We start from the raw sequence: 57,257 nt of genomic DNA on the forward strand, positions 1-57,257 counted from the left end.
CGGCTTACGCTCACCCATGCCATCAGTGCAGCTCAGCCACACCCATGGTCACAATCCACCGCCATATGATTGTCACTCACAGTGACTAGTCATACTGGAACGCTCGGCCACAAAACTCCCTCTGAGGGTTGATCACGTTCGCTGTTGTTTCGCTGGTGTTGCTGTCACGGTTGCTGTCGCTGCTGTCTTCGCTCCTTGTCTCACTTGCCTAACGCAGACCGCAACGGACGGACAGACCTGTCCGGAGGGTGCTCCCGCGCGAACGGCGCGCCACCCGTGACAGACAGATTCGCGCGGGAGTGCCCTCCGGGTCGCGGGGGTCAAGGGGGCTGCGAAGCCCCCTTGTTCGAACTCGCGCAACCGAAGGCGCCTCAACCTAGTCCTGATCTCGGCTGGTCACAGGTGATGTGGCTGCGTCTTGAACCGGCGACCACCGGCGGGCGGGGGCCGCCGTGTGGCAGCGTGGTGCTATGACCTTGCTTCTGGGCTTTTGTGCTGTGTTTCTTGGGGCCCTGCCGGCGCTCACCTTCCGTCTCTGGGCCCGGGTCGCCAGCGTATTTCTGTTCGCCACAGTCACGATCGCGTCCGTCGCGGGAACTGGCGACGACTTCCCCGGTTCGGAGCTCCGGTGGCGTGTATTCTTCGTTGCTGGCATAGCCACCTTGGTGGCGCTGGTCGTCACGGTCATCGCGCCTCGGAGGGTGAGGCAGGTGGTCGCTGGCCGAGACTGGCGAAAACTCCCCTGAACTACAGGTGATGCGGGCATCTGATCGCTGCTAGGCGGCGGCGCGACCCCGAGCGGACGGGTGGTCAGCGGCCAAGCTCAGCGGGCACCGATGCGCGGCCGGGCGCGCGGCGCCGGAGACCGGCGCCCACGCCGCACGCTCCGGCGGCGCGGCGCTGGGCCGCGCAAGCGGCGCGAGCGCCGCCGCCCCTTGATCTCAAACAGTCCAATTCGGCAATGATCGCTGGCTGTGCGGTAGGACTGGCAACGACGTCTGAGGCGCTCGGTAGGCTCCGATGTGCGGCTAGAGACACTAGGGAGCGGTATGGAGAAGTGGCGGCTGACGTACGTGGTTAACGATGGAAGCGGCATGTTCGGTCTGGAGCCTGCCCGCGGGCACACGTACGAAGTCGAGTTGGATACCGCGAACCTGCTGCGTGAAGGTCCGGACGAGCAGACGATCCTAGAGATGATGCGTTCTGCTGTCCGTGATCATGCCGGTGAAGGCGCGGTGCTCACGGACGCCGAAGAGGTCTCTAGTTAGAGCTGGTGCGGCTGCGCGCGTCCTGGTAGCGGGCGGCGTAGTACGCGTGATCGCGGGGATAGTCGCGTAGCTGGTCGAGGCTCTGGGCGTACCCTGCGGCTGCGTCGCTGTAGTCGCGGACTGCGTATGCCATGTCGGCACGCTGGATCTGAGCTCGCACTGGGTCAAGCCAGTACAGCCACCCCGGCCGGTCCTCGGCGTCCGGGACTTGCAATGCCAGCTCGTAAGCCTCGTCGGCGAGTCGTCGGGCCCGATCCCGTTCGCCCAGTGCTGCCGCCGCTAGTCCTTCTTGTTGCGCTGCTGCGGCGACTGCTGCGGGCGAGAGTGCAGCCACGTTCAGGCGCGCTTGACCAGCGATGCGCAGAGCCCTGACGGGGTCGCCTCGGTCTAGCGCGTAGTAGGACCGGACACGGTTAACCCAGGAACTCAGGTTGTCGGCTCCGGCGTCGATCGCCCATCCCTGTGCGAGGTCGAGCCAAGCCAACGCCGGGCCGGTCTGGTTCTCCTGGGCGGCCACCCAAGACAGCCAATGCGCGTGTTCAGCGGCCAAGCTGAGCAACCCGTCTGCGGTCTCTCCGGAGGAGTCAGGGAGTAGCCGAGTGACGGCGTCGAGCTGGCTGCGGACTACCGGCCAGAGGTCCCGACCGCTGGCGGTGTCCTCGGCGCGTCGATACGTCGCGAGGACGTCAGAGATCCAGGTTGCAAGGCTGAGGTCAGCGCGGCCTGTGGTGTGAGCGTGAGCGATGCGTTCCCGTAGTTCTACCGGTGGCTGCCAGATGGATGGGTTGTCTTCATGGCCTGATACACCGCTCAACTCTTCTGGCACTCCTAGACCGAGAGTGATCCGCTCGACGACTTCGGCGGACGTCACCGTGACCTTCTTGCGCTCAATGTCAGAGATATATGGCTGAGCCATCCCGACCAGCGGTTCTAGTTGTCGCTGGGTGAGTCCGGCTACATGCCTGTACCGACGGAAGATCTCGGACCAATCGCCCTTCGCCCATGCTGCGCGTAGGTGCGGGTCGGTCCAGGGTCGCGGATCACTCACGTCCCGAAGATACGACGGTCGTATATGCCCTGCATATCGGTTCCGGTCAGTTGGTCGCCCACGATGGTCCACACCAAAACGCCGTATCGGTTCGGAGGTACCGGGTGAAGGCGAGCGACCGGAACGAGTGCGTTGCGTGCATGGGGCGTGGTTGGTCCTGGGTGTCGTCCCGGGTTGACCTGCTCGTCACGCGGTGTGGCTCCGGACGTGGACCGGAACGGAAGCGGGAGCGCTGCACTGAGTGCGGCGGGGAAAGCCGCGCCGAGGTGGCGTGAAAGCGGCGAGTCCGGCGGCATGGTGCGGGCGGCCGTCAGTCGACTCGGTTCGGGTGCGGGCCGTGAATCAGGCTGACGGCAGAGACCCCGTGTCGCCGGACTCGCGTCCACAGATGCCAGGGCGCGGGTGCGCGAACGCGCTGGTTCGTCCTGCGGTATCCGAACACAGAGAGGGGAGACGTTGTGATGGCGGGTGACACGGGAGAGGCCAGTGTGGTCACTGAGCCGATGGAGTTGGGCCCTGGCAAGGCCGGTCGGCCCGATGCTCGGCTCAACCACGCGGTAGGTGCGCGTCGGTTGCACCTGGCGGCGTTGGACGCGGTGATCGTGCGGAACGGTGAGCCGTTGTCATGTGGATTGGCGAGCCGGTCGGGCATGCCTCCGACGTTGTTCGTGGTGAGCGGGGCCGACCGGGCGCGGTCGGTGCACGTGGGGTGTGAGCGGGTCGGCGGGGCGTGGTGGTTTGTTCGGGCCGACTCCGGTGAGAACGTCGTGCCGGTCGATGAAGTCGAGTCGGCTCCGGCGGTGCTGACTCGCATGCTGTCGGGCCCAGTCGCCGGCAAGGAGGGCGACCTCCGATGACCGCAGCGTCCTTGATGGACACGGCGACGAACCAGCGTATGCAGACGCTGACGAAAGCGTGCCCCGACGGCGTGTATCTGACCCGCGCTCTCGTGCGTGAGGCCCTGGACGGATGGGGCCTGGCGGCCTACGCCATCGACGCCTGTCAGATCATGAGTGAGCTGGCAGGGAACGCCGCAACGCTCTGCAAGGGTGACCTGATCCGCGCTTGGGTGAGCCGGATCGACGCTGGCATAGAGCTGTGCGTGTGGGACGGGCACCCCGGACACCCTGAGCCGCAAAGGCCGGTCGACGGCGCCGAGTGCGGGCGCGGTCTGATCATCGTTCAGGCGTTCGCCTCCGGCGGTTGGGGATGGTGCACCCTGGGCGAGGGCAAGATCGTCTGGGCGCGCATCGCCGTCGATTACGCGTTCATGCTTTCCGCCGCGCGGGCGGTGGGCCGTCCGGTCGTGGGAGGTCTGCCGCACGTGTGCAGGCCCACCGGCCCGGCCGCTATCCGATAGGCAGCCCCCGCCCTGCTGGGCGTGTCCCACCGCTCCCCCCGGTCCGGTGGGGTTTCCCCAACGCCCGCAGGGCGGGCGGCCCAACTCGTTCCCGGCATAAAAGCCACTTCTCCGCGAAGAACTGCCAGCTCGGAACCAGTGATGTCGTGACAGTGCCGGTGTCGTCTGGTTTCCTTGATGTACTCGTGTTGTCGAGCTGTTGGCAGGACCTCGTGTCAGATCACGCTTCGTACGCTCCGAAGTACGTCCAGATCATGGAGACGCTTCGCGCTCGGATCAAGGACGGGACCTATCCCGTCAACGCGCCGATTCCCTCTGAGTCGGCGCTTGGGCGGGAGTTCGGGGCGTCACGTCCCACGGTGGTTCGCGCCTTGAACGAGATGCAGCTCTTGGGCGAGCTGCATCGCGAACACGGGCGGGGCACCTTCGTCAAGGCCGCGTCCTCGCCTGGGGCGCGCAGCAGTCGGCCCGGTCTGGCCGTCCTGGATCGCCAGGAAACCGCCTCGTCGGTCAGAGTGGCGGAGGTCGGTCGCGCCGCTGCTCCGAATGCGGTGGCGATGCTGCTTGGCCTGGCCGAGTCGGCGCCTGTCCACCTGCGGCGATATGTGGGGCTGTACGACTCCATCGCCAGTGAGCTTGTCTCGCTGTGGACTCCGCTCGATGTCGCACGGGCCTCGGGTTTGGACCAAGAGGGGCCGTTGACGGTCCCCGTCCGCCAGCTCTTGACCGCGCGAACCAAGGACCGATTGGCCCGCGTTGATGAGCGCCTTCGCGCTCGGCGACCCACCGACCAAGAGCGGGAATCCCTCGACCTGGCAGAGGGAGAGCCCGTGCTGTCGGTGCTGGGTTCGGTGGTCGACTCCACGGGGCGGACGGTCCTGGTCGTGGAGGTCGCGCTCCCGGGATCGCTGCACGTGCTCGAAGAGTCCTACGGACTGTGATCCAGATCACTCGATAAGTCGTCTTGCAGCCCTTGTAGATCCCTTCCCGTCGCATAGTCTGTCGGTATGGCAACTCGACAGACCGAGTTGTCGTCAGGAAGATCGATCGACAGGAGCAATCAGGATGGCGGTGCAGGGTCCGTTCAAGGTCGCGTTCGGGGATGTGTTTCCGTTCGGGGCGTTCGTCAAGGGCGGGGTGGAGCCGGTGCGGGACTTCGACCGGTCGACCCGTGAGAACTTCGTGCAGGCGCGGGACAAGGAGACCGGCGAACTGGTCTGGGCCGTGGAGGTTCTCGACGCTGACCCGGAGTCCAAGGGCACGTTCAAGGTCAAGCTGATGGCCCCGGTCCAGCCGATCGTCCCGGAGGCCCCCGCGGGGTTCCCGTTCGTGCCGGTCGAGTTCGACGGCCTGAGCGTGACGCCGTACGTCAACAGCGGCACGGGCCGTCTGGCCTACAGCCTCAAGGCGGCGACGGTGCGTCCGGCCAACTTCAAGGGCAACGGCTCGGGCCGGACGGCGAGCAAGGACAACGCGGCCAAGGATGCGGCGTGATGGCGGGCGGGCGCATGTCGGCGCTGTCGCTGCCGATCGACGCATCGGCCTCGGTGGAGTTCAAGCCCTTCCGGGCTCGGACGCCCCTGTTCACGGTCAAGGCGGGGCGGGTGCTGGTCACCCTCACCCTTCCCGAGCGGGTGAGCGCCGGGGATGTGGAGTTCGCGCGGGGGCTGGCCGAGCAGGCTGCGGCGTACGCGGTGGAGGTCGAGCGGCTGTACCGCTCCGGCCGTCGTCCCTCGTCGGGCCGGTCGTCGGGGAAGGCGGTGGCGTGATGGGGTCCCGTAGCTACAGCTACACCACGGTGTCTGTCGACCCGGACGGGAAGACGGCGGTGAGCGTGAGTCTGCTGCCCGACCCGACTGTGCGGGTGTGGTGCGCGCCGGGCCGTGACCGTGTGCAGATGGTCATCTCGCACGCCGGTGCTGACGTGTTCATCACCCCGACGAACCCGGAGGCGCCGACCGCCGAAGACGTCACGGTCGCGCGCAAGCTGGCCGAGTCGTTCGCCGTCTACGCGGCCGAGGTGGAGCGCCTCCACGCTGCGAACGGTGCGGTGACCGAGTCCGCCGAGAGCCCGGCGGCCTGATGTAGGTGGGGCGGCTGGAGCTAGTACCTCCGGCCGCCCCGCTTCTCTCCCTGAACAGCACAAAGAAGAGGTGTACCCATCATGGCATGGGAGTTCCGCAAGCTCGGCCCCGGTGAAAACGTCGCTGTCGAAGCGCAGCGTGACCCGTTCGCCGCCCCCAAGTGGGCGCCCCCCGTTTGGCACATGCCTGAAGGGCTCGTGCTGCTCGTCAATGCCGTCCGTGCGCTGGTCCGGACGGTGGTGTTCCTGGTCCGCAACATCGTCCCCGTCTCCGTCCTGTCCGTCCTGGGCTGGCTCGGCGTCCGGTTCGGGTGGACGGTCCCCGTCCTGGTCCTGGTCCTCGTCGCGGTCGGCCTGGTCGTGTGGGCGGTGGTGGACCGTCCGTCGTTCGTCCGGTACGCGGCTCGTCCCGCTCGCGCCCGGTGGCGGCTGGTCGCGGTGTACCGGCGGCACTGGCAACCGGTCCTCGTGACGGCTGGACTGACCAAGGTCCACAAGGGGCGGGAGTACCTGCCCTCCCTCGTCCGTGTCCGGTCCGGACCGATGTCGGATCGGGTGCTGGTGAAGATGCTCAAGGGGCAGGCTCCGGACGCGTGGGAACGGGTCGCGGTCAACCTCGCGCACGGCTTCGGCGCAACCCTGGTCCGCGTCCGCGACGGGGACCGTCCAGGCCGGATCTGGCTGGAGTTCGTCCGCAAAGATGCCCTCGCCGTCCCCATCCCCGCCCTCCCCGTCCCCGACCCGTCCGAGATCGACCTGTCCGGCCTGGAGATCGGACGGACCGAGGACGGCTCACCCTGGCGGCTGCGGCTCCTCGGCACCCACGTCCTGATCGCGGGGGCGACGGGGGCCGGCAAGGGCTCGGTCATCTGGTCCACCATCCGCGCACTCCTGCCGCTCATCCTCGGCGGGCTGGTGGAGGTGTGGGCCATCGACCCCAAACGCATGGAACTGTCCTACGGGCGCGGTCTGTTCGAACGGTACGGGCGCTACTCCTCCGATCCCAAGGGCGGCATGGTCGAACTGCTGGAGGCGGCAGCAGAAGACATGAACGCACGCGCCGAACTCTTCGCCGGTGTCACCCGGTCGTTCACGCCCTCGCATGAACACCCGTTCCGGGTGATCGTGGTGGATGAGCTGGCGTTCCTGACCGCCTACTGCCCTGACCGAGATCTCCGCAAGCGGGCCGAGTCGGCGCTGGCCGTGCTGACCAGTCAGGGCCGGTCGGTGGGGTATTGCGTGATCGGCGCGCAGCAGGACGCCCGCAAAGAGGTCAACAACCTGCGCAACCTGTTCCCCGACCGCATCGCGCTGCGGCTGGACGAAGACGACCAGGTCGACATGGTGCTTGGGGAGGGTGCCCGCGACCGCGGCGCACTGGCTGACCAGATCTCCTCCGTCCCCGAGATCGGCGCGGGCGTCGGGTTCGTCCGGCTGGAAACCTCACCCGATCCGGTGCGGGTGCGGGCGGCCTACGTCTGCGACGCTGATATCCGCGCGATGGTCGCGCTCGGCCTGCCTGACCTCGACGTCGAGGGGGCCGCGTGACCAAAGCTGCTCCCACCGTCACCCAACCCACCCTCGACGCTCCCGACGTCGACCCCTCGCCCCTCGACGGCTCCTCCTCCGATGCGGTGGTCAAGACGCTGCCCCCGCTGGCGCGCGGTGTCCTGGAAGCGGTCGCCGTCGAACAAGGCGTCTGTATCCGGCCAGTGCCTATGCGGCGTGTCGACCTGAACACGGGTGCGGCCGAAGTGGTCTATGTCCCGTGCGGTCACACTCTGGCCTCGGTGTGCCCGTCGTGCGCCGAACGCAAGCGCAAGCTTCGGGCCGTGCAGTGCTCCCAGGGCTGGCACCTGACCTCCGAACCGGTCATCACTCGGGCCGATCCCGACGCTGAGCAACGCGCGTGGATGGAGTTGCGGGCACAAGCGACGGCGGCTCGTGAGCGTGCTGGCCTGGAGGGGACGGCGAACGGTGAAGACGTCGGGTTCTGGGATGCCGTGGTGCGTGACCTGGACATTGAGCTCGAACGGTCCGGGGTGCGGGGTGCCCTCAAGACTGGTGAGGAGAGCAAGGGCCGGCGCGCTCGGTCGACTCGGCGGCGGCAGGACGCGCCGGACCTTCCTCGGCGTCCGGTCGACTCCCGCACGGTCGGCAAGGTGTACCGGGGCCGCGATGGGAAGACCTTCCGGCCGTCGATCTTTCTGACCCTGACGTTGGACTCCTACGGGCGCGTCCGGGGCGATGGAACGCCGGTCGACCCGGACACCTACGACTACACACGGGCCGCTCGCGACGCGTTGCACTTCTCCAAGCTGGTCGACCGGTTCGTGCAGAACCTGCGCCGGTTCGTCGGCTACGACGTCCAGTACTTCGCCACCGTCGAACCGCAACGCCGTCTGGCTCCCCACCTGCACATGGCTATACGGGGAACCATCTCCCGCGCTGAACTGCGGCAGGTGGTGGCAGCCACCTATCACCAAGTGTGGTGGCCTCCGACCGACCGTGTCGTCTTCGACGGCGAACACCTCCCGGTCTGGGATGACGTCGCGGGCGAGAACGGCGGCTACCTCGATCCCACTACCGGTGAGGTGCTTCCGACCTGGGATGAGGCGCTAGACAAGCTGGGTCTGGACGAGGACGCCGAACCGCTTCACGTGGTGAGGTTCGGGCGGCAGATCGATGCCCAGGGCGTCATGGCCGACTCTGCGCAGTCGCGCAAGCTGATCGGCTACCTGACCAAGTACCTGGTCAAAGGCGTCGCCGAATGCCACACCGCTGAAACCGCCGCGCAGCGCGAACACGTCGACCGCATGGCCGAGACCCTCCGCTACGAACCCTGCTCGCCCACCTGCGCGAACTGGCTGCGCTACGGCATCCAGCCCAAGAATCCGCGGGAAGGGATGACGCCGGGCTACTGCAAGGGCAAGGCACACCGCCGTGAGCATCTCGGCTACGGCGGCCGCCGCGTCCTGGTCTCCCGCAAATGGTCCGGCAAGACGTTGGCTGATCACAAGGCGGACCGTAAGGCGTGGGTGCTGGCTCGGCTGGCTGAGGCCGGTGTCCCGGTGCTCAACCCGGCCGACCCGAACGCGGTCCACGTCTGGGAACGGGCGGGACCTGCCGATCCGGACGTCAAGTCCAGAGAAGCGCGGCTCCTGCACCTGATCAACGAACGCGTCACCCGACGCGCCCAGCTCGACCAAGCAACCCAGAACCCCACCCCAGAACTTTCGGCAACTGCGGAGGCAGCGTGAGCACTCGGCGCGATGAACTCCTGACAGTCCCCCAAGTCCTTGAAGAACTGGGGGGCGTGTCTGAGCGGACCTTCTACCGCTGGCGCGAGATCGGGAAGGCGCCCGAAGCGCTCCGGCTCCCGAACAACGAACTTCGCATCTGGCGTAGTGAGCTGATGCGCTGGCTCGGGACCCTTCAGGAGGCGGCGTGAGGACGTCGTACAAGGTCAAGTTCTGGGAGATCCGTCCGAACAAGGCCGGGCCGAGGTCGAGCAAGCCAGGCAAGGTCATCTCATACACGGTGCGATGGACGGTCGCCGGGCGGGAGAAGTCGCAGACGTTCCAGCGGTCGACGCAAGCGAAGAACTTCCTGTCCGACCTGCGGCAGGCTGCGAAGAACGGCGAAGAGTTCGACGTCGACTCGGGGTTGCCGCTCTCGATGCTTCCGAGCGATGCGGCAGAGAAGCCTGCACGTACGTGGCTGGAGTTCAGCCGGGCCTACGTCGACATGAAGTGGCAAGGCGCGGCTCCCAACAGCCGTGACGGGCTTACGGAGACGATCGCGACGGTTTCGCCTGCGCTGGTGCGGGAGGACGCGCCGGAGTCGCCCGACGTGGAAGTTCTTCGGCGGGCGTTGCGGGCGTACTACCTGGCTCCGCAAGATCGGGAGAAGCCTCGACCCGCCGAGATCGCTGAGGCGCTCTCGTGGCTGGAGAAGGCGTCGCTGGACATGCCGGAGGTCGCCAAGCCTGCCAACGTCCGGGCCGCGCTCAACGCTCTCTCGCGACGACTGGACGGCAAACCGGCGGCGGCCTCGACGGTGGCGCGTAAGCGGGCGGTCCTCTACAACGCCTTCGAGTACGCCGTCGAACTGGAGGAGTTCGACCGGAACCCGATCGACAGGGTCAAGTGGACTCCGCCCAAGCTCGCCGAAGAGGTCGACTGGCGCGTCGTGATCGGGCCTCGCCAGATGCGGGAATGTCTAACTGCGGTCACCTACATCGGCAAGCGGGGAAGGGGCCGGCGACTGCGGGCGCTGTACGCCTGCATGTACTACGCGGCGCTTCGTCCGGCTGAGGCGGTGGCGCTGCTCAAGGGTGACTGCCATCTTCCGGCAATTGGCTGGGGACAGCTCGTCCTGACTCGGTCGCTGCCCGAGACAGGGGCGCGCTGGACAGACAGCGGGTCGACTCACGAGCAGCGTGGGCTCAAGCTCCGTCCGCTGGCCGAGGTTCGTACGGTCCCGATCCCGCCGGTCCTGGTGGAGATCCTCCGGGGGCATATCGCCGAGTTCGGGACGGCTGCGGACGGGAGGATCTTCCAGACCGAGCGGGGCGGCATCGTCGGGTCGACGGCCTACGGCGATGTCTGGGCGGCGACTCGGGCTCTGGCCTTCACGCCTGAACAGGTCGCCTCTCCCCTGGCGCGGCGGCCGTATGACCTGCGGCACGCGGGGGTGTCGCTGTGGCTCAACTCCGGTGTTCCGGCAACTGAGGTCGCCGAACGTGCGGGCCATAGCGTCAAGGTCCTGTTGCAGGTCTACGCGAAGTGCATCCTGGGCCAACACGACCGAGCGAACCAGCGAATCGACGATGCTCTCGATGACTGATCCGATCTACCCTGTAGGGGCTCCGGTTTGCACTGGAGCCCCTTCGCCGTTCCCGGCGCGACCTGCGCGAACACGCTCGGGCTCATTCCGCGTATATTCCGGGACCAGTGACAACCGGGTGCGTTCGGTGGCATCTGGCTGCATGCGGGGGATCTTGGAATGCGAACAGCCTCTGACCGTTTGCACTGGTCAGAGGCTGTGTGCGCTGGTGTGGCGGGTCCAGGATTCGAACCTGGGTAGGCTAAGCCGACGGATTTACAGTCCGCTCCCATTGGCCACTCGGGCAACCCGCCGTGGTGTCGCAGGAAAGCTTAGCGGACCATGGGCGTGGGTGTGACATCGAGGCCGGGCGCGCGGGGCGTGGGACTGATCGTCGGGAGTCGATACGCTCTCTGGATCGTGAAGGTGCTGTTGAGGGGATGTGTGTGCGATGGCCGACAGCTCTTTTGACATCGTGTCGAAGCTCGACCGGCAGGAGGTCGACAACGCGCTGAACCAGGCCGCCAAGGAGGTGGCCAACCGGTTCGACTTCCGGAACGTGGACGCGGGGATCAAGTGGTCCGGGGAGTCGATCGAGATCCAGGCGAACACCGAGGAGCGGGCGAACGCCGTGCTGGACGTGCTGAAGGACAAGCTCGTCAAGCGGGGGATCTCGTTGAAGGCGATCGACGCGGGTGAGCCGAAGCTGTCCGGGAAGGTGCACAAGCTGAGCGTGGGCCTCAAGGAGGGCATCGCCCAGGAGGACGCGAAGAAGATCGGGAAGATCATCCGGGAGGAGGGGCCGAAGGGGATCAAGGTCCAGATCCAGGGGGACGAGCTGCGGGTCAGCTCGAAGAAGAAGGATGATCTTCAGCAGGTCATCACGCTGCTGAAGGGCAAGGACCTCGACGTGGCCCTCCAGTTCGTGAACTACCGGTAGCAACAGGGAGCGCGCCGGCCCCATCCCCCGCAGAAGTGGCCGGCGCGCTCTCGTGTGTTATGACGCGGGCGGGTCCCGGCTGGTTCGGGGCAATTCTCAGCGGCGGCCGCCCATGCGCTCCAGGCGGGCGATGCGGTCGGCGGTCGGGGGGTGGGTGGAGAAGAGCTTGCCGATGCCGGCGCCGGAGAACGGGTTGGCGATCATCAGGGCGCTGGTGGTGGCGAGTTCGGGGTCCTGCGGCAGCGGCATGGCGCGGGTGCCCGCGTCGATCTTGCGGAGCGCGGACGCGAGGGCCAGGGGGTCGCCGGTGAGGCGGGCGCCGGCGGCGTCGGCGGAGTACTCGCGGGTGCGGCTGATCGCCATCTGGACGACGGCGGCGGCGACCGGGCCGAGGACGAGCATCATGAGGGCGCCGAGGAGGCCCGGGCCGTCGTCGTCCTCGGAGCGGCCGAGGGGCAGGAAGATCGCCAGGTGGGAGAGGTAGGTGATCACCGTGGCGATGGCGGCGGCGACCGAGGAGATCAGGATGTCCCGGTTGTAGACGTGGGACAGCTCGTGCCCGAGGACGGCGCGCAGTTCGCGCTCGTCCAGCATCTGCAGGATGCCGCGGGTGCAGCAGACGGCGGCGTTGCGCGGGTTGCGCCCGGTGGCGAACGCGTTGGGCTGGCGGGTCTCCGAGACGTACAGGCGCGGCATGGGCTGGCGGGCCGAGGTGGACAGTTCCCGGACGAGCCGGTACAGGGTCGGTGCCTCGACCTCGCCGACCGGGTGGGCGCGCATGGAGCGCAGCGCGATCCGGTCGCTGAAGAAGTAGGCGACGCCGTTGGTGCCGAGCGCGATCAGCAGCGCGATCGTCAGGCCCGCGCCGCCGCCGAACACCCATCCGGCGGCGAGCATCAATGCCGACAGCGCGGCGATCAGTGCTGCCGTCTTGACGCCGTTGAACTGCACTTCCGTCTGCCTCCCCGTCGACTCCGGCATGAACATCAACGGTTTGACCTGGGTGGACGTTCCCGCCTAAGTGGCCTGGGTGACCGTCTGCAGGACGATCTGCGGCGCCACCGAGAGCACGACGGCGCCGGCGGCGGCCGCGGTGATCGCGGCGCGGACGCCGAGGCCGGGGGCCGCGTCGTAGTGCTCGTCGGTGGCGGACGGCGTGAACAGCCGGACGGCCCAGAGGAGGTAGTAGTACAGCCCGATGACCGTGTTGATCGCCATGATGACGGCGAGCCAGGTGACCCCGCCGGCGACGGTGGCGCGGAAGACGACGACCTTGGCGAACAGGCCCATGACGCCCGGGGGCAGGCCGGCGAGGCAGATCAGGAAGAAGGCGAGGGCGGTGGCGACGGCGGGGCTGCGGCGGGCAAGGCCGCGGTAGTCGTCCAGGGTGTCCCAGCGCTCGGTGACGCGGCCGCGGCGGCGGAAGCCGATCACGACGGCGAACGCGCCGATGTTCATGACGGCGTAGAGGGCGACGTAGGCGGTGGTGGCGGCGACGGCCTCGGGGAGGCGGTTCGAGCCGACCGCGAGCGGCGCGAGCATGTAGCCGGACTGGGCGACCGATGACCAGGCCAGCAGCCTGATCGCGGTGCGCTGGCGGAGGGCGGCGAGGTTCCCGACGGTCATGGTGAGGGCGGCGAGGACCGCGACGGCGGGGCCCCACACGTGCCCGTAGGCGGGGAGGCCGAGGGCGAGGACGATCGCGAGCCCGGCGAATCCGGCGGCCTTCGACACGACGGACAGGAACGCGGCGACGGGCAGCGGGGAGCCCTGGTAGACGTCCGGCGCCCAGAAGTGGAACGGGACGGCGGCGACCTTGAACGCGAACCCGGCGAGGACGAGCACCGATCCGACGGCGGCGATCGGGTCGAGGTCGGACGGCAGCCGGGACAGGGCCGGGGCGATCCGGTCGAGGTGCATGGCGCCGGTCGCGCCGTAGAGGAGGCTGACCCCGAACAGCATGATCGCGGTGGAGACCACGGAGACGAGGAAGAGTTTCAGCGCGGCCTCGGACGCCGTCCCGTCGTAGCGGCGGAGCGCGGCGAGGGCGAACACCGGCAGCGACAGCGTCTCCAGCGCGACGACGAGCAGGACGAGGTCGCGGGCGGCGACCAGGGCGAGCGCTCCGATGACGGCGGCGAGGAGCAGGAAGTGGTACTCGCCGACCGGCATCCTGGAGTCGGTGATCTCCTGGAGGGACAGCAGGACGACGATCACGGCGGCGCCGAGGACGATGCCCTGGAACAGCAGGGTGAAGTCGTCCGCGACGTAGGAGCAGGAGCGGGGGCCGCCGTCGCGCAGGCCGTCCGGGAGGCAGAACGTGGCGCGGCGGTCGCCGGACGCCAGCGCGATCACGGCGATCAGCGCGGCACCGAGGGACCCGCCGGACAGCAGGGACAGGACGCGGCGCGGCGCGTCGAACGCGTCCGCGAGCAGCAGCCCGATGGCGGCGACGGCGAGGATCAGCGGCGGCGCGATCGCGGCGTAGTCGATGTTCTGGATCATCAGCCGCCTCCGAACAGGGCGCGGACGGGGCCGGTGGTCACGTCCAGCAGGGTCTTCGGCCAGAGGCCGACCAGCAGCGTCAGCGCGATCAGCGGCACCCAGGCGGCGTACTCCTGGAGGGAGACGGCCGCGACGGGGCCGCGGGGCTCGGCGACGCCGTCGGACGGCCCGTGGGTGAGCCGGGCGAGCATCCGCAGGAAGTAGGCGGCGGTGAGGACGGCGCCGAGCGCGGCGACGGCCATGAACGTGACGAACGTCTCCCGGGGCAGGTCGGCGTGCGGGCGGTAGGCGCCGACGAGGGCCAGCACCTCGCCCCAGAATCCGGCGAGCCCCGGCAGGCCGAGCGAGGCGACGGACGCGAAGGTGAGGATCGAGGCGAGGCGCGGGGACGTGCCGAGCATGCCGCCGCCGATCGCGTTCATGTCGGCGGTGCCCCAGCGTTCCTTGACCGACCCGGCGAGGAAGAACAGCAGGCCGGTGATGAGGCCGTGCGCGATGTTGCCGAACAGGGCCGCGTTGATGCCGACGGGGGTGAGCGTCGCGATGCCTAGCAGGACGAACCCCATGTGCCCGACGGACGAGTAGGCGATCATCCGTTTGAGGTCGCGCTGGGCGAGGCAGGCGAGCGCGCCGTAGATGATCCCGATGACGGCGAGCAGGCCGAGCCAGGGCGCCCAGAACGCGGCGCCGTCCGGGGCGAGCGGCAGCGCGATCCGCACCAGCCCGTACGTGCCCATCTTCAGCAGGACGCCGGCCAGCAGGACGGACCCGACGGTGGGCGCCTCGGTGTGCGCGTCCGGGAGCCAGGTGTGCAGCGGCCACATCGGCGCCTTGACGGCGAACCCGATGCCCATCAGGGCGAACGCCGTGACCTGGAGGCCGTGGGAGAGGCCGGATCCGTGCCGGTCGGCCAGGGCGGTCATGTCGAGGGTGCCGGCCTTGGCGCCGACGAGGAGCATCCCGGCGAGCAGGAGGCCCGAGCCGAGGAGGGTGTAGAGGATGAACTTGAGGGCGGCGTCGCGGCGTCCGGGACCGCCCCACAGCATGATGACCGCGTACATGGGGATCAGGACGGTCTCGAAGAACACGAAGAACAGCACGAGGTCGAGCGCGACGAACGTGCCGAGCATCCCGATCTCCAGGACGAACAGGAGCGCGGTCAGCAGCCGGATGCGGCCGCCTTCCGGCGGGTGCTTCAGCGTGTAGAGGAAGCAGAGGAACGTCAGCAGGGCGGTCAGCACGACCAGCGGCAGCGAGATCCCGTCGACGCCGAGGTGGAAGCGCAGGCCGACGGCGGGCGCCCACGCGCGGTCGACCTCCAGCTGCATGCGGGACGTGGCGCCGAAGTCGAACGCCGTCATCGCGGAGATCGCGACGAGCAGCGTCGCGCCGGACACGGCCGTCCCGAACGCGCGGACGGCGAAGCCGGTCCGCAGGAACCGGTTCGCCGGGACGAGCATCGCGAGCGCCCCGGCCAGCGGGAGCGCCATCATCAGCACGAAGATCATTGGAAGATCACCACCGCGACGACGATGACGGCGACACCGGCGAGCAGTCCGGTGAGGTAGCGCTGCGGGTTGCCGTTCTGGACGGTTCTGACCAGGTCGCCGAGGCGGCGCGCGCCCCGTCCCGTCCCGACGACGGCGGCGTCCACGCGTCTCCGGTCGGCGAGCACGACATGCCGTGCCAGGGCCTCGACCGGACGGACGAAAGCGATCGCATACACCTCGTCCACGAAGAAGGCCCGCGCGAAGGCGGGACGGACAGGCCCGAGAGCGCGCGCGGGATCCAGGGCGGGGTCGCGGTTCCAGATGAGGTACGCCCCGCCCGCCCCGATCGCGAGCAGGAGGACGCTCAGCAGCGAAGCCCCGAGGTGGGGACGCAGCTCCGGCGCCCCGAGACCGAAGAAGCCGAGGATCGCGGCCGGGACGGCGAGCGCGGCCACCGTCCACGACATGATCCGCGACGGGTCGCGCACCTCGTACGAGCCGCGCGGCTCGCCGAAGAACGTCATCAGCCACGCCCGCGCGGCGTAGGCCGCCGTCAGGACGACCGTGAGCAGCAGCCCCAGGTAGACCAGCCAGGCGACGCCTCCGGGCAGCTCGACGTCGCCGCCGTGCGTGGCGGCGTGCTGGGCGGCCTCGATGACGGAGTCCTTGCTGAACCAGCCGCTGAACGGCGGGACGCCCGCGAGGGCGGCGAACCCGACGGTCATCGACCAGAACGTGAGGGGCATCCCGCGCCGCAAGCCGCCGTAGTGGGCGAGCATGTTCGACCCGGCGGTCACGATGACGCAGCCGGCGGCGAGGAAGAGCAGGGCCTTGAACGCGCCGTGCGTCAGCAGGTGGAAGATCGCCGCCGACTTCGCGCCCACGGCGAGCCCCGCGGCCATCACGGCGAGCTGGCTGATCGTCGAGTAGGCGAGGACGCGCTTCAGATCGTCCTGTGCGAGGGCCGCGCAGGCCGAGCCGACCATGGAGACCACCGCGGCGATGCCGAGCACGGCGAGCGCGGCGGACGAGAGGAGGAACACCTCGAACAGCCGCGCGACCACGTAGACGCCGGCCGCGACCATCGTCGCCGCGTGGATGAGGGCGCTGATCGGGGTGGGGCCCGCCATCGCGTCCGGCAGCCAGGTGTGCAGGGGGAACTGGGCGCTCTTGCCCGCGACCCCGGCGAGCAGCAGCAGCGCCGCGGCCGTCACCGTCGAGCCGGGCAGGTCGCCCGCCCGCGCGGTGATCCCGGAGATCTGGAACGTCCCGGCGCCCACGCCGAGGACGATCACGCCGATCAGGAAGCCGACGTCGCCGAGCCGGGTGACGAGGAACGCCTTGACCGCCGCCCGCGAGTTCGCCCGGTCCTCCCAGTGGTGGCCGATGAGGAAGTACGAGCAGATGCCCATGACCTCCCAGCCGGCGTACAGGACGAGGAGGTCGCCGGCGTAGACGACCAGCAGCATCGCTGACGTGAACAGCGAGACGAACGCGGCGTAGGACGAGTACCGCCGGTCCTCGGACATGTACGCGACCGAGTACACCTGGACGGCGAGCGCCACGCAGCACACCATCAGCCCGACGACCGCGGACAGGCCGTCCACCTGGAGCCCGACCCGGATCGGCACCGACCCGGTCTCGACCAGCGTGAGGGCGCCGGTCCGCTCGCCGGGGTCGCGCCACACGGTGGCCGCGACGACCGCCGCCAGGACGAGCGACACCGCGATCGGGGCGCACGCGATCAGCGCCGGGCCGTTCCGGAGCGGCGAGCCGCCGGGGCCGCGCAGCGCCCGGGTCAGGGACGGGCCGAACAGCATCCCGCCGAACGCGGCGAGAAACGGCAGCAGGGCGACGAGGGAGGCGGACCAGATCACGGTGCGGCCCCCTCGACCGGCTCCGGCCTATCCGATGTGTCCGGCGCCTCCGGCTCCTCGGACGGTTCGAGCTCGGCGGGGGTCGCATCGTCCTTCTCGGCGAGGTCGCGCAGCCGGTCGACGTCGATCATCCGCCGGTTCCGGTACACCAGCAGGACGATCGCCAGCCCCAGCCCGACCTCGGCCGCCGCGATGACGATGGTGAACAGCGTGAGGACCTGCCCGCCGTGCAGGCGGTCGCGGTACCAGATGTCGAACGTGACGAGGTTCAGGTTCACCGCGTTCAACATCAGCTCGACCGACATCAGGACGAGGATCGCGTTGCGGCGCGCCAGCACGCCGTACACGCCGACGGAGAACAGCAGCGCGGCCACGATCGTCGGGTAGGCGAGGTGCATCAGGCTGGGCCCTCCCCGTCCGCCGGAGGCTCGGGACGCGCCCGGCGCTTGCTTTGAGACCGGCCCCTCAGCCCGGGCCGCGCTTGTTTCCCGGGCCCGGACCGCGCCTGGCCGTTGGCCTCGGGGCGCGCGCGGATGTCCGGGCGGGACAGCACGATCGCGCCGACCAGCGACGCCAGCAGCAGCACCGACAGCACCTCGAACGGCAGCACCCACGTCCGGAACACCGCGGCGCCGAGCTCCTCCGCCGACCCGCCGCCCTCGCGCAGCGGCATCCGCTCGTCCCGGAACCCGATCACCATGACGGTGACCAGCACGGCGGCGGTGGCGGCGGCGACGGCCCCGGCGGCCCACCGGTTCCCGGAGTCGAGGTCGGCCGACTCCCCGATCGGCGCCCGGGTCAGCATGATCCCGAACAGCAGCAGCACGACGATCGCGCCGACGTAGATGAGCACCTGCACCCAGGCGACGAACTCCGCGGTCAGGACGAGGTAGCCGCCGGCGAGCGCGCCGAACGACACCACGAGCCACAGCGCCGCGTGGACGAGCCGCCGCGTCGTCACCACCAGGATCGCGGACCCGACCGCGACCACGCCGAGCAGCGCGAACACGATCTCCTGGCCGCTCACGCGCCACCCCCCGGCGGCCGGCGCGCGCCCCGCGCCGCCGCCTTCTCCGCCGCGCCCACTTCCTTCGGCGGCTCGGCGGCCGGGTCGTGCGCCTGCGGCGGCGGGACGGTCCACATCCACTCCCGGAGCCGTTCCTTCTCGTGCGTCAGCTCCGCGATGTCGTACTCGGCGTACTCGAACTCGGGCGACCAGAACAGCGCGTCGAACGGGCACACCTCGATGCAGATCCCGCAGTACATGCAGAGCGCGAAGTCGATCGCGAACCGGTCGAGGACGTTGCGCGTCCGAGGACGTCCACCGCCCTCGGCCGGGAGGGTCTCCTTGTGCGAGTCGATGTAGATGCACCAGTCGGGGCACTCTCGCGCACACAGCATGCACACCGTGCAGTTCTCCTCGAACAGCGCGATGACGCCCCGGCTGCGCGGCGGCAGGTCGGGTTGCACTTCGGGGTATTGACGCGTTATGGACCGCCGCGTCATCGTCCGCAACGTGACCGCCAGCCCCTTGGCCAGCCCGCCTCCTGGTAGCCGTCCCACGCGCCCCATGATTGCGCACGATCGTCACGAGGGGAACGCGATGGGCTCCGCGTTCGTCCAACCAGCAGCAGGCCGTGTGGTGAACGGCGGTCTCACGGGCAGGGAGGGCATGTGAACCATCACGCGGACCGCCCTTCCGAGCCGGGCCCGGGCCACCGCCCCCGCCCCGCGTCGGATCGCGCGCGCCCCCCAACCGCTCATCCGCGCCCACCGGCCGACCACACGCGCCCGCCGCACCGGCCACCGCACACGCAGCCGGGCTGGCGGCCGCCCTACCCGGGGCCGCCCGTGCCGCCCCAGCCGCTGCCGCCGCCCATCCCGGCGCCGGCTCCCGAGGCTGCCCGCGGCATCCTGTGGGCCGCGGTCCCGTTCGCCACCCTCGGCTACGGGACGCCGATCTCGTTCCTCTACGCCGCCATCAAGCGCGGCTCGTGGGGGCTCGGCGCGACCGCCGCCGGGTACGGCGTGGGCACGGCCGGCGTCCTGACGCTGCTGCAGTCCGGCAACCCGTGGCTGACCGCCCTGGCCTCGTTCATCGCGATCCTGCTGTGGATCGCGGGCACCGGGCACGCGGTCGCCATCCGGAAGGAGATCTTCCCGCGCGAGGTCCCCCGCAACCGGCTCAACCAGCACGCCATCGAGGTCGCGAAGTACCGCCGGTCGCTGCGGGACGAGGCCCGCGAGCTCGCCGCCGAGGACCCGGCCCTCGCCCGCGAGCTGCGGATCGGACGCCCGGACCAGCCCCGCACCTACGACGACGGCGGCCTCGTCGACGTCAACCACGCGCCGCGGGACATCATCGAGGCCCTGCCCGGCATGACGCCGGAGATCGCCGGCCGGATCGTCGCCCGCCGCGAGGAGACGGGCGGGTTCCTGTCGGCCGAGGAGATGGCCGTGGACGCCGACATCCCGCCGGACGTCCTCCCGCAGATGGCCGACTACACGATCTTCCTGAGGTGATCTTCGTCTCAGCCGCCCGTCTCAGATGATCAGAGCGCGACCTTGAGGACGCCGGTCAGCGCGAGCTGCGCGAGGGACAGCGGGACGAGCCACGCCCACGCGAGCTTCTGGAGCTGGTCCTCGCGCATGCGCGGGTAGCTGACGCGGAGCCAGATCACGCAGAACGCGAGCACGCCGCCCTTGAGCAGCGTCCACAGCCAGCCGAGCTCGGTGTTCAGGAACGGGCCCTTCCACCCGCCGAGGAACAGGACGGCCGTAAGCCCGCACAGGACCACGATCCCGGCGTACTCGGCCAGGAGGAACAGCGCGAACCGGAGCCCGCCGTACTCGGTGTACGGCCCGAAAATGATCTCCGAGTCGGCGACCGGCATGTCGAACGGCGGGCGGCGCAGCTCGGCGAGGCCCGCGACGAAGAACACCACGCCGCCGACCGCCTGCCACGGCAGCCACCACCAGCGCCACTCCTCGACGACGCCCTGCAGGGACAGCGTCCCCGCCGCCATCGCCACCGACGACGCCGCGAACACCATCGGCAGCTCGTACGACATCAGCTGCGCCGCGACCCGCATCCCGCCGAGCAGCGAGTACTTGTTCGCGCTCGCCCAGCCCGCCATGATCGCGCCGATCACGCCGACGCCCATCACGGCGAGCGCGAAGAAGATCCCGGGACCGAGGTCGAGGGCGACCTGCCCGCCCGGACCGATCGGGATCACGAGCAGGACCAGCAGGTACGGGACGATCGCGACGCCCGGCGCCAGCTTGAACACCCACCGGTCGGCGTCGCGCGGGACCACGTCCTCCTTCTGCGCGAACTTCACCCCGTCGGCGACGAGCTGCGCCCAGCCGTGGAACCCGCCCGCGTACATGGGCCCGAGGCGGCCCTGCATGTGCGCCATCACCTTGTGCTCGGCCTGCCCGACCAGCAGCGGCAGCAGCGCGAACGCGCCGGCCACGAGGACCAGCTTGACCACGACCTCAAGCATTCGGTCCCCAATCCTCCGGCACGCCGGGCGGGCGGACACGGCGGCGGCTCGGCGCCCCGTGCCCCGATTCGCCCGGTTCCTTGGCGCCGGGCCACGGCTTGGCGACGCGGGCGGCGAGCACGAAGTCCTTGCGCAGCGGATGGCCCTGGAAACCGTCCGGCAGCAGCAGCGGGACGAGGTTCGGGTGGCCTTCGAACAGGATGCCGAACATCTCCGCCGTCTCCCGCTCGTGCCACGCCGCGCCCCGGTACACGCCGGTCGCGGTCGCGAGGACCGGGGCCCGCTTCGGGACGCGCGTCCGGATCAGCAGGTGGTGGCGGCGCTCCAGCGAGTACACGTGGACGACGACCGCGAAGCCCTCGTCCATCTCGTCCACGCCGGTCAGCCAGTCGAAGAAGCCGCAGGCGAGGTCGTCGCGGGCGAACGCCAGCGCGTCGGTCCAGTGCTCGGGCGGGACGCCGACGGCCAGGCCGCCGTGCGTCTCCTCGGTGGAGATCTCGTCGCCGAAGCGCGCCGTCCAGGCGGCGGTCAGTGCCTCGCTCATCCGTTCTTGGCTCACCGGTCACGCCCGATGCGGTCGTCGTGGTCGTCGTCGTCCGTGAGGCCGGGGATGATCGACGGGTCGTGCCGGCGGCGCTCGTCGTCCGCGCCCTCGTCGCTTGCGCCCTGGTCGCCTGTGTCCTGGTCGCCTGCGTCCTGGTCGCCTGGGTCCTCGACCGGCGGGACGGGACGCGTGACCTCCTCGTCCGCGACGGTCGGGACCGGCGCCGTGGCCTGCTCGTCCGGGACTGCCGGAACCGGAGCCGTGGCCTGCTCGTCCGGGACGATGCGGTTGGGCCGCGTCACGTCGTCCGGCTTCGCGGGTTCGGCCGCGGGCGGGGCTTCGGATTCGGACACCTCGGGCAGGTCGGCGTCGCCGAGGTGCCGGACCGGCATGGTCTCGTCCTCGGCCCCCTCGCTCACCTGCTCGACCGCCTCCTCGTCCTGGACGCCCCAGTGGTCGAAGGTCTCGTCCGCCTCCTGCGGGGGCGGTTGCAGCGGGCGGCGCAGGACGGTCGCCGACAGCGGGCGCGGCTCCGGCGGCGGGCTGAGCGGCTCACCGCCGTTGTAGCGGTCGCCGAGCGACTCGGCCGCGATCTTCTCCTGGAGGTGGACGATGCCGTGCAGCAGCGCCTCGGGACGGGGCGGGCACCCGGGCACGTAGACGTCCACCGGGATGATCTGGTCGACGCCCTTCGTCACGCAGTACGAGTCCCAGTACGGGCCGCCGCAGTTGGAGCAGGCGCCGAAGGAGATCACGTACTTCGGCTCGGGCATCTGCTCGTACAGGCGCCGCACCGCGGGCGCCATCTTGTCGCTCACGGTCCCGGAGACGACCATCAGGTCGGCCTGCCGCGGACCCGGCGCGAACGGGATGACGCCGAGCCGGATGAAGTCGTGCCTGCTCATCGAGGTCGCGATGAACTCGATGGCGCAGCAGGCCAGCCCGAAGTTGAAGACCCACAGTGAGTAGCGGCGTCCCCAGTTGAGCACGAACTTGATCGGCTTCGGCGCGACCCGCGACAGCGGCCCGACGCTCGGCGGCGGTAGATCCACAGTGCCCACGACGCCATTGTTACAGCGCCGGGCGGCTCAGACCCAGGAGAGGACGCCCTTCTTGCCCGCATACGCGAGCCCGGCGGCCAGGAACGCGAGGAACACGAACATCTCGCCGAGGGTCGTCGCCCCGTACCCCGGGGCCGAGAAGACGGTCGCCCAGGGGAACAGGAAGACCGCGTCCACCGCGAACACCACGTACAGGTAGGCGAAGACGTAGTAGCGCACGTAGGAGTGCGCCCAGCCCTCGCCGACCGGGTCGACCCCGCACTCGTACGTGGTCAGCTTCTCCGCGGTCGGACGGGCGGGGCGGAGCAGCCGGTTCGCGCCGAGGGCGCCGCCGACGACCCCCGCGCCGGCGAGGAGCAGGACCACCACGACGACATACGTGTCGAAATAGTTATGCACCAGATCCTCCTCGCCTGCGTCTCATCCAGTATCCCCGCAGTGCGGCAAGGGAGTGTGGCCTTGTACCTCCACCCCGGTGGATCACAATGCCAGACTTTTGCTGCACACTAGGTTTGCATGGGGTCACTATGACCTGGAAGGACGTGACCGGATGAGCAACCCTCCGCCTCCCCCGGGCTGGGAATCCCCGGGCGGGGCCTCCTGGCCGCCTCCGCCGCCGCCAGCGGGCCCGGGCGGGCCCGGTCCCGGCGGGCCCGGAAGCCCAGGTCCGGGCGGGCCTCCCCCACCACCCGGCGGCTTCGGCGGCCCCGGGACCCCGCCCCCCTTCTTCCCCCCGCCCCCCGGCTCCCCGATGGGCCCCGCGATGCCGCCGCCGAGGCGCGGCGGAGGCGGCGGCCTGGTGATCGGCCTGATCGGCGGCGGCCTCGTGCTGCTCGTCGTGATCGCCGTCGTGGTGTTCGTGGTCGCGAGCAGCGGCGGCAAGTCTCCCGAGGAGAAGCTGACCGCCGCGGCGAGCAGCCTCAACTCGGCCCGCGCGGTGGGCCTGAAGGGCACGTTCGGCGGCGGCAAGACGCTGCGCGGCGAGCTGAACGTCACCAAGGGCGGCCGCGCGATGGGCCCCGTCAGCTGGAACGGCGACCAGGTCACGGTCCTGTCCGCCGACGGCAAGCTGTTCGTGAAGGCCGACAAGACGTACTGGTCCCGGGAGATCTCCAGCACCGACGACCCGTACTACCTCGCTTCCGGCGAGCAGTGGGGCCGGCTGGACGCGGACGAGCTCGACCTCGACTTCAAGACGCAGCTCACCCCGTCCGCGCTGGCGAGCAAGATCCGCTCGGCCCGAACGTCGCGCGTCAAGCCGATCGAGACGACGTGGTCCGGCAAGAAGGCGCTGAAGTTCAGCACCTTCTCCTCGACCCTCTACATCACCGACGAGGACGACGCCGAGCTGCTGCGCTACGAGGCGACCACGCCGCGCGTCTCGGTGGACGTCACCCCGAAGGACTCCAGCGACGCCTCGTCCCTCATCTCGGACATGCGCACCAGCATGGGCGAGCTGAAGGACTCCTTCAACGGCTCGGCCCGGCCGACGGTCGACGAGTGGAAGAGGGGCGGCTGCAACGGCGACTCCGGCTGCACGGTGGAGGCCAAGATCCGTCCGCCGTACGACGTGGAGAAGCCCGTCACGATCGACGTCCGGTTCCGGCTCACCGCCGGGTCGCTGACCGGCCGTGACCTCGGCAACTGCACGACCCGCATCACGATCAGCGGCTCGCTGTCGGAGTGGGCGAGCTGCCGGGTCACCAGCAGCGCGTGGACGAGCTGGGCCAAGGCCACCGGCGGCACCTTCTACAAGCACGCGCAGTACAAGGTGATCGGTGCCACGTCCGCGGAAGTTCAGGCTCTGCAGAGCGGGCTCGACAGCGAATGAGGCCGCAGGTGAGGCGCGTCCCGCGCTGATCCGAGGCCGCCCGGGTGCCCGGTGGCGCTCCCTCCAGACGGGGGGAAGCGCCGCCGGGCACCCTTATGCTCTTCGTGGACGCCCCTCCAGGGCCCCGGCGGCCGACCCGCACCCCCCGCAATGGTCCCGAGCCCCGCCGGCATCTCCTGGAGAGGGCCGCTGATCCCTTGCTTTGTGCCTGACGGAAGGGCCCCGACCCGGGCCCCGGAAGTGAGCAGAGTGAGCCCCGAGTGAGCGCTGAACAGGACGAGCCGTCGCAGGCGGCCTCCGCCCTCCCCCCGTCCGCGGGCACCTCGTCCCCGGACGACCCCGGAGACGCCCTCCAAGGCCCGCATCCCGGCGACAAACACGTCGCCGGGGCCCCGCCGGCCCGGCCGTCCCCACCACCCGCGGCGCCGTCCCCAGAGGGCCCGCCCTCATCAGACGAAGCACCCAAGGCGCCAACGCACCAACCTCCTCCGAGCGCCACCACCCCCAGCACGCCTGACACCGCCCCACCCGGCGGCCCCGGCACACCCGGTGCCGCCGGCACGCCTCGCGACCCGGGCACGCCCGTCGACCCCGGGACGCCCATCAGCTCCGGCGCGCCCGCCGGCTCCGGGACGCCGGTCGATCCCGGGACGCCCATCAGTCCCGGCTTGCCTGGTGGTCCTGGCATGCCGGCGAATCCGGCCATGCCGCGTGGGCCCGTTCCGTTGAGGCGGCGGCGGGCTCGGATGGTCGGGGTCGCGGGGGCTGCGGCCGTGCTCGTCGTCGCCGTCGCCGTGACGGCCGGAGCCTTCGCCGGGGGCGGGGAGGCGCCGAAGAAGAAGCCCAAGACCACCGCGTCCGCCGCGCCTCCGGCGTGGACGGTCGCGGCCGGGCGGACGCTCACGTCCGGGACGGGCCTGCGCTACGACGGCACCCTGACGGTGAACGGGCAGCCCGTCCAGGCGCATCTGCGGGTGACACCGTCGGGCGCCGTGTCCGGGACGTTCACCGCGGGCCTGCTCACGGCGGACGTCGTCGCGATCGACGGCGTCACCTACCTCAAGGCCGCGCCGGCGTTCTGGCAGACCTACGCCGCCGGCGTCGCGCACCCGGAGTACTACGCCGGACGCTGGTCCAAGGCGCCCGCGTCCATGCCCGGGTTCGACGTGCCGGACGTCCTCGGCCCGGAGGCGATCGCCAAGCTGCTCGCCAAGGCCCCGGCGAAGCCGCCCACCGAGGACGTGAACGGCGTCCGCGCGTACCGGGTCAAGACGCAGGGCGCGGAGTACCTGCTGACGGCGGCGGCCCCGCACCGGCTGCTGGCCGTGCGGCCGTCGGGCCAGGCCGGGCCGCGCTTCACCGTCGCGCCCGTGACGGCGCCGGCGACGTTGTTCGCCGAGCTGCGGCCGCGGGTGGCGCGGCTCGGAGGGGCGGCCGATCCGGGCCTGCGCTTCACCCCGGGGACGCTGACGTTCCGCAACTGCGACCAGAACACCAACGGCTGCACGGTGAACGTCCCGGCCACGCTCGCCTCGCCCGCGGGGGCGGTGCCGGACGGGGCGCGGGCCGCGCTGCGGGCGTCGATCACGTCCCAGGGCAAGCCGCTGGGGTCGTGCACCGGGTCGGGGCCGGTCCCGGCCAACCGGGCGCTGGTGCTGCGCTGCACCGTCACCAGCCGGCTGTGGCGGAACTGGATGCGCGCGGCCCTCGACAACCCCGGCTCGTACCCGTACGAGGCGACGGCCCGCGTCGTCGGTGAGGCGCTGGACGCCGCCGACGTGCCGGAACTTCTCGCGCGTGTCGACCGGGAGCGCAAGGCGGTCATGCGGCGGGCGCCGTCCACGCCCGGCCCGACGGTGTCGGCGGAACCGTCCGGTACGAGCACCGAGCGGCCAGAAGTCGCCACATCACGGACACCAGGGACACCATAGGTCCCACCTTCAGGGGCGGTGCCCTCCCCCGGGATTCCGGCTGTCTACACTTCGGGTCGTGAACTCCACGCCCCTGGGGAGCCGCGGCTTCTCCACGAGTCCCGTGCGGCGGTTGGTCAGGCGACTGCACGTCGACCTGTGCCGGCAGCGCAGCAGCCTGTGTTCGCGATGAACTCGGGGACCCGTCCAGGTCGTATCCCCGGATAGGACGCGCGGAGCGGTCGCCGCCCGTCAGTGCCTCCCGGCACAGCCTCCATGACCCGCGGCCACCGGTACGGGACGGCCTACGCCACCGTCCCGCTGAGCGGCCCGTCCCCGATAACACCATCCGATCCCGGACATACCATGAAGGTAAGCCTTAGTAGCATCACGATCCTGGGCGCCTCCCCCAGGACGGATGCTGCGCGTCGAGGAGGTCTTCCTCTGTGACCAAACAGGTCCAGCAGCTCGACCGCGTCATCATCCGTTTCGCCGGAGACTCCGGCGACGGCATGCAGCTGACCGGCGACCGCTTCACCCAGGAGACCGCGGCGTTCGGCAACGACCTGTCGACGTTGCCGAACTTCCCGGCCGAAATCCGCGCCCCCGCCGGGACCCTCCCCGGCGTGTCCAGCTTCCAACTGCACTTCGCCGACCACGACATCCTGACGCCGGGCGACGCGCCCAACGTCCTGGTCGCGATGAATCCCGCCGCGCTCAAGGCCAACCTCGGAGATCTGCCGCGCGGCGCGGACCTGATCGTCAACACCGACGAGTTCACCAAGCGCAACCTGTCCAAGGTCGGCTACGAGACCAGCCCCGTCGAGGACGACTCGCTCGCCGAGTACCGGGTGCACGCGCTGCCGCTCACCTCGATGACGGTGACGGCCCTCGCCGACTTCGACATCTCCAAGAAGGACGCCGAGCGCGCGAAGAACATGTTCGCGCTCGGGCTGCTGTCGTGGCTGTACCACCGTCCCACCGAGGGGACGCTCGCCTTCCTGGAGAAGAAGTTCGGCTCCAAGCCCGAGATCATGAAGGCCAACATCGCGGCCTTCCAGGCGGGCTGGTCGTACGGCGAGACCACCGAGGCGTTCTCGGTGCAGTACGAGATCAAGCCGGCGCAGCACGAGCCCGGCCTGTACCGCAACATCACCGGCAACATCGCCCTGTCGTACGGGCTGGTCGCCGCCGGCGTGCAGAGCGGGCTGCCGATCTTCCTCGGCTCGTACCCGATCACCCCGGCGTCCGACATCCTGCACGAGATGTCCAAGCACAAGAGGTTCGGCGTCCGGACGTTCCAGGCCGAGGACGAGATCGCCGCCGTCGGCGCGGCGCTCGGCGCCTCCTTCGGCGGGTCGCTCGGCGTCACCACGACGTCCGGGCCCGGGATCGCGCTGAAGAGCGAGACGATCGGCCTCGGCGTCGCGACGGAGCTTCCGCTGCTGGTCATCGACGTGCAGCGGGCCGGGCCGTCCACCGGGCTGCCGACCAAGACCGAGCAGGCCGACCTGCTGCAGGCCATGCACGGCCGCAACGGCGAGGCGCCCGTCCCGGTGATCGCGCCGCAGTCCCCGTCGGACTGCTTCGACGCGGCGCTGGAGGCGGCCCGGATCGCGGTGAAGTACCGCACGCCGGTGATCCTGCTGTCGGACGGCTACCTCGCCAACGGGTCCGAGCCGTGGCGGCTGCCGGACGTCGCGGCGCTGCCGACGATCGAGCCCGCCTTCGCGGCCCCGTCGCAGGAGGGCTTCGAACCGTTCCGCCGCGACCCCGACACCCTCGCCCGCCCCTGGGCGATCCCGGGCACGGCCGGGCTGGAGCACCGGATCGGCGGCCTGGAGAAGGCCGACGTCACCGGCAACATCTCCTACGACCCCGCCAACCACGACACGATGGTCCGGCTCCGCCAGGCCAAGATCGACGGGATCGCGAACGACATCGACCCGCTCGCCGTGGACGACCCGTCCGGTGAGGCACGCGTCCTGGTGATGGGCTGGGGCGGGACGTACGGGGCGATCTCGGCGGCCGTCCGGCGCGTCCGGGCGTCCGGCCGGAAGATCGCGCAGGCCCACCTGCGCCACCTCAACCCGTTCCCCGCGAACCTGCCCGAGGTGCTGCGCTCCTACGACAAGGTCGTCGTGCCGGAGATCAACCTCGGCCAGCTCGCGCTGCTGCTGCGCGGCCGGCTCCTCATCGACGTGATCGGCTACAACCAGGTCCGCGGCCTGCCCTTCAAGGCCGAAGAGCTGCAGGGCGTCTTCCAGGATGTGATCGACAGTGAGTGAGAACGGCTCCAACGGCAACGGCGCCGTCAACGGCAACGGGAAGTCGCTGCTCTCCCTCGTCCCGAAGGCCGAGGGGAAGCAGACGCTCAAGGACTTCAAGACCGACCAGGAGGTGCGCTGGTGCCCCGGGTGCGGTGACTACGCGATCCTCGCGGCCGTCCAGTCCTTCCTGCCCGAGCTCGGGCTGCGCCGCGAGAACATCACGTTCGTCTCCGGCATCGGCTGCTCGTCCCGGTTCCCGTACTACATGAACACCTACGGGTTCCACTCGATCCACGGCCGCGCGCCCGCGATCGCGACGGGGCTCGCCACGTCCCGTCCCGACCTGTCGGTGTGGGTCGTGACCGGGGACGGCGACGCGCTGTCCATCGGCGGCAACCACCTGATCCACGCGCTGCGCCGCAACGTCAACCTGAAGATCCTGCTGTTCAACAACCGGATCTACGGGCTGACGAAGGGCCAGTACTCGCCGACGTCCGAGCTCGGCAAGATCACCAAGTCGACGCCGATGGGGTCGCTGGACGCCCCGTTCAACCCGCTGTCGCTCGCGATCGGCGCGGAGGGCACGTTCGTCGCCCGCACCATCGACTCCGACCGCAAGCACCTGCAGTCGGTCCTGCGGGCCGCCGCGCAGCACCGCGGCACGGCGCTCGTCGAGATCTACCAGAACTGCAACATCTTCAACGACAACGCGTTCGAGCCGCTGAAGGACGCGTCGGTCCGCGACGACGTCACGGTGCGGCTGGAGCACGGCGAGCCCATCGTGTTCGGCGCCGACCGGTCCAAGGCGCTGCGCCGCTCGCCGTCCGGGTCGTTCGAGGTCGTGAACGTGGCGGACGTCGACGCGTCCGAGATCGCCGTGCACGACGCCCACGACCCGGACCCGTCGCAGGCGTTCGCGCTGTCGCGGCTGGACCAGCCCGCGTTCGAGCACACCCCGATCGGCATCTTCCGGGACGTCGACCGCCCGTCCTACGACGAGCTGATGCGGGCCCAGCTCGACGACGCCGTCCAGACGCAGGGCGAGGGCGACCTCGCCGCGCTGCTCGGCAGCGGCGACACCTGGCGCATCGACTAGCACGCGTCCGAAGGCCCGGTCCCGGTTCGGCGGGGCCGGGCCTTCGCGCGCTTCGTGCGCTTCGAACGCCCGTGGACGGGGCACGGTTTCATCACGTGGTGAGCGACGGGCACCCCGCGCCGGTCTTCCCGGCGGGACACGGTGCGGGACGGCGTCTCATCCTGAGAGACTGAGGAGATCATGGAGCCGGGGAGGTGCCGATGCGGGTCATACCGCGCCGCAACAAGGGACGTCAGCGCGACGGCGAACCCACCGCCCCTCCTCCCCAGCCCGACGGCTCGGCGCAGCCCGGCGACATAGCGCAGGCAAGTGATTCGACGCCGCCCGGCGGTTCAGCGCAATCCGACGAAACGACGCAGCCCCTAGACACGGCGCAGCCCGGGGGCCCGACGCAGCCTCTCGGTACGGCGCAGGACGGCGATTCAGCGCAGGACGGTGGCTCGGCGCAGGGTGGTGGCTCGGCGCAGGGTGGTGGTTCGACGCGGCCGCTCGGTGTCGGGCCGACGACGGCCGTCCTGCCCGCTGCGGACGCGGTTCCGCCGGCGTCCGAGGCGGCGCGGCGGCGGGCGCGGGCGGCGGCGCGGCGGCGGGAGGCGGCTGAGGCGAAGCGGAACCGGGCGGGGCACCGTCCGGGACGGCCGCCGAGGGCGGCGCCGCCGGCACGGGCCGCCGAACTGCACCGGTCGGCGCTGCTGGTGATGGTGCTGACGCTCGGGCTGCTGATCGCGGCGGTCGCGGTGACGGGCGCGATGATCGCGTCCTCGATGCGGACGCGGCCGGTGACGCTCGCCGCGCCGCTGCACATCTACCCCGTCGCGCAGGCGGTGCCGGGGCCGTGCCCGGCCGGGACGCAGGGCATCACCGCCCAGTCCGGGGCGGGGCCGACCTGCTACCGGCTCACCCAGGGGATCGCGATCCGCAAGGTCGCCGACCTGCGCGTGCAGAAGTCGCGGGTGCAGCCGGGCGGCTACGACGTCGCGGTGACGCTCCGCCGCGTCGACCGGCAGGCGTTCGCCCAGCTCACCCGCGCGACGGTCGGGCGCGACCTGGCGTTCGTGGTGCGCAGCCGGCTCATCACGCTGCCGCGCGTCGACATGGCGATCACCGACGGGAAGGTCGTGGTGACCGGCTCGCCGGACCGGGCGACCGCGAACCGGCTCGTCCGCGACCTCAAGGGGCGGTAGGCGTCACGCCTGGGGAAGCTCCTCACCCTGCACGGCCTGGATCTCCATCTCGACGCGGAGGTTCTCGCCGACCAGCGCGACGCCCGCCTCCAGGATCTGGTTGAAGCGGATGCCGAAGTCGGTGCGGCGCAGCTCGGCGGTGGCGCGGAACGCCGCCCGGACGCCGCCCCACGGGTCGGTGCCGGTGCCGAGGTAGGTCATGTCGAGGTCGACGGGCTGGGTGAGCCCGTTGAGGGTGAGCCGCCCGTGCACCGTCCAGCGGTCGGGTCCGGCGCCGGTCAGCCCGTCGCCCTCGTAGGTGATGACCGGGTGGTCGTCGACGTTGAGGAAGTCGGCGGAGCGCAGGTGGTCGTCGCGCATCTTGTTGCCGGTGTCGATGGACGCCGCCTCGATGCGGGCGGTGACGCGCGACTCCTCGACCGGTTCGGCGATTTCCAGGCGTCCCTCGAACACCGCGAAGCGGCCGCGGACGCTCGACAGCCCGAGGTGCTGCGCGACGGCGCCGACGCTGGAGTGCGCCGGGTCGATCGTCCAGGTTCCGGGGGCGGGGAGCTCGGTGCCGCCCGCGCGGCCGAGCACGACCTTCCCGATGTCGGCCGTGCCGGCGCTGGACACGATCAGCGTGGCGGCGGCGGGCTGGAAGCCCATCGCGGTCACGATCACCGTGTACGTGCCGGCGGGCAGCGGGCCGGCGGCGAGCACGCCGTCCTCGCCGGCCTGCTCCCGCGCGACCTGGTTGCCCGCGAGGTCGGTGACCGTGACGACGGCGTGCCGGACCGCCCAGCCGTCCTTCGTCCGCACCGTGCCGCGCAGGCCTCGTTCAGCGTCCATCAGCGACCCGCACTCCAGGTTCGTGTCATCGGGGTTCCCTCCGCCGGACGGGTCCGCGCCCGTCACTCGTCGGGGTAGCCGAGCTCGAGGTCGTGACCGTCCATGCCGCCGCCCGACAGCGACAAGCCGGTTGCGACCGGAGGATATCCGGACGCGATCACGGTGTACTGGCCGCCGGTGAGGTCGGTGAACGCGTACTCCCCGTCCGGCCCGGTGATCACCATCGCGACGACGTTGCCGGCGGCGTCCACGAGCGTGACCCGCGCGTCGCCGACCGGCGCGCCGGACTCGTTGCGGACCGTGCCGCGGATCCGGGCGCCGGGCGGCATCTCCACGTCGGCGCGCGTCTGCCCGTTGCCGGTCACCTCCACCGGCAGCGCGACCGGGCGGTGCGCCGCGGCACTCACCGCGAGGGTGTAGGAGCCGGCGGCGAGGCTCTCGAACACGTAGCGCCCGTCGCCGCCGGTGCGGGCGGTGCCGACGACGTCGCCGCGGACGTCGGTGACGACGACCATCGCGTTCGCGACCGGGGCGCCGTCCCCGCCGCGGACCGTCCCGGCGAGGCCGCCGCTGCCGGCCAGCAGCAGGTCGAACTCGACCGGGCGGTCGCCGACGACGAGCGTCGCCGCCTGCGGTTCGTGCCCGCCGGTCGCGGCGATCAGCACGTAGCTGCCGGGGCCCGGGGTCGGCAGCGCGTACCGGCCGTCCTCCTGGGTGACGGCGCGGGCGAGCTGGTGGCCGTCCACGCCGATGAGGGTGAGCGCGGCGGACGGGACGGGCTCGCCGTCGCGCGTCCGGACGACGCCGCGCACGGGCACGCCGCCGCCCTGCCCGTTCTGCTGGGCGAGGAGGCGCACCTGGGCCGCGAGGTCCGGGGCGGCGCCGTTCGGCGGCGTCTCCGGCGGGGTGGGGGCGGTGGCGAGCCGCGCGTCCCGGTCGTCGTCGAGGTGCGCGCCGCGGGCGTGCCGGCCGGCGCCGACCGCGGCGACGGCGCCCGTGCGCACCGCCGGGGCCGGCGGGCGGACGACGCCGTCGTCGGCGGGCGGACCGGCCGGGGTGTCGGCGCCGCCCCGGTTCGCCGACCCGCGCAGCGGCAGCTCCCGCAGCAGCAGCACCGCGAGGAAACCGAGCAGCGCCACCGGGATGGCGAACAGGAAGACGCTCTCCAGCGAGTGGGTGAACGCGTCCTGGATGATGGCCTGGACCTGCGGGGGCAGCTTCTGGATCTCCGCCGGGGAGCCCAGTTCCGGTCCGCCGCCCCCGGCCGGCAGCGGGATGCCCGCGGACCGGAAGCCGCTGGTGATCTCGTCCGCCACCCGGTTGGTGAGGATCGCGCCGAACGCGGCGACGCCCATCGCGCCGCCGAGGTTGCGGAAGAACGAGACGCCGGACGTCGTGGACGCGAGGTCGGCGGGCGCGGCGGCGTTCTGCGCGGCGAGGATGAGGATCTGCAGGCAGAGGCCCATCCCGACGCCGAGGACGGCGAGGTCGACACCGATGACCGCCTCCGGGGAGTCGGTGTGCAGCCGCGACAGCAGGTACAGGGCTCCGGCGATGCACAGCAGCCCGATCACCGGGAAGATCTTGTAGCGGCCCGTCCGGGTGACGACCTGCCCGGAGCCGGTGGAGGTGACGAGCATCCCGACGACCAGCGGCAGCGTCATGAGGCCGGACGCGGTGGGGCTCATCCCCTTGACGATCTGCAGGTACTGCGGCATGTAGATCATCACGCCGAACATCGCCATGCCGACGCAGATCGAGATGAACGACGTCAGCAGGAAGGTCGGGTTGCGGAACAGCCGGGGCGGCAGGATCGGGTCGCGGGCGATCCGCTCGGCCACGATCGCGAGCAGGAGCAGCACGCCGGCGGCGCCGAGGAGGCCGTAGGCCCATTCGGAGTCCCAGGCGAACTCCGTCCCGCCCAGGGACAGCACCAGCATCAGCGCGGCGGCGCTTCCGGTGATCGTGAACGCGCCGAAGACGTCGACGCGGGTGTCGCGCCGCACCTTGGGCAGGTGGAGCACCTTCTGGATGACGAGGAACGCGACGATCGCGAGCGGGACGCACACGTAGAAACACCAGCGCCAGCCGAGGGCGTCGGCGTCCACGATGAACCCGCCGAGCAGCGGCCCGGCGACGGTCGCGATGCCGAACACCGCGCCCATGTAGCCGGCGTAGCGCCCGCGCTGCCGGGGCTCGACGACGTCGCCGAGGATGACCTGGGCGAGCGCGGACAGGCCGCCGACGCCGAGGCCCTGGAACGCGCGGGCCGCGATGAGCTGGGCGATGTTCTGCGACAGCCCGGCGCCCACCGACGCCACCACGAAGATGAGCAGGGCGGTCTGGAACATCAGCTTGCGCCCGGCGATGTCGGAGAGCTTGCCCCACAGCGGCGTGGACGCGGTCATCGTGAGCAGCGTCGCGCTGGCCACCCAGGAGAGCTTGTCCTGGCCGCCGAGGTCGCCGACGATCGTCGGCAGAGCCGTCGCGACCACCGACGTCGAGATCATCGACGTCAGCATCGCCATCATCAGCCCGGCGAGGATCTCCAGGATCTGACGATGCGTGTAGTGCGGTCGCGCTTGCTCTGACGTCGCCGGGCCGTGCGACGCCATGCTCGCCTGAGCCACCCTGCCCCCATCGGACGAAGAATTACCTGTGCTTTGCATGTACCTTATGTAGACGCTTGTTTACTTGCAACCCGGTGGATACTGGGCACGGACCGTCACCGAGAGCCGGGGTTTGGGGATGCGGGTCGAGCACGAGGCCGAGAGCACGGCGGAGCGGCGCCCTAAGCGCGACCGGGAGGCCACCCGGCGCCGCATCCTGGACGCGGCCCGCGACCTGTTCGGCGAGCACGGCTACGACGGCGTCACCGTCCGCATGATCGCCGCCCGCGCCGAGGCGAACATGGCGCTGGTCCACCGCTACTTCGGCTCCAAGGCGGCGCTGTTCGGCGAGGTGCTGGCCGGCGAGTCGGTGATCCGCGGCGTCATCGCCGGCGACCCCGCGGGGCTGCCGCGCCGCCTCGCCGAGCACTTCGTCCGGCAGATCGAACGCGGCTCGGTCACCCCGATGTCCCGGATGCTGGACCGGTCGGCCGGCCAGCCCGAGGTCAAGGAGATCCTGCTCCAGTACCTGGAGGACGTGATCGTCCAGCCCCTGGTCGCCCAGCTCGACGGGCCGGACGCCCGCGCGCGTGCGCTGCTCGCGTCCACGATCATCATGGGCGGCGGCCCCGTCCGGCGGCTCCTCGGCCTCTCCGACCTGCGCGCCGCCGACCCGGCCGACCTCACCGACCGCCTCACCGCCATGTTCACCGCCGCCCTCGCGGCGCCCGCCCACCGCGAGCCGTGACCCCCGCTTCACCGGGCGGCCGTACATCGCGAGATGTAACGGCGCGGCGCGGCGTACGGCGGCGGGCGCAGCGGACATCGCCGCGAGGGCGGAGCAAGGGCCCGCGCGCCGCGCATAGGGTTGCTGACCATGAGGGTGGGGGGCGCACTCCGGGCGCGGTGGGGCAGGACGGGACGTTCCACGCGGTGGGCCGCGGCCGGAGCCGCGATCGCGCTGGCGGGCGGCGGCGCGGCCTGGGGCGCGGCGGCGGACGGAGCCGCCCGCGTCGAGACGTCCTCGCAGCGCATCGCCGTCGTCGACGGGCCGAAGGACGACCAGCGCGTCACCCTCGACACGACGTTCTACAAGCCCGTCGGGCGGGCGAAGGGCCCGGCGGTCCTGCTCGGGCACGGCTTCGGCGGCAGCAAGCAGGACGTGGCGGGCGAGGCGCGCGAGCTCGCCCGCTCCGGGTACGCGGTGCTGGCGTGGTCGGCGCGCGGGTTCGGCGGCTCGTCCGGGGAGATCGCGCTGAACTCCCCCGACTACGAGGTGAAGGACGTCCGGCAGCTGATCGACTGGCTGGCGCGGCGTCCCGAGGTCCGGCTGGACGGCCCCGGCGACCCCCGCGTCGGGATGGCGGGCCAGTCGTACGGCGGGGCGATCGCGCTGATGACCGCCGCCTACGACCGCCGGGTCGACGCCATCGCGCCGCAGATCACGTGGAACAGCCTGCCGGACGCGCTGTTCCCGGACGCCGCCGCCGGGGCGAAGCCGCTGGACGGCGTGTTCAAGAAGCTGTGGGCCGGCCTGTTCTTCACCGGCAGCGCGGACCGGACGGCATGCGGACGCTTCCTGCCGTCACTGTGCGACATGTACCAGGAGGTGGCGGAGAAGGGCCGCCCGACCGAGTCGGCGATCGCGACGCTGCGCCGGTCGAGCCCGGCGTCCGTCGCCGACCGGATCAGGGTGCCGACGCTGCTCGTCCAGGGCCAGACCGACTCCCTGTTCCCGCTCGGCCAGGCCGACGCGAACGCGCGGGCCATCGCCGCGAACGGCGCGCCGGTGTCGGTGGTCTGGTTCCAGGGCGGGCACGACGGCGGAGACCCGGAGACCGAGCGGGTCGAGGGCCTCGTGCGCGACTTCTTCGACGCGCGGCTGATGCGCACCTCCGCCCCGGCCCTCGACGGTTTCACGGTGACGCGGGCGGGCGGGCTCGACTCGTCCACGCAGCAGGTCGTCGTCGAGGAGGCGACGACCCGCCGGTATCCAGGCCTGTCCGGCGATCCCGCCCGGCTGCCACTGTCCGGCGGCGAGCAGACGATCTTCAACCCGGCGGGCGGGTCGCCCACCTCGATCTCCGCGCTGCCCGGGCTGGGCGCGCTCGGGTCGCTGGGCTCGCTCGGCTCCCTCGGCGGGCAACTGCCGACGGACATGCCGGGGCAGACCGCCACGTTCGACACGCGCCCGCTCGACCGTCCGCTGCGGCTGACGGGCGCGGCGACCGTCCAGCTGAAGATCGAGGGCGACGGGCCGCTGTTCGCCAAGCTCTACGACGTCGCGCCGGGCGGATCCGCGTCGCCGGCGCGGCGGCTCGCGGCACCCTTCCGGGTGTCCGGCGGGGACGAGGTCACGGTCACGCTCCCCGCGATGGACTACCGCTTCGACCGCGGGCACCGGCTCCGGCTCGTCATCGCCACCACCGACATGGGGTTCGCGACGCCCGCCGAGCCGTCGTCCTACAAGGTGACGGTCGTGTCGCCGCTGAGCGTGCCTTCCGTGCCGTCTCTGAAGACCGCGTCGGCGCCGCTCCCCGTCTGGGTGTGGGTGCTGCCGCTGGCAGGCCTCGCTCTGGCTCTCGTCATCCTTCTCCCTGGACGACGCACGCGCGGCGCCGAAACGGACAGTGACGTCCCCCTGGAGATAACCGGACTGACGAAGGCCTACAAGAACGGACACCTGGCCGTCTCGGACCTGTCGTTCCGAGTGGAGAAGGGTCAGGTACTAGGGCTGCTCGGTCCGAACGGTGCGGGGAAGACCACGACCCTGCGCATGCTCATGGGGCTCATCCACCCGGACTCCGGCACGATCCGTATCTTCGGCCACCGCGTGTACCCGGGGGCGCCCGTACTGTCCCGGCTCGGCTCGTTCGTCGAAGGGCCCGGCTTCCTGCCGCACCTCTCAGGGCGCGACAACCTCGACCTGTACTGGCGCGCCACAGGCCGTCCCCTGGACGAAGCCCATCTCGACGAAGCGCTGCGTATCGCCGACCTGGGCTCCGCACTGGACCGGGCCGTCCGCACCTATTCGCAGGGGATGCGGCAGCGCCTCGCCATCGCACAGGCCATGCTGGGGCTTCCGGACCTCCTCGTCCTGGACGAACCGACCAACGGCCTGGACCCGCCGCAAATCCGCGAGATGCGGGAGGTGCTCGTCCGGTACGCCGCCGCCGGGCGGACCGTCATCGTCTCCAGCCACCTGCTCGCCGAGGTCGAGCAGACCTGCACGCACGCCGTCGTCATGGCGGGCGGCCGCCGCGTCGCCGCCGGCCCGGTCGCCGAGATCACCGGCTCCGGCCGCCGCCTGGAGGACGCGTTCCTGGAGATCATCGGGGAGGGGTCATGACCGCCTACCACGTCCGGCGCACCCTGCCGCTGCGGGTCGAGGCCGTCCGCCAGTTCCGGCGCCGCCGCACGCTCGTCGCGTTCGCCATCCTGCTCGTCCTCCCGTGGGTGCTCGTCGCCGCGTTCAAGCTCGGCGGGGACCCGGGGCCGGACGGCGTACCGAGCCTCGTCGACGTCGCCACGTCCAGCGCGATGAACTTCGCGCTGTTCGCCCTCTTCGTTTCGACCGGTTTCCTGCTGGTCGTCGCGGTCGCCCTGTTCTGCGGCGACACGGTGGCGAGCGAGGCGAACTGGTCGTCCCTCCGCTACCTGCTGGCCGCGCCGGTGCCGCGGGCCCGTCTGCTCCGGCAGAAGCTGATCGTCGCGCTCTCCTACGCCGTCGCCGCGGTCGTCAGCCTCCCGCTGATGTCCCTGATCGCGGGCACGGCCGGCTTCGGCTGGGGCGACGTCGAACTCCCGACCGGCGGCACCGTCCCGGTGAGCACCGCCCTCGGCCGCATGGCGATCATCATCGGCTACTCCCTGATCGCGCAGCTCGTCGTGGCCGCCCTCGCGTTCCTGCTCTCGGTCACGACCGACTCGCCCCTCGGCGCGGTCGGCGGCGCCGTCGGGCTCGTCATCGTCAGCAACATCCTGGACGCCGTCACCGCGCTCGGCTCCTGGCGCGACTTCCTGCCGACCCACTGGATGTACTCGTGGATGGACGCTCTCCAGCCCCAGATCCAGTGGACGGGCATGGCCAAGGGCGCCGCCGTCTCCGTGACCTACTCCCTCGTCCTGTTCGCCCTGGCCTTCCGCCGGTTCCGGACGCGCGACATCGTCTCCTGATCCACCCTTCGTTCCGCGACCGTCCGGACACGGACAGCCTCCGGAAATTCGGTCGAACGGGCAGGGTCCGTCGCATAAGCTCAGCGAACCTCCTGGAGGCCGCCCGCGTCGTAGGAGGTAACCGCTCGACCACCGGGTTAAGTCAGGCCCGATGGGGGGAGATGATCACCATGGCACGGCAGCAACTCATCAAGCGCCCCAAGCCCCCACGTCAACCGAGCCCGCCCGACCTCCGGACCCCCTCGGGGCGTCTCCTGCCGTACTGATCACCGCGCGATCCGCGCCAGAAACCGCTCCCTGTCCACGACGACCCGCTCGATCCGCCCCTTCCCCACCACGGTGCCCCGCTCGTCGACGGCCTCGAAACCGAACACGAGCCGCGTCCCGTCGACGTCCCGCAGCACGGCCGTGACCGCCACCCGCCCACCGGTCGGGGTGGCCGCCCGATGCTCCAGCTCGACCCGCGTCCCGACCGAGGTCCGCCCCTCGCCCAGCCGCGACGCCACCGCCTTCACCGTGGCCGCCTCCGCCAGCGCCAGCAACCGCGGCGTCCCCAGCACGGCCACATCACCACTCCCCAGGTGAACAGCTGTGTCGTCCTCTCCGACAACAACCTCCACACCCCCGCGCAGCCCAACCTCGACGTCCATACCCCCATCCTTCCCCAGGGGCCGATCCGGGCCTGAGCCAGATGCCACATGGCTTTTCGCGAGGTTACTTTAGGCCATCACTCGGCATACAGATCGCAGTCGGCAGATCAGTCATCGCACGTCAACCACGGTCCCCTGCCGGTTTCCGTCACGGGCAGAAGGCTAGCAGCAAAGTGCCATGTTGCTAACCGACCTATGTTTTCCTGCACAAGGCGGGCTGCATCGGGCAGAATCAAGCTGACGGCAGGGACCGAGGACGGCAGATGCGGCTTCTATCGCGGCAAGTGTGGCTTCCATGGCGATGGCTCACGGGCAATGGTCGGCTCAAGTACCGCCTGCTCCTCGGCGTAGACCTGGAGAGGTACAGCCACCTGACCGCCCACCAGCAACTCGCGGCGCAGAAAGATCTGCGAAGTCTGATCGACCGCTGCGCGAAGCGGACAGGACTCCGCCCGAAAGCCTGGTATCGCCAGCCGGGCGGAGATGGTGAGCTCATCGTCCTGCCCCTCGGTGTGGACGTCGTTCGCGTCGTGGGCGCCTTCGCGCACGCCCTGGAACGCGCGCTCACCGAACTCAACGACCGGCGGGCGCCCCGGCTGCGGCTGCGGCTCGCGTTCCACCACGGCACCATGATCGACGGACCGCTCGGACCGGCCGGCCAAGCGCCCATCGTCGTCTCGCGCCTCCTGGACGCGGCGCCGCTGCGCGCCTACCTGACCGAGCACCCGGACCGCGACCTCGCCCTGGTCGTGTCCGACTCGCTGTTCAAGGACGTCGTGGGGAGCGGCTTCTGCGCCGTGGACCCGGCGGACTTCATCGGCCTCGAAGTGGAGATCAAGGAGAAGACGTATCGCGGCTACATCTACCACGCCGAGCCGGTACCGATCACAGGGTGAACCTTTCGGGCGGCGCTCACCCGTACCTCTTCTTGATGGAGCGCCTCAGGACCTGCCACTGCGCACCGGAGATGCTCAGGACGGCGCCGAGGTGTTCCTTGGAGTCCCGCACGAGCACGGAGGTACCGTCAAAGGCGATCTCGACACAGTCTCCAGTGGCGCTTCGGCGACTCTTCCTCCAGATCACCTCTGGTCGCTCCGCCCTGTCCACACTCGCTCCTCCCAACGGCACCGCGACGCGACTGCCAGAGACTCTGGAGGCACAACCTGGGAGGCCCACTCGCGGACATCCAGAATGCGGATGGCGACCTTTCTGTTCAGGCGGACGTCCCCAATCCCGGCCGTACCCTTCCGCACACGATCTCAGGCGGACCAACAATCCTGTGACGCGCTCTGTCAAGGTGAGAGTGTAGGCGTTGACCAGAGATCAGGCCATAGGCGAATCAAGCATCGGCACTTGGCGGCGCGCGTCAACCCGTTCGAAGAGATTCCGCGACGGTGTTGAGCAGGACGGCCGACCCTTCCGGCCCCAGGGAGATATTACGAAGGACCTCGAACTTCTCCCTGTACCGGACGACTTCCTCGCGATAGTCGCGGCCGATCAGTTCCCCTTGCGCGCCTTCCAGATAGAGCACGTCGTCATCTTCGGGCTCGGCGAACTCGATGAGCTTGAACGGACCCACCAGTCCCGGATGCGCACCGTGAGCAAAGGGAACGATCTCGATCGTCACGTTGGGGCGCTTGGCCATCTCCAGCAGGTGCGACAGTTGCGCCCGCATCACCGTGTCACCCCCGACCGGACGCCGGATCGCGGCCTCGTCGATGACGAAGAAGAACCTGGGCGGAGTGTCGCCCTCGAATATCTCCTGCCTGCGAATACGCACTTCGACCAGTTCATCGACCTGGTCGGCGGCATCATCCGTGCGCAGGTTCGACAGGATCTCCTTCGCATAGCTGCTGGTCTGCAGAAGCCCCGGGATCACCAGAGGCTGGAACTCCCGGGAGACCCCGGCGGCCGACTCGAACCCGATCAGCTCCGCCATCTGCGGGCTGAGGACCCTGCGGTACGCACTCCACCACGCCGTTTCACGGGCCGCCCGCGCGAGCGTCAGGAACTCGTCGAATCGCTCCTGCGGCACCCCGTACTGCTGCAACATGACCCGGACGTCGCTGACGGCCACCCTGACCGTTCCGCCCTCGATGCGGATTATCTTCGACAGCGACCATTCCAGGCCTTTCGCCGCCTGTTCCTGGGTCAACCCGGCGGCCTCGCGCGCCTTGCGCAGATCGATCCGAAGGCGTCGCTGATGCACAGTCGGACTGTCCGGCATGCCCAACACCTCCCCTTTAGCCAGAAGGCCGTCTGCCACGTTTCAAAGAGCTTAGGTCGCAAAGACTAGTGCACTCGTGGCCCGGCGTCGCGACTTCGGTCAGGTTTTACCGAGTTCCGTAGCTACTCGTTAGCGTTGCGTCACCAGAGCCACGCAAAACACCACATGCGCCACATCCGCCGAAGATGACGCAATCCCCTTGCGCGAGATCCCGTCCCCAGCCAGACGCCCTGCGACCAGTGAGCACCGCTGGACCATGCCTGCCGGTATGGCGGTGTTGCGGTCCCTTTAGGCTCGGTGCGTCGGCAACGTCCAGCACCATGGAGCTCTCATGACACCCCAGGCAGGAACCGAAGCCCCCGACTTCACCTTGAAGGACCAGAACAACCAGGAGGTCACGCTCTCCGCCTACCGCGGCAAGCAGAACGTGCTCCTCGTCTTCTACCCGTTCGCCTTCTCGGGGATCTGCACCGGGGAGCTGTGCGCCGTCCGTGACGACATCGGGAGCTTCCAGAACGAGGACGTCCAGGTTCTCGGTATCTCCGTCGACCACGGGTTCGCTCTCAAGGCGTGGGCCAATGAGGAGGGCTACCAGTTCCCGCTGCTGTCCGACTTCTGGCCCCACGGTGAGGTCGCCAAGCTCTACAACGTCTTCAACACCGACCGCGGCATGGCCGTCCGCGGCACCTTCCTTGTGGACAAGTCCGGCGTCCTCCGCTTCACCGAGGTGAACGCCCCCGGCGAGGCCCGCGACCAGGACGCCTGGAAGAAGGCCGTCAGCGCCCTCTCCTGACGTCGAGGACGGGCCCGTTGCCGGAGACCATCCGCCGCCCCTGCGAGGCGGCGGCTGGTCTCCTCACCCGGCGTCGGTCACCTCGATGGAGGAGAGACCAGGGCGTCCATCCGGGCGCGGGTTTCGGCGGCCTGGGGATCCCGGAGGTCCTCGAAGACGGCCAGCGCCTGCCGCCAGGAGTCGCGTGCCGCCTCAGGGCGGCCGGCTTCACGCTGGGCATCGCCAAGGTCGAGCAGAGCCCGGGCTTGGCCATGACGCTCACCCGTCGCGCAACGGACGGCGAAGGCCCGCTGGAAGTGCTCGATGGCCTCCTCCAGGCGCCCTTGGCCGCGGTAGGCCTTTGCGAGGTCGTGGAGGGTCCAGCCTTCACCCCACCGGTTGCCGATCCGGCGGAAGTGTTCCAAGGCCTGCCGGTAGTAGTCGACGGCCTCGTCGAACCGGCCGAGACCTCGGTAGGCGTTGCCGAGCCCGATGAGGGCGGTGCCCTCGCACACCTGTTCTCCGGCTTCCCGGACGAAGACCAGACCCGGATGGAGGCATTCGACGCTCTCCGCGTAGCGTCCGAGATCGTTGTAGCAGGTTCCCAGGCAGACCAGGGCCGACCCTTCGAGCCATCGATCGCCGATCTCGCGCGAGATCGTCAAGGCCTGCCGGGCGTGCTCGACGGCCTCTTCGTATCGCCGAAGATCCCAGTAAGCGGCACTGATGAAGTTGAGCGCCCAGCCCTCACCGAACCGGTCATGGATGCTGCGGGCCGACCTGAGGGCGATCTGGTTCGTGGCGATCCAGTCGGTCCAGTGCCTGCGCAACTGGAAGAACCCCCACAGCATCGCGGGCAGTTTCCAAGCGATGACATGCTGACCGTGCTCCGCCGCCTGGCGGATGGCGGCCACCAGGTTGGCGTGCTCGGCGTCGCACCACTCCAGCGCATGGTCGAAGGTGGTGAAGACGGGCGGTGCGCATTCCTGGGGGTCGAGCGGGACGCGGCGGCGATGCGGGATGAGAACGAGATCGGCCGCGTGGGCGGTGTGCAGGTACCAGGTGAGGAGCCGCCGCGTCGCGGCCTCGCGGTCATCGGAGGTCTCCTCCACGGCGGCGCGTTCGGCGGCGTAGACGCGCAGCAGGTCGTGGAACCGGTAGCGGTACGGGGCGGACTCCTCCAGCATGTGCGCGTTGGCCAGCGTGTCGAGCAGCCCCCGCGCCGTCACCGGGTCGACGTCGGCGAGCACGGCGGCGGCCTGGAGGCTGATGTCCGGCCCGGCATGCAGGCCCAGCAGGCGGAACAGCCGTGCCGCCCGCGGCGAGAGGGCCTGGTAGGACCAGGAGAACACCGAACGCACCGCGGTGATCTCCTCGTCCGCGGCCAGCAGGTCGAGGCGCGCGTCCTCGTCGGCGAGATCGCCCGCGAGGTCGGCCAGCCCGATGTGAGGGTGGGTGGCCACACGTTCGGCGGCGATGCGCAGAGCCAGCGGCAGGTAGGCGCACCCGCGGGCGAGTCCGGCCGTCGCGGCGGGGTCGTCGTCGACGCGGGCGTCCCCGATGATCTGCCGCAGCAGCCCGATCGCCTCGTCCGGGCTCAGCGGATCGAGACTGATCCGCTTCGCGCCGTCCCGGGCGACCAGGCCGGACAGGCGGCTGCGGCTGGTCACCACCGCGAGGCAGCCCGGTGAGCCGGGAAGCAGCGGGCGTACCTGCTCCGCGGTGGCGGCGTTGTCCAGGACCACCAGGACGTGCCGCCCGTCCAGCAGCGACCGGTAGAGCCCCGCCTTCTCCTCCACCTCGGCGGGAATCTCCTCCGCGGGCACGTTCAGGGCTCGCAGGAACCCGTCCAGGGCATGCCCGGGAGCCATCTGCGGACCAGGGTCATAGCCGCGGAGGTTCACGTACAGGTGCCCGTCGGGGAACCGCTCTCGCACCTGGTGCGCCCAGTGCACCGCCAGCGCGGTCTTGCCCACGCCCGCGGTGCCCGAGATCGTCGAGATGACGACGGGCGCGCCCCGGGACTCGTCCAGCAGCCGGGTCAGCGCCGTCAGCTCGACCGTCCGGCCGACGAAGTTGGAGATCGGAGCGAGAAGCTGCCTGGGCGCGGCCGGCGCCGTCCGGGGGACGGCTCGATCAGTGCCCCCGTCGCCGGGCGGGTAGGGGTGATCGGGCAGGCCGATCCAGGCCGTCGTCCGGGTCTCCTTCACCTCCACCCGGACCCGCCTGAACGTTGCCGGACCGCTCGCCGGATCGTGCCGGATGACCTCCTCGAAGAACCAGTCCGAGGCGATCAGCGCGACGGTACCGGGCGAGGCGGCCAGAGCCGACTTCAGCTCGGCGGCCTCCAGCAAACGGAAGGCCAGATTGAGGGCACCGCCCGCTACCCCGTGCTGGTCGTAAAGAACCTCACCGGCGTGCACGGCGACCCGCAGCCGGACGCGGGCCTCCTCATCACACCGCCGGTTGTGCCGCATGAGCGCACCGGCCAGGTACTCGGGAAACCGGGCCACCAGGAGATTTTTCGGCACATCCGGAGGAACGAGGACAAGCGCCCCGTCGCCACGATCCTCGCGGTGAACCCAGGAGATGGCGGATTCGGCGAACGCATCGTCCAGCGCGCGATACATACCCTTGCGTACCGCGACCTGGTCACGATTGGTCCGGCGCGGATCTCCGAAGCCTTCCACGTCGACGGCGAGGATCGTCCGGTGCACCGCAGGCGTCAACGCATGCATCTGATCTGCTTCCCACGGTCGGCGGTACATGCTGTGAGGACCGAGCTGAATTCTTTTTTACGTCCAGCCACCAGGACGAACCGGTTGGCACACCACTCGATGGAAGCAGGACCCGAACAGGATCTCACGATGCGCACTCAGACCGTCGCTTAACGGAAAAACTCATCCGAGCGGGTCCACCACTATCGGGCCTCTTGCCTCTCGGCCAGTGGCCGCAGGACTGCGGCAGCTCTGCCCCGCCGTCCTCCCGCGTGACGGCTCAGTATCGCACGTCAAGTTGCTCTACAAAGCGACCGATTCTGGCACTCAAGGCCGAGGGCATGGCTTCGAGAAAGTCCTCGATTCCATCTCGCACGGTGAGGTCGTTTCAGGTATTCACCCGCCATGTAGTAATCCTGACGGGGCCAACCTCTTCCATGCGGTTGATTGAAGTCAACCACGTGCGCAGGCAGGCGAGAACGCCGTATGCAGGTTCCGTTGCTCGGAAGGTCCGTTCAGCGTTCTCGCGAGCCAGGATCTGCAGGTCGAGAAGCGCGATCGCCTGCTTGTCTTCGGGGCTCAGTGACCGGACCAGCCGGCATGAAGAGGGACCCAGCGGTCGCCGAAGATGCCGGACTCGCCCGCAGGACCGATCATGAAGCCGTACGGCAGGGAGTACCGTTCGATCCCGGCCTCGCTCCACCAGCCCCCGCCGGGCGCCTTCTCAGGTGTGTCCGCCCCTCACGGACGACCGCGCCCTCCGGCTGAGCCCCTTCTGGCGGGTTCGAAACTTGATTCACTCGCCGGAGGCTACGCCGAGCGTGCAGGACAAGCCCGTCCCTCCGACCGTGACCCGGGATCGAACCAGGTCAGGCGCCACGCGCCAAATGGGATGGAACCCCTCGGGCGCCGTGATCGTCGATCTTGGAAGCCGACGGGACGCCGCGGGGGTTCACCGTCACGCCGGCCTCATCGCCGCGCCCCGCAGGACGAGTCCCGCCAGAGAAAGGATGCTGATGTCCCGAACGATGAGGGCGGCCGCCGCCCTGGGCCTGGGTGCGACGCTCACGCTGGGTTTCACGGCCAGCGCGCACGCAGCGGAAGCCGCCGCACCTCGGGCGGCCGCGCCGACCTGCGGCCCGAACCGCGTTTCCGTGTATCAGTTCAAAAATTTCGGCGGCGAGATCGTGTGTCCCACGAGCAATTACTCGTCGCTCGGCAGCTGGAACGACAGGATCAGCTCGGTCGTCGTGCCCGCGAACTGCTGGCTGACCCTCTACCAGCACGCGGGCTACAAGGGGAAGAAGAGCGTCTGGAAGCGGAAGGGCAATTACGGGTCGGCGCGCCGCGACGGCAGCCTGTCCAACAACAACGTCGGCGACAACAGGACCAGCTCGCTGAAGGCCGGCTGTACGTTCGACGCCTGACAGCCCGCCTTGCTGCGGCAGTCCGAGATCGCTGATAGGACAGCGATCGGGAGAGCAACCCGGCCGGCCGCCCGAGATCCTTCATGCGTGATGCAGAAGGATCTCGGGCGGCCGCCGTCGCCACGGTGACGTCCAGAGCTGTCCGCGCCCGCGCCGCTGACGCTGGCATGCGCGCGTGCGGAGGGGCAGCCGGATCGACCAAGACCCGGACACCCGCCCGACGTGGCGTCTCCGCATTGTTCGCGAAGGCGGGATGTGTCGGAATCTATCGACCGGATGGTTCACCGACATTGATCGCCGACGCGAGTTGCTGACACCGTCCACCTGCGGATCCGTGATCACGGGGCAAGTGTCGACAGACGCTCGTTCACCAACACTCGGTGGCGTTCGCTTTGCGCTAGCTCAACCGGACAACCGCCATCGTTGCAGTCGGCTGTCCGGAGTGAAGGTCAGCCAGGTTCCGTCACCGGCGCTGGCGATGTCCACGTTGTACCCCTGGTATGCGCGTTCCCGGAAGTTGCTTGTTGGTGGGTAGGAAACCGGTCCGTGAGAATGTGGGGGGTCTACCCGGAACAGCAGGTGTGGGTGGTGCTCGTTTTCCATGAGGTCGTCGCAGCGGGCGAGAGCGAGATTCGGCGTGAGCAGGCAGGCAGCCGAGATGTCCAGGTCATAGCCGTGGTACGGATGGTTCTCCCAGTCTTCTTCCGACGCGTCTTCGGCGTCAGCCACCACCGGGATGGTCGACACTGTGCCGCTGCGGAAGTCGCCGGTGACCAGTTCGCAGGGGGTGTGGGCGAGCCATCGTTCGCCGCCCGGGTGGATGTCGACGGGTTTCATCCAGCCCGTCTCGACGACCGTCTCGCAGCCGTCGTCCCAGCGCACCCACCGGCAGAACCAGCCGTCGTGCCCGTCGAATGTCCCGTAACCGGCGTGCTTGCCGTCAGGATGAAGGAGCATTTGGCTGTGGCCCCGATACTCGGTCGCCGTACGGGCCGTTGTGCGCCAGTTGCTCACGTCGAGTACATGGCGTTCGACGCTGAACGATGGAAGGAACGGATGGGAATCACCCGGCCTTGTGTCAGCATTCTTGAGCCGTGGTACGAATGCCCATAGAGAGGTACCGTCGGGGGTGAAAACGGCGCAGCTTGCCACATCGTTTGTTCCCTCGACGGAGGTCACGGGGTGGGTCGCCTGCCACTGCACGTCGCCGTTGCGATCAACGATCACAATTCGACTGGTTCCGGCGAATGCCGCGAACCGCAGGTCTGGACTGACATCGACCCGGCACGTTGGAATGACGGCAGAATCAGGCTTGTCCTGGAGGATTTCTGCGGGGCCTGAAAGGCTTCCGATTGTAGTGAGCTGGTCATCCATCAAAAGCAGCTCACCGGTCACAGACAGCGCCGCCCACCCACCCTTGGTGATCCGATGGGGGGCGCTCAGGACCGGCTCGGCCGATTCGCCGATCAGCTCAACCTCGAGGGGTACTGTCGACACTTCTGGGGCAGTAGGCATTCGTGGCAGCCTTAGCGCTTCGGTGGTTGGATAGCGATCAGCTTAATTGCAATGGACGGATGCACGGACGGCCATTACTGATCATCATTGTTTGGCGAATAAGCGTAGATCGGGCATGATGGCGCGTCAGAGCCTAGTGCGCCGACCACGAACGGCCCGGGGTTTGGATCAGGCTGTTTGGGTCGTGGGCGGCCCCAGCGTTGCTGGCGCTGGCTGCGGACGCGGGCTCGTTCGCGGCGTTGGGCGGCCAGGACGTCGGGGTGGCGGGCGTTGGCGTTGCGCCAGCGCAGGTAGGCCTGGAGTTTGCGGGCCAGGACCACGTGGTTGGGGTCAGACAGCTCGACGTTGTTCTTGCGTGCCCAGGCGCGGATGGCGGGTGTCTTGTTGGCCGACAGGTTGTCCGAGATGACGTAGATCGGTGCGCCGTCAGGGCGGGCGGCCCGGATCGTCTTGAGCGCTGCCAGGGTGTTGGCGCCGCCCTTGCGGTGCCGGTTGATGCCCCACAGCTGGTAAGGAGATGCCGCGTTCGCGCAGGATCTGGCGGAGCCGTTCTCGGCCGATCTTCACCTGGCGGACGGTGTTGCGCTCCAGGTAGTCGGCGAGCTTGCGGACGCTCCAGTGCGTGAACGGGCGCAAAGCCGAACATCCTTCTCAGATTACTCGCGGACGACGACAGGAGTGTGTCCCGATTGGGTGATTACAGGCTGATAGGTTGCAGGTCGTGGTCAGACGGGGCATGGCGTTCGGGGTCGCGGCCTATGTGATGTGGGGGCTGTTCCCGCTGTACTGGCCGCTCCTCAAGCCGGCGGGGGCGGTGGAGATCCTCGCGCACCGGATCCTGTGGTCGCTCGTGGCGGTGGCCGCGGTGCTGGCCGCGCGGCGGAGCTGGCGGTGGACGCGGGCGCTGGGGCTCCGGCACTGGGTGCTGCTGGGACTGGCGGCGGCGGTGATCAGCGTCAACTGGGGGACGTACATCTACGCCGTCAACAGTGGGCAGACGGTCGAGGCGGCGCTGGGGTACTTCATCAACCCGCTGATCAGCGTGGTGTTCGGAGTGGCGATCTTCCGGGAGCCGCTGCGGCCGTGGCAGTGGACGGCCGTCGGCCTCGGGACGGCGGCGGTGGTCGTGCTGACCGTCGACTACGGGCGGCCTCCCTGGATCGCGCTGATGCTGGCCTTCGCGTTCGGGACGTACGGGCTGCTCAAGAAGTTCGCCAACATGCCGTCGGCGGAGAGCCTGGCGGTCGAGACGGCCGTGATGGTCGTGCCGGCGCTGGCGTTCATCCTCTTCCTGGAGGGACGCGGGGACGCCGCCTTCGGGCATCACGGTGCGGGGCACGCGGCGCTGCTGGTCGGGGCGGGGGTCGTGACGGCCGTCCCGCTGATGCTCTTCAACGCGTCGGCGATCCGGCTGCCGATGACCGCGATGGGGATGTTGCAGTACCTGGCGCCGGTGCTCCAGTTCGTCATCGGGGTGTTCATCCAGCACGAGGAGATGCCGGCGAGCCGGTGGGCGGGGTTCCTCTTGGTTTGGTTCGCCCTGATAACCCTGACCTGGGACGGATTGAGGGCGGGACGCCGGGAAGCTGTGCCCGAAACCGCATAGAGGAGCTAGAGTGCCGGTCGTCGACAGCCGGATTCGAGGAGCTCCCGTTGCGCCTGGTCAGCGTCACCGTGTTGGGAACAGCGCTCATCGCGGCGGGCATGCTGGCACCTGCGGCGGGCGAGGCCACGGCGACCAGGCAGGACGGCATCACGGTGGACCCGGGCACGGTGCGTCCCGGGGAGCAGGTCCGGATCTGGGTGCCCGGGTGTGCGGGCATGACGCCGGCCGCGACCTCTGAGGTGTTCACCGGACGGGCTGTGAAGGGCACCGCCACCGTGAAGCAGGACGCCGTGCCCGCGACGTACCGCGTCATCGCTCAATGCGGGACGCGGAAAGTGATCGGTGAGGTGCGTGTGGCGGGGCGCGTCGTATGGCCGGAAATCCTCCCCACCGGCCACGACGCCCGCTGAAACGGGGAACGGGCGCCCCCTGCTCGGGACCGAGCTTTTGTCAGGTCGGCGTTGACTTGGACGCCACATTGCTCGCAAAGTGACCCAAATCACCCATGCAAGTGGTGGTTTCCTATCGATCTGACGCTTGAATCCGTCAAATGATCATGTGATACTTCCCGTAAATCGCCCAGACCCCCCATCTACGAATAAAACGCGCCTCTGACCCGTTCACGCCTCCCGCTTCCCCATGAACCGACACAAGTTCATCAACTGGCATAAGGGGTCGAGAATGACCGTCGATGTCGGGATCCGGTCCGCCCGCAAAGCGCGAATGCTGCCACTGCGTCACCTTCCAGGCCTGGTACGGGATCCGCTGGAGGCGTTCGAGGAGATGGGGCGCGAGGCGGACGGGGAGATCGTCCGGGTGAACCTCGGCCCCTTCCGCCCCCACCTGATCACTCACCCGGAGCATCTGCAGTACGTCCTTCGCGACAACGTCGACAATTACCGGCGTGAGGGCATGATGTGGAAACCCCTGGGACGGCTGGTCGGCGACACCTCCGACCTGGGTGCGTCCTGGAACATCAGGCGCAGGGTCTACCAGGAACTGCTCTCCGCCCCGAGCACCGCGCTCATGGCCGACGAGATGATCACGACCATCGCCGAGGCCGTGGACGATCTGGGCGAGCACGCCGCGGGAGGACGGCCGGTCGACGCCTATGAGGGGATGACCCGAATCGTCTATCGCACGATCATCCGCGTCCTTCTCGGCGACCGGATCCCGCTGGAGAACATCGACGGACTCGGGCGGGCCATGGTGACCGCGACGACCTCGTCGTTCCGGGCGCGGATGCTCATGCCGTTCGTCCCCTTCGCGGTGCCGCTCCCCGGAGACCGGACCTTCGTCCGCTCCGTGAAGGCCGTGGACGACCTCATCTTCCCCATCGTCCATGAAGCGCGTGCCCAGGAGGACAAGGGCGCCCGGGACGTGGTGTCGATGCTCATGCGCGCGCGGGGCGAGGACGGCGGGTCGCTCGATGACCAGGCGGTCCGGGACGGCATCACCGGCCTGTTCGTGGCCGCGACGGACACGACGGTCTCGGTGCTGACATTCCTCTGGGGCGCGCTGGACGCGTACCCGGACGTCCGATCAAGGCTGTACGAGGAGATCGACCGCGTGGTCGGCGCCGGCCCGGTCGCCTTCGATCACGTCCAGAAGCTGACCTACACCAAGATGGTGCTCCAGGAGGCGCTGCGCCTGTACTCCGTCGCATGGATCACCCCCCGGGTCGTCCGGGACGACGACGTCATCGACGGGGTCAGGCTCAAGGCCGGATCGACCATCGCCGTCAGCCCCTTCCTCACACACCGGCTCCCGGACGTCTGGCCCGAGCCGCACGTCTTCGCCCCGGAGCGGTTCGCGGCCGACAGGTCGCGCCACCGATTCGCCTTCATGGCTTTCGGTGGGGGTCCTCACCAGTGCGCGGGGCGCGTCTTCTTCTTCATCGAGGCACCGCTCATCCTGGCCACGCTGCTGAGCAAGTTCCGTCCGGCCTTGCAGACCTCTCCTTCGATCAAGCCGCGTGTGGACCTCACGCTGAAGCCGCGCGATCGGGTGGCGATAACGCTGGAGCCCGTGGTGCGTTGAGCAGAGCGCGCTCTCCCCGCTGAACCCCCTGGAACGCACCAAGGATGAGGATGGCCGCGACCATGGATGAGACGGATTTCAATGGCATGCCCGCCGCCATGCCGAGTGGAGCGATCTGCGCGGTGGCGGGTCAGGCCGCGCGCGATACGCAGCAGTGGGCGGCCGGATACGACCGCCTTTTCTCAGCGAAGCCGTTCGACCCCACGCTCTACAACACGGTCTGCCTCTGCACCGCGTTCAGCGCGCCGTGGGCGGCGAGCGCCGATCTGCGGATGACCAACCGCGCCGCCATCTGGGGCTTCGGCGTGGACTGGCTCATCGACTATGTGGCTACCTCACGGGACGAGGTGGACGACATCGTCGCCAGGTGCCTGGAGGTCGGAGACGGCGCGGACCCCGACTCGGATGACCTCCTCCTCTCGCTCGCCGACATCCGGGACGGATTGTCGTCCTCTCCCGCGTTTCCCGTGCTGTATCCCGTGTGGAAAGACAATCTGGCGAGATTTCTGCACGCCATGGCGCGCGAATGGGACTGGCGGCCGGAAAGCGGGACGGGCGAGCGGCCCACTCTCGACACCTATCTCGACAATTCTGAAAACTTCGGCTTCTCCTTCGCCTTCGTGTCGCATTGGATCTACACCAGCCCCCCGCCGTCGGCCGACGACATCGCGGCCATCCAGGAAGCGAGCTGGGCCGCCCAGCGGGCGGGCAGGCTGATCAACGACATCGGGTCCTATGAACGGGACGTCAAGTGGGGGGATCTCAACGCCCTCATGCTCGGAGGCGGCCGGGAGGAGGTGGACGAGCACGTCACCGAGCTGACCCGGCGGTTCCGGGAGATCGTCATCCCCCTGCGCGCCGATCACCCGCGGCTTTCCTACTACCTCGAACGCCAGATCGACTTCTGCGTCGGCTTCTACGGGGGCGCCGACTACTGGGGAGAGCTATGACGACCAGTGAGTGCGGCCACACCCCGGAGACACAGACGAGCACCCCGCCCGACTTCCGCACGGCCGCGGCCGGCCGAGCGCTCCTGGCAGGCCTGATCGACCGCCCCTGGGGCCAGGTGTCCCCATCGATCTACGAGACCGGACGGCTGATCGCGCTGGCGCCGTGGCTGGCGAGACATTCCCGCCGCGTCCGGTACATCTTGGACGCGCAGCGCCCGGACGGCCTGTGGGGCGCGCCGGACGGCTACGCGATCGTCCCGACCCTGAGCGCCGTGGACGCACTACTGTCCCTGCTCCGGAGCGACGCCGGCCGCCGCCCCCCGAGCTCGCAGGACGTGGACATCGCGGAGGTGGCCGCCAGGCTCGACGCACTGCTGCCCTTGCTGGCCCGGACCTTGTGGGAACTCCCCGCGGCGGCCCTGCCGGACATGCCGGCGAACGATCTGATCATCACCGCGCTGATCGAGTCGATCAACGAGCACACCCGCGCCCTCGCAGAAGCGCCGAGCACCGTCCTCTCGCCCTCGGCGCTCACCGGACGCCTGCGCCTCCCGATCGGCCTGGACGGGACGAGACTCGCCAAGGTGCAGGCCGCGCTCAGCTTCGGGGCGGAGCTTCCCGAGAAGATCCTCCACGCGCTGGAGGTCGCGGGCGACCTCGCCAGGGACGCGGCCACGATCCGTCCGGGCTCCACCGGATCCGTCGGCGCGTCACCCGCCGCCACGGCGGCATGGCTCGACGGCCGGGCGAGAGACCCCCACCATCCGGCGCGGGTCTTCCTGGAGACCGTGGTGGACGATCACGACGGTCTGGCACCGTGCGGAATCCCCATCACCGTCTTCGAGCGGGCATGGGTGCTCAGCTCCCTGACACGGGCCGGGATCGCCGCGCAGGTCCCGGCAGCGCTCATCACGAGTCTCGACGACGCGCTCGGTCCGGTCGGCACCCCGGCGGCGGAAGGCCTCCCGGCCGACGCCGACACCACGTCGGCGGTGCTGTACGCGCTCAATCTCCTCGGTGTCCCGCGCGCCCCGGACTCGCTGTGGGCGTACGAGACGGGAACGCATTTCTGCACCTGGCCGGGCGAGGAAGGCTTCTCCGTGACCGTCAACGCCCATGCTCTGGAGGCGTTCGGTCAGTATCTGCGCGCCGTCGAGGAGGGGAGGGCGCCACGGACCGCGATGAGCCACAGGTACGCCGCGACGGTCGACAAGCTCGTCACCCTCCTCTGCGACCGGCAGGAGGCGGACGGGAGCTGGACGGACCGATGGCATGCGTCGCCGTACTACGCGACCATGTGCTGCGTGGTCGCGCTGAGCCGTTTCGGAGGCTGGCAAGCGGCGCCGGCGATACGCCGGGCGCGGGCCTGGACTCTGGCCACCCAGCGCCCCGACGGATCATGGGGGCGCTGGAAGGGGACCTTCGAGGAGACCGCGTACGCCATTCAAGTCCTGCTGTCAGAAGACCAGGGTAATGTGACCTCACAGGCGCCCGATGAGTATGAAGAATCTGTAACAGCGGGGTGCAGATTCCTCCCCGCTCCTCATCATCTGGGCAACGGGCCCATCGAGGGCCCCGCACTGTGGCACGACAAGGACCTCTACCTGCCCTCGGCGATCGTCCAGGCGTCCCTCCTGGCCGCACACCAACTTGCCCGCAAACGCGGCATTAGCGGCGATTTGCACTAAATGCAACGATGGACGGTGTTCCCTGGATCACAATGCAGGGACGGCATTTACGAAAACCTCCACTGATTGGGAACAAAGTACATCATCTGCGCCTGCGACGTTGCTAAGGTACTCCGCGTGCATGCGTGACACCCCCCGTCGCGCCGTGCGCCTGCACACCACCAGTGGCCAGGTCTCCGTCACCTCGACGGGTCCGCCGGGCTGCTCGGGAACTCGTTGAGGACAGGTTGATGCGCTTCCGCAACTCACGTCTGCGGACGAAAATTGCTGCCCTGCTCGTGTCGCTCACCGCGCTCTGGGTCTTCGCCGCCTGGGTGACACTGCGCGAGGGGCTGAATCTGCTCACCATCAACGCACTCGACACCAACGTCACACGGCCGGCCGTCACGTTGGTGACCGAACTGCAACAGGAGCGCAGGCTCTCGCTGATCTATCTGGGGAGCCCGGGCAGGCAACAGCGCAGTGCACTGGACGCGCAGCGGCGCACCGTCGACACCGCGACGGCCGCCTACCGCAAGGGCGTCTCCAGTGGCAGCGTCGCGCGGATGATCAGCGATGACACCGAAGAGAACATCAGGAAGTCGCTGACGCGTCTGGACGCGCTCTCCGCCGGCCGGCGAGCCATCGACGCGCGGACGGTCGACCGGAGCCGGGCAGCAGGCCCCTTCAACGACTTCATCGACACCGCCTTTCGCCTCTACTCCTCGGCCGGAAGCGTGGACGACGAGGCCATCGCCAAGGACAGCCGCACGCTCAACGCGCTGACCCGGGCCAAGGAGGTCCTCTCCCGCGAGGACGCGCTCGTCGCAGGCGCGCTCGCCCGGGGCGGCCTCACGCCGTCCGAGCACGCCGAGTTCGTCCAACTGGTGGGTACCCAGCGTTTCCTGCACCAGGAGGCCGCGGCCCAGTTGCCGGACACGGACCGCGCCCAGTACGACGCGGTGCTCAAGAGCTCTCAGTACCTCCGGCTGCGGCAGTATGAGGACCACCTCGTCCAGACCAAGCCGGGCGGGGCCGCCCGCATCACCGGCAGTGAATGGCAGTCCGCGACGCGACCCGTGCAGGACAAGCTGGAGCAGGTGGTCCTGGACGGTGGAGACCGGCTCGTCGAACGCGCGAAGCCGATGGCCTTCGGAATCATCATCCGGCTGGTGCTGGCCGGTGGGCTCGGGCTCCTCGCGGTCATCGCGTCCATCATCGTGTCGATCACGACGGCGCGTGCCCTCGTCCGGCAGCTCGAACGGCTGCGCGTCGCCGCGTGGGAGCTGGCCGAGCAGCGGCTGCCCAGCGTCGTCGACCGGCTCGGGCACGGCGAGAAGGTCGACGTCGCCCTGGAGGCGCCGCCGCTGCAGTTCGGCACCGACGAGATCGGGCAGGTGGGACGCGCGTTCAACGCCGTCCAGGAGACCGCGATCCGGACCGCCGTCGAGCAGGCCGAGCTGCGCCGCGGAATCCGCGACGTCCTGCTGAGCCTGGCGCGCCGCACCCAGGCGCTGGTGCACCGGCAGCTCAACATGCTCGACACCATGGAACGCAAGCGCGACATCGATCCGAAGGACCTGGAAGAGCTGTTCCGGCTCGACCACCTCGCCACCCGTATGCGGCGCAACGCCGAGAACCTCATCGTTCTGTCCGGCTCGATCCCCGCACGTGGCTGGCGGCAGTCGGTGCCGATGGTGGACGTCGTCCGCGCGGCGGTCGGCGAGGTCGAGGACTACACGCGCGTCACCGTCCTGCCGTTCGGACCGGTGGAGCTGGCCGGACGCGCCGTCGGTGACCTCACGCACCTGCTCGCCGAGCTGATCGAGAACGCTGTGGCGTTCTCCCCGCCCGACACCGCCGTGCACATCGGCGGGCACCTGGTCGCCAACGGGTTCGCGATCGACATCGAGGACCGCGGGCTCGGCATGACCGACGAGAAGCTCGCCGAGATCAACGAGCGCATCGTCGACCCGCCCGAGTTCAACCTGCGCAGTTCCGTGCAGCTCGGCCTGTTCGTCGTCGCGAAGCTGGCCGAGCGGTACGGCGTGCAGGTCTCGCTGAAGCGCTCGGCCTACGGCGGCACCACGGCCGTCGTCGTCATCCCGCAGGACCTGGTCGTCGAGAGCGGCGCCGAGAAGATCCCCGGCGCCACCACCGAGAACGGCCTGGCCGTCCGGCAGCCGGCCCCGGTGCCGGCCGGCGAGGGCGGGGAAGCCGCGGAGGCGCAGGGAACGCGCGGCGTGGTGACCCTGACCAGGGAGCAGCCCGCGCCGCCCGCCCTCGTCGCGGTGCCGCCGCCCGCCACGGGCCCCGACGGGTCCGAGAGCTCCGCGAGCGTCCCGGAGACACCCGAACCGGTCGCGGCGGACCCCGCGCCGCCGGAGGGCGCCGAGGCGGGGGGCGCCGCGGAATCCGAGACCAGTCACCCGGAGGACCAGCCAGCCGTGCCCGAGAGCTCCACCACCCCATCCGGTCTGCCCGTCCGGGTTCCGCAGGCGAACCTCGCGGCGCCGCTGCAGGCCGATGAGCCCGCGGCCGCCGAGCAGGACGAGCACGACGACCCCGGCCGCTCGCCCGAGGAGATTCAGCGGATCATGGGGTCCTACCAGCGCGGCACCCGCCTTGCGAGGACGGCGGTCGAAGCCCGCGCCAACGACGCAGTGGAAGGCGAGGACGAGCAGTGATGCAGAAAGCGGGTTCGGCGTCCGATCTGGGCTGGCTGTTGGACGACCTGGTCCATCGCGTGCCGCACGCCCACGACGCGGTCGTGCTGTCGGCGGACGGCCTGCTGATGGCCTCCTCGGAGGGGATGAACCAGGACGACGGCGAGCACCTGGCCGCCGTGGCCGCGGGCATCCAGAGCCTGGCGAAGGGCGCCGGGACGCGGTTCGGCGGCGGGCCCGTCCGCCAGACGATCATCGAGATGCAGTCGCAGTTCATGCTGGTGACGGTGGCCGGCAAGGGCGCCTGCCTCGCGGTGCTGGCCGACGAGGACGCCGACGTCGGTCTCATCGCCTACGAGATGGCGATGCTCGTCACCAGCATGGGCGAGCACCTCACCTCGCCGTCGCGCTCCGAGGCCGCCGCGGAGGGTCGCTCCACATGATGCCGCCCGAAGATCCCACTCCCGAGCTCTGGCCGGAGGACCCGGAGCGCCCGCCGGAACCCGAAGTCACGGAGCGCTGGCTCGACGACCAGGCCGGGCCGATGGTCCGCCCGTACGTGATGACGAGCGGACGGATCGAGCCGACCCGCGGCAAGTTCGAC

At 69.9% G+C, this 57,257-nt stretch carries 49 protein-coding genes, 1 tRNA gene and 3 pseudogenes (1 of these 53 running past the window's edge); 32 read left to right on the forward strand and 21 right to left on the reverse strand.

Translation table 11 applies throughout. The features are described from left to right. The first annotated feature begins 470 nt into the window (after positions 1–470). Together ABGB11_RS15810 and ABGB11_RS15815 are read left to right on the forward strand one after the other, a co-directional pair. The gene (locus tag ABGB11_RS15810; protein WP_347633310.1) at positions 471–746 is read left to right on the forward strand and encodes a hypothetical protein; all 276 of its coding nucleotides are present in this window, start codon (positions 471–473) and stop codon (positions 744–746) included. A 303-nt stretch (positions 747–1,049) separates the two neighbouring features. Next, the gene (locus tag ABGB11_RS15815) at positions 1,050–1,268 is read left to right on the forward strand and encodes a hypothetical protein (RefSeq protein ID WP_347633312.1); all 219 of its coding nucleotides are present in this window, start codon (positions 1,050–1,052) and stop codon (positions 1,266–1,268) included. Here the strand turns inward: ABGB11_RS15815 and ABGB11_RS15820 are convergent. Continuing rightward, the gene (locus tag ABGB11_RS15820; protein ID WP_347633314.1) at positions 1,261–2,388 is read right to left on the reverse strand and encodes a helix-turn-helix transcriptional regulator; all 1,128 of its coding nucleotides are present in this window, start codon (positions 2,386–2,388) and stop codon (positions 1,261–1,263) included. The genes ABGB11_RS15815 and ABGB11_RS15820 overlap by 8 nt on opposite strands. A 781-nt stretch (positions 2,389–3,169) precedes the next feature. Between ABGB11_RS15820 and ABGB11_RS15825 the strand changes: the two genes are divergently transcribed. The 9 genes from ABGB11_RS15825 (at position 3,170) to ABGB11_RS15865 (ending at position 10,607) form a co-directional block, all read left to right on the forward strand. Beyond that, complete coding sequence (locus ABGB11_RS15825; RefSeq protein WP_347633316.1) at positions 3,170–3,676, forward strand: ATP-binding protein; 507 nt, start codon at positions 3,170–3,172, stop codon at positions 3,674–3,676. Positions 3,677–3,930: 254 nt separating this feature from the next. Further along, positions 3,931–4,617 (forward strand): GntR family transcriptional regulator, encoded by a 687-nt coding sequence (locus ABGB11_RS15830; protein WP_347633318.1) that lies wholly within the window; start codon positions 3,931–3,933, stop codon positions 4,615–4,617. A gap of 124 nt (positions 4,618–4,741) precedes the next feature. After that, complete coding sequence (locus ABGB11_RS15835) at positions 4,742–5,170, forward strand: plasmid replication, integration and excision activator (protein WP_347633320.1); 429 nt, start codon at positions 4,742–4,744, stop codon at positions 5,168–5,170. Beyond that, positions 5,170–5,445, forward strand: coding sequence for a hypothetical protein (locus ABGB11_RS15840; RefSeq protein WP_347633322.1), 276 nt, complete (start codon positions 5,170–5,172; stop codon positions 5,443–5,445). Before ABGB11_RS15835 ends, ABGB11_RS15840 begins: the two co-directional genes overlap by 1 nt. Further along, a complete protein-coding gene (locus ABGB11_RS15845; RefSeq protein WP_347633324.1) occupies positions 5,445–5,759 on the forward strand; it encodes a hypothetical protein in 315 nt (104 codons plus the stop codon). Before ABGB11_RS15840 ends, ABGB11_RS15845 begins: the two co-directional genes overlap by 1 nt. A gap of 183 nt (positions 5,760–5,942) precedes the next feature. Continuing rightward, on the forward strand, positions 5,943–7,307 hold the full coding sequence (locus ABGB11_RS15850) for an FtsK/SpoIIIE domain-containing protein (RefSeq protein ID WP_347633326.1): 1,365 nt from the start codon (positions 5,943–5,945) through the stop codon (positions 7,305–7,307). Further along, positions 7,304–9,019, forward strand: coding sequence for a replication initiator (locus ABGB11_RS15855; protein ID WP_347633328.1), 1,716 nt, complete (start codon positions 7,304–7,306; stop codon positions 9,017–9,019). The genes ABGB11_RS15850 and ABGB11_RS15855 overlap by 4 nt, the downstream gene beginning before the upstream one ends. Further along, positions 9,016–9,210: a helix-turn-helix domain-containing protein gene (locus ABGB11_RS15860; protein ID WP_132200573.1), complete on the forward strand. Its 195-nt coding sequence runs from the start codon at positions 9,016–9,018 to the stop codon at positions 9,208–9,210. The genes ABGB11_RS15855 and ABGB11_RS15860 overlap by 4 nt, the downstream gene beginning before the upstream one ends. Next, a complete protein-coding gene (locus tag ABGB11_RS15865; protein ID WP_347633330.1) occupies positions 9,207–10,607 on the forward strand; it encodes a site-specific integrase in 1,401 nt (466 codons plus the stop codon). Before ABGB11_RS15860 ends, ABGB11_RS15865 begins: the two co-directional genes overlap by 4 nt. Positions 10,608–10,818: 211 nt before the next feature. On the opposite strand, the gene ABGB11_RS15870 is transcribed toward ABGB11_RS15865, so the two are convergent. Then, a tRNA-Tyr gene (locus ABGB11_RS15870) sits at positions 10,819–10,900 on the reverse strand. A 137-nt stretch (positions 10,901–11,037) separates the two neighbouring features. On the opposite strand from ABGB11_RS15870, the gene ABGB11_RS15875 reads away from it, so the two are divergent. Next, positions 11,038–11,526 (forward strand): YajQ family cyclic di-GMP-binding protein, encoded by a 489-nt coding sequence (locus tag ABGB11_RS15875; RefSeq protein ID WP_347633332.1) that lies wholly within the window; start codon positions 11,038–11,040, stop codon positions 11,524–11,526. 96 nt (positions 11,527–11,622) lie between these two features. On the opposite strand, the gene htpX is transcribed toward ABGB11_RS15875, so the two are convergent. The 7 genes and pseudogenes from htpX to ABGB11_RS15910 form a co-directional block, all read right to left on the reverse strand. Continuing rightward, a complete protein-coding gene (htpX, locus tag ABGB11_RS15880; protein ID WP_347633681.1) occupies positions 11,623–12,477 on the reverse strand; it encodes a zinc metalloprotease HtpX in 855 nt (284 codons plus the stop codon). Positions 12,478–12,543: 66 nt separating this feature from the next. After that, positions 12,544–14,031: an NADH-quinone oxidoreductase subunit N gene (locus ABGB11_RS15885; protein WP_347633334.1), complete on the reverse strand. Its 1,488-nt coding sequence runs from the start codon at positions 14,029–14,031 to the stop codon at positions 12,544–12,546. Further along, positions 14,031–15,539, reverse strand: a complete 1,509-nt coding sequence (locus tag ABGB11_RS15890; RefSeq protein WP_347633336.1) for an NADH-quinone oxidoreductase subunit M — start codon at positions 15,537–15,539, stop codon at positions 14,031–14,033. The genes ABGB11_RS15885 and ABGB11_RS15890 overlap by 1 nt, the downstream gene beginning before the upstream one ends. Then, positions 15,536–17,398, reverse strand: a complete 1,863-nt coding sequence (locus ABGB11_RS15895) for an NADH-quinone oxidoreductase subunit L (RefSeq protein ID WP_347633338.1) — start codon at positions 17,396–17,398, stop codon at positions 15,536–15,538. Before ABGB11_RS15895 ends, ABGB11_RS15890 begins: the two co-directional genes overlap by 4 nt. 113 nt (positions 17,399–17,511) lie before the next feature. Next, positions 17,512–17,796: pseudogene (gene nuoK, locus ABGB11_RS15900) on the reverse strand (NADH-quinone oxidoreductase subunit NuoK); the annotation flags it as partial. Continuing rightward, positions 17,796–18,425: an NADH-quinone oxidoreductase subunit J gene (locus tag ABGB11_RS15905; protein WP_347633340.1), complete on the reverse strand. Its 630-nt coding sequence runs from the start codon at positions 18,423–18,425 to the stop codon at positions 17,796–17,798. The gene ABGB11_RS15905 and the pseudogene nuoK, both read right to left, overlap by 1 nt. Continuing rightward, a complete protein-coding gene (locus tag ABGB11_RS15910; RefSeq protein ID WP_347633342.1) occupies positions 18,422–18,961 on the reverse strand; it encodes an NADH-quinone oxidoreductase subunit I in 540 nt (179 codons plus the stop codon). Before ABGB11_RS15910 ends, ABGB11_RS15905 begins: the two co-directional genes overlap by 4 nt. A gap of 288 nt (positions 18,962–19,249) precedes the next feature. Here ABGB11_RS15910 and ABGB11_RS15915 point away from each other — a divergent pair, with 288 nt between their 5' ends. Next, a complete protein-coding gene (locus ABGB11_RS15915; RefSeq protein ID WP_347633344.1) occupies positions 19,250–19,921 on the forward strand; it encodes a helix-hairpin-helix domain-containing protein in 672 nt (223 codons plus the stop codon). A gap of 29 nt (positions 19,922–19,950) precedes the next feature. On the opposite strand, the gene ABGB11_RS15920 is transcribed toward ABGB11_RS15915, so the two are convergent. The 4 genes and pseudogenes from ABGB11_RS15920 to ABGB11_RS15935 all read right to left on the reverse strand — a co-directional run bounded on the left by ABGB11_RS15920 (position 19,951) and on the right by ABGB11_RS15935 (position 22,908). Continuing rightward, complete coding sequence (locus ABGB11_RS15920; protein ID WP_347633346.1) at positions 19,951–20,904, reverse strand: complex I subunit 1 family protein; 954 nt, start codon at positions 20,902–20,904, stop codon at positions 19,951–19,953. Next, positions 20,897–21,448 carry an NADH-quinone oxidoreductase subunit C gene (locus tag ABGB11_RS15925; protein WP_347633348.1) on the reverse strand — a complete coding sequence of 184 codons (552 nt, stop codon included), beginning with the start codon at positions 21,446–21,448 and terminating at the stop codon, positions 20,897–20,899. Before ABGB11_RS15925 ends, ABGB11_RS15920 begins: the two co-directional genes overlap by 8 nt. A 578-nt stretch (positions 21,449–22,026) precedes the next feature. Further along, a pseudogene (locus tag ABGB11_RS15930) lies at positions 22,027–22,470 on the reverse strand (NADH-quinone oxidoreductase subunit B family protein); the annotation flags it as partial. A gap of 66 nt (positions 22,471–22,536) precedes the next feature. Continuing rightward, on the reverse strand, positions 22,537–22,908 hold the full coding sequence (locus tag ABGB11_RS15935; protein WP_347633350.1) for an NADH-quinone oxidoreductase subunit A: 372 nt from the start codon (positions 22,906–22,908) through the stop codon (positions 22,537–22,539). A 364-nt stretch (positions 22,909–23,272) separates the two neighbouring features. Here ABGB11_RS15935 and ABGB11_RS15940 point away from each other — a divergent pair, with 364 nt between their 5' ends. The 5 genes from ABGB11_RS15940 to ABGB11_RS15960 all read left to right on the forward strand — a co-directional run bounded on the left by ABGB11_RS15940 (position 23,273) and on the right by ABGB11_RS15960 (position 30,800). Beyond that, complete coding sequence (locus ABGB11_RS15940) at positions 23,273–24,340, forward strand: hypothetical protein (RefSeq protein ID WP_347633352.1); 1,068 nt, start codon at positions 23,273–23,275, stop codon at positions 24,338–24,340. A 746-nt stretch (positions 24,341–25,086) separates the two neighbouring features. Further along, positions 25,087–26,271 (forward strand): hypothetical protein, encoded by a 1,185-nt coding sequence (locus ABGB11_RS15945; protein WP_347633354.1) that lies wholly within the window; start codon positions 25,087–25,089, stop codon positions 26,269–26,271. A 425-nt stretch (positions 26,272–26,696) separates the two neighbouring features. Then, complete coding sequence (locus tag ABGB11_RS15950) at positions 26,697–28,538, forward strand: 2-oxoacid:acceptor oxidoreductase subunit alpha (protein ID WP_347633356.1); 1,842 nt, start codon at positions 26,697–26,699, stop codon at positions 28,536–28,538. After that, positions 28,531–29,616 carry a 2-oxoacid:ferredoxin oxidoreductase subunit beta gene (locus tag ABGB11_RS15955; RefSeq protein ID WP_347633358.1) on the forward strand — a complete coding sequence of 362 codons (1,086 nt, stop codon included), beginning with the start codon at positions 28,531–28,533 and terminating at the stop codon, positions 29,614–29,616. The genes ABGB11_RS15950 and ABGB11_RS15955 overlap by 8 nt, the downstream gene beginning before the upstream one ends. Positions 29,617–29,816: 200 nt before the next feature. Further along, the gene (locus ABGB11_RS15960; RefSeq protein ID WP_347633360.1) at positions 29,817–30,800 is read left to right on the forward strand and encodes a hypothetical protein; all 984 of its coding nucleotides are present in this window, start codon (positions 29,817–29,819) and stop codon (positions 30,798–30,800) included. A 3-nt stretch (positions 30,801–30,803) separates the two neighbouring features. Here ABGB11_RS15960 and ABGB11_RS15965 read toward each other — a convergent pair whose 3' ends face one another. Together ABGB11_RS15965 and ABGB11_RS15970 are read right to left on the reverse strand one after the other, a co-directional pair. Continuing rightward, positions 30,804–31,631: a YceI family protein gene (locus tag ABGB11_RS15965; protein ID WP_347633362.1), complete on the reverse strand. Its 828-nt coding sequence runs from the start codon at positions 31,629–31,631 to the stop codon at positions 30,804–30,806. Positions 31,632–31,693: 62 nt separating this feature from the next. Next, the gene (locus ABGB11_RS15970) at positions 31,694–34,261 is read right to left on the reverse strand and encodes an MFS transporter (RefSeq protein ID WP_347633363.1); all 2,568 of its coding nucleotides are present in this window, start codon (positions 34,259–34,261) and stop codon (positions 31,694–31,696) included. A 118-nt stretch (positions 34,262–34,379) separates the two neighbouring features. Between ABGB11_RS15970 and ABGB11_RS15975 the strand changes: the two genes are divergently transcribed. The 3 genes from ABGB11_RS15975 (at position 34,380) to ABGB11_RS15985 (ending at position 38,416) form a co-directional block, all read left to right on the forward strand. Then, the gene (locus ABGB11_RS15975; protein WP_347633364.1) at positions 34,380–34,988 is read left to right on the forward strand and encodes a TetR family transcriptional regulator; all 609 of its coding nucleotides are present in this window, start codon (positions 34,380–34,382) and stop codon (positions 34,986–34,988) included. Between the two features lie 129 nt (positions 34,989–35,117). Beyond that, positions 35,118–37,589 (forward strand): alpha/beta fold hydrolase, encoded by a 2,472-nt coding sequence (locus ABGB11_RS15980; protein ID WP_347633366.1) that lies wholly within the window; start codon positions 35,118–35,120, stop codon positions 37,587–37,589. Then, the gene (locus tag ABGB11_RS15985; protein WP_347633368.1) at positions 37,586–38,416 is read left to right on the forward strand and encodes an ABC transporter permease subunit; all 831 of its coding nucleotides are present in this window, start codon (positions 37,586–37,588) and stop codon (positions 38,414–38,416) included. The genes ABGB11_RS15980 and ABGB11_RS15985 overlap by 4 nt, the downstream gene beginning before the upstream one ends. 266 nt (positions 38,417–38,682) lie before the next feature. On the opposite strand, the gene ABGB11_RS15990 is transcribed toward ABGB11_RS15985, so the two are convergent. Continuing rightward, positions 38,683–39,066, reverse strand: a complete 384-nt coding sequence (locus ABGB11_RS15990; RefSeq protein WP_347633370.1) for a hotdog domain-containing protein — start codon at positions 39,064–39,066, stop codon at positions 38,683–38,685. A gap of 263 nt (positions 39,067–39,329) precedes the next feature. On the opposite strand from ABGB11_RS15990, the gene ABGB11_RS15995 reads away from it, so the two are divergent. Continuing rightward, positions 39,330–39,962 (forward strand): hypothetical protein, encoded by a 633-nt coding sequence (locus ABGB11_RS15995; protein ID WP_347633372.1) that lies wholly within the window; start codon positions 39,330–39,332, stop codon positions 39,960–39,962. Positions 39,963–39,978: 16 nt separating this feature from the next. Here the strand turns inward: ABGB11_RS15995 and ABGB11_RS16000 are convergent, their stop codons facing one another. Both ABGB11_RS16000 and ABGB11_RS16005 read right to left on the reverse strand, forming a co-directional pair. Further along, on the reverse strand, positions 39,979–40,242 hold the full coding sequence (locus ABGB11_RS16000) for a DUF397 domain-containing protein (protein WP_347633374.1): 264 nt from the start codon (positions 40,240–40,242) through the stop codon (positions 39,979–39,981). Positions 40,243–40,432: 190 nt separating this feature from the next. Beyond that, complete coding sequence (locus ABGB11_RS16005) at positions 40,433–41,293, reverse strand: helix-turn-helix transcriptional regulator (RefSeq protein WP_347633376.1); 861 nt, start codon at positions 41,291–41,293, stop codon at positions 40,433–40,435. 331 nt (positions 41,294–41,624) lie between these two features. Here ABGB11_RS16005 and ABGB11_RS16010 point away from each other — a divergent pair, with 331 nt between their 5' ends. Further along, on the forward strand, positions 41,625–42,086 hold the full coding sequence (locus ABGB11_RS16010; protein WP_347633378.1) for a peroxiredoxin: 462 nt from the start codon (positions 41,625–41,627) through the stop codon (positions 42,084–42,086). A gap of 77 nt (positions 42,087–42,163) precedes the next feature. On the opposite strand, the gene ABGB11_RS16015 is transcribed toward ABGB11_RS16010, so the two are convergent. Beyond that, positions 42,164–44,578: a tetratricopeptide repeat protein gene (locus tag ABGB11_RS16015; RefSeq protein ID WP_347633380.1), complete on the reverse strand. Its 2,415-nt coding sequence runs from the start codon at positions 44,576–44,578 to the stop codon at positions 42,164–42,166. Between the two features lie 1,220 nt (positions 44,579–45,798). Here ABGB11_RS16015 and ABGB11_RS16020 point away from each other — a divergent pair. Next, positions 45,799–46,209 (forward strand): beta/gamma crystallin-related protein, encoded by a 411-nt coding sequence (locus tag ABGB11_RS16020; protein WP_347633382.1) that lies wholly within the window; start codon positions 45,799–45,801, stop codon positions 46,207–46,209. A 402-nt stretch (positions 46,210–46,611) separates the two neighbouring features. Here the strand turns inward: ABGB11_RS16020 and ABGB11_RS16025 are convergent, their stop codons facing one another. Both ABGB11_RS16025 and ABGB11_RS16030 read right to left on the reverse strand, forming a co-directional pair. Beyond that, positions 46,612–47,706: a hypothetical protein gene (locus tag ABGB11_RS16025; RefSeq protein WP_347633384.1), complete on the reverse strand. Its 1,095-nt coding sequence runs from the start codon at positions 47,704–47,706 to the stop codon at positions 46,612–46,614. 203 nt (positions 47,707–47,909) lie between these two features. Then, positions 47,910–48,398, reverse strand: a pseudogene (locus ABGB11_RS16030) (hypothetical protein); the annotation flags it as partial. Positions 48,399–48,445: 47 nt separating this feature from the next. On the opposite strand from ABGB11_RS16030, the gene rarD reads away from it, so the two are divergent. From rarD to ABGB11_RS16070, 8 genes are all read left to right on the forward strand, one after another. Further along, positions 48,446–49,330, forward strand: coding sequence for an EamA family transporter RarD (gene rarD / locus ABGB11_RS16035; protein WP_347633386.1), 885 nt, complete (start codon positions 48,446–48,448; stop codon positions 49,328–49,330). A 47-nt stretch (positions 49,331–49,377) separates the two neighbouring features. Continuing rightward, on the forward strand, positions 49,378–49,740 hold the full coding sequence (locus tag ABGB11_RS16040) for a hypothetical protein (RefSeq protein WP_347633388.1): 363 nt from the start codon (positions 49,378–49,380) through the stop codon (positions 49,738–49,740). Positions 49,741–50,011: 271 nt separating this feature from the next. Next, positions 50,012–51,370 carry a cytochrome P450 gene (locus ABGB11_RS16045; RefSeq protein WP_347633390.1) on the forward strand — a complete coding sequence of 453 codons (1,359 nt, stop codon included), beginning with the start codon at positions 50,012–50,014 and terminating at the stop codon, positions 51,368–51,370. A gap of 50 nt (positions 51,371–51,420) precedes the next feature. Next, complete coding sequence (locus ABGB11_RS16050; RefSeq protein WP_347633392.1) at positions 51,421–52,320, forward strand: terpene synthase family protein; 900 nt, start codon at positions 51,421–51,423, stop codon at positions 52,318–52,320. Further along, the gene (locus tag ABGB11_RS16055) at positions 52,317–54,008 is read left to right on the forward strand and encodes a prenyltransferase/squalene oxidase repeat-containing protein (RefSeq protein WP_347633394.1); all 1,692 of its coding nucleotides are present in this window, start codon (positions 52,317–52,319) and stop codon (positions 54,006–54,008) included. Before ABGB11_RS16050 ends, ABGB11_RS16055 begins: the two co-directional genes overlap by 4 nt. A gap of 230 nt (positions 54,009–54,238) precedes the next feature. Continuing rightward, complete coding sequence (locus ABGB11_RS16060) at positions 54,239–56,674, forward strand: nitrate- and nitrite sensing domain-containing protein (protein ID WP_347633396.1); 2,436 nt, start codon at positions 54,239–54,241, stop codon at positions 56,672–56,674. After that, a complete protein-coding gene (locus ABGB11_RS16065; RefSeq protein ID WP_347633398.1) occupies positions 56,674–57,096 on the forward strand; it encodes a roadblock/LC7 domain-containing protein in 423 nt (140 codons plus the stop codon). Before ABGB11_RS16060 ends, ABGB11_RS16065 begins: the two co-directional genes overlap by 1 nt. After that, positions 57,093–57,257: the beginning of a DUF742 domain-containing protein gene (locus ABGB11_RS16070; protein ID WP_347633400.1), read on the forward strand. The gene runs 270 nt beyond the window's last position; the window shows 165 of its 435 coding nt (coding positions 1–165); the start codon lies at positions 57,093–57,095; its stop codon lies off the right edge, out of view. The genes ABGB11_RS16065 and ABGB11_RS16070 overlap by 4 nt, the downstream gene beginning before the upstream one ends.

The organism is Actinomadura sp. B10D3 (assembly GCF_039871695.1).
Taxonomy (GTDB): Bacteria; Actinomycetota; Actinomycetes; order Streptosporangiales; family Streptosporangiaceae; genus Spirillospora; species Spirillospora madurae.

Coding starts and splice junctions, on each gene's coding strand:
- ABGB11_RS15810 (WP_347633310.1), top strand. CDS start 471: ATGACCTTGCTTCTGGGCTTTTGTGCTGTGTTTCTTGGGGCCCTGCCG.
- ABGB11_RS16005 (WP_347633376.1), bottom strand. CDS start 41,293: ATGCCGGACAGTCCGACTGTGCATCAGCGACGCCTTCGGATCGATCTG.
- ABGB11_RS15830 (WP_347633318.1), top strand. CDS start 3,931: ATGGAGACGCTTCGCGCTCGGATCAAGGACGGGACCTATCCCGTCAAC.
- ABGB11_RS16020 (WP_347633382.1), top strand. CDS start 45,799: ATGTCCCGAACGATGAGGGCGGCCGCCGCCCTGGGCCTGGGTGCGACG.
- ABGB11_RS15925 (WP_347633348.1), bottom strand. CDS start 21,448: ATGAGCGAGGCACTGACCGCCGCCTGGACGGCGCGCTTCGGCGACGAG.
- ABGB11_RS15975 (WP_347633364.1), top strand. CDS start 34,380: ATGCGGGTCGAGCACGAGGCCGAGAGCACGGCGGAGCGGCGCCCTAAG.
- ABGB11_RS15875 (WP_347633332.1), top strand. CDS start 11,038: ATGGCCGACAGCTCTTTTGACATCGTGTCGAAGCTCGACCGGCAGGAG.
- ABGB11_RS15990 (WP_347633370.1), bottom strand. CDS start 39,066: ATGGACGTCGAGGTTGGGCTGCGCGGGGGTGTGGAGGTTGTTGTCGGA.
- ABGB11_RS16060 (WP_347633396.1), top strand. CDS start 54,239: ATGCGCTTCCGCAACTCACGTCTGCGGACGAAAATTGCTGCCCTGCTC.
- ABGB11_RS15815 (WP_347633312.1), top strand. CDS start 1,050: ATGGAGAAGTGGCGGCTGACGTACGTGGTTAACGATGGAAGCGGCATG.
- ABGB11_RS15850 (WP_347633326.1), top strand. CDS start 5,943: ATGCCTGAAGGGCTCGTGCTGCTCGTCAATGCCGTCCGTGCGCTGGTC.
- ABGB11_RS15985 (WP_347633368.1), top strand. CDS start 37,586: ATGACCGCCTACCACGTCCGGCGCACCCTGCCGCTGCGGGTCGAGGCC.
- ABGB11_RS15840 (WP_347633322.1), top strand. CDS start 5,170: ATGGCGGGCGGGCGCATGTCGGCGCTGTCGCTGCCGATCGACGCATCG.
- ABGB11_RS16055 (WP_347633394.1), top strand. CDS start 52,317: ATGACGACCAGTGAGTGCGGCCACACCCCGGAGACACAGACGAGCACC.
- ABGB11_RS16065 (WP_347633398.1), top strand. CDS start 56,674: ATGCAGAAAGCGGGTTCGGCGTCCGATCTGGGCTGGCTGTTGGACGAC.
- ABGB11_RS15835 (WP_347633320.1), top strand. CDS start 4,742: ATGGCGGTGCAGGGTCCGTTCAAGGTCGCGTTCGGGGATGTGTTTCCG.
- ABGB11_RS15845 (WP_347633324.1), top strand. CDS start 5,445: ATGGGGTCCCGTAGCTACAGCTACACCACGGTGTCTGTCGACCCGGAC.
- ABGB11_RS15995 (WP_347633372.1), top strand. CDS start 39,330: ATGCGGCTTCTATCGCGGCAAGTGTGGCTTCCATGGCGATGGCTCACG.
- ABGB11_RS15825 (WP_347633316.1), top strand. CDS start 3,170: ATGACCGCAGCGTCCTTGATGGACACGGCGACGAACCAGCGTATGCAG.
- ABGB11_RS15890 (WP_347633336.1), bottom strand. CDS start 15,539: ATGATCTTCGTGCTGATGATGGCGCTCCCGCTGGCCGGGGCGCTCGCG.
- ABGB11_RS15965 (WP_347633362.1), bottom strand. CDS start 31,631: ATGGACGCTGAACGAGGCCTGCGCGGCACGGTGCGGACGAAGGACGGC.
- ABGB11_RS15980 (WP_347633366.1), top strand. CDS start 35,118: ATGAGGGTGGGGGGCGCACTCCGGGCGCGGTGGGGCAGGACGGGACGT.
- ABGB11_RS15960 (WP_347633360.1), top strand. CDS start 29,817: ATGCGGGTCATACCGCGCCGCAACAAGGGACGTCAGCGCGACGGCGAA.
- ABGB11_RS16010 (WP_347633378.1), top strand. CDS start 41,625: ATGACACCCCAGGCAGGAACCGAAGCCCCCGACTTCACCTTGAAGGAC.
- ABGB11_RS16050 (WP_347633392.1), top strand. CDS start 51,421: ATGGCCGCGACCATGGATGAGACGGATTTCAATGGCATGCCCGCCGCC.
- ABGB11_RS15885 (WP_347633334.1), bottom strand. CDS start 14,031: ATGATCCAGAACATCGACTACGCCGCGATCGCGCCGCCGCTGATCCTC.
- ABGB11_RS15945 (WP_347633354.1), top strand. CDS start 25,087: ATGGTCGGGGTCGCGGGGGCTGCGGCCGTGCTCGTCGTCGCCGTCGCC.
- ABGB11_RS15940 (WP_347633352.1), top strand. CDS start 23,273: ATGCCGCCGCCGAGGCGCGGCGGAGGCGGCGGCCTGGTGATCGGCCTG.
- ABGB11_RS15920 (WP_347633346.1), bottom strand. CDS start 20,904: ATGCTTGAGGTCGTGGTCAAGCTGGTCCTCGTGGCCGGCGCGTTCGCG.
- ABGB11_RS16045 (WP_347633390.1), top strand. CDS start 50,012: ATGACCGTCGATGTCGGGATCCGGTCCGCCCGCAAAGCGCGAATGCTG.